A 40,392-nucleotide genomic window follows, 5' to 3' on the forward strand; every position below is an offset into this window, starting at 1 on the left:
GATCTGGAGTCGGAGGTCGACGAGTTCGCGGCGACGCTGGTGTCGCGGTCGCAGCTGACGATCCGGTCGGCGAAGGAGACCGTGAACGCGTTGCTGGCCGAGACGGATGCGGACGCGGCCGCGTTGGCTCGCTACCAGGAGACGATCGCGAGCGGCGAGCTGGCGGAGGGGATCAAGGCCTTCGGGGAGCGGCGCTCGCCGCGCTTCCCCTGGCACTCAGGCTGAGATCAGCGTGCCTCGCAGCTCGACCCGATCGCCGACCGCTGCCGAAACCTGCGCAGCCACCGCCTGCGCCCGGGCCTCATCCGGTACGTCGATCAGCAGGAACCCGGCGAGTGGCTTCTCGATGAACGGCCCGGCCGTGACCACCTGAGTCCCGTTGCGGATCTGAACGATCCGGCCGTCGGTCGGTGGCATCAGCCCTTCGGACGCGACCAGCTCACCACTCGCCGTCAGCTCGGCCCGCACTGTGTCCAGAGCGGGGGTGGTGGACGAGAAGATCATCACGACGTACCTCATGGCGACACCGTAACCATCGGCTCCGACAGAAACCCCGCGGACCGGATCGGCCCGCGGGGTTGTGTTCTGCTGCGGCTTAGTACCAGTGTCGGCGTCCGCCGACCGCACGGCCGGTCGACCCGAGCAGGAACAACACCGCTCCGACCACGAGCAGCACGATGCCGATCGTCCACAGGATCGAGATCTTCAGCAAGAACCCGAGCAACAACAGAATCAAACCGAGGATGAGCATGGAGCCTCCTTACGAGAGCCGCCAGGCGGAATGAACGGCGGCCGCTCCTCCAGTGCCCACCGGATCGAACGGCAATCTCCAACGATCGTTTGTCGAAGTCGCTGCCACGGTCTCGACGTACCTGGTGAGAGGCTCGGACGAGTTAGAGGATGGTGGCCGTGAAATACATGCTGATGATCTACAGCAGTCCGGAGAGCTGGGCCGGGCTGTCTGCCGAGCAACGCGACGCACTGTCGCGTGCGCACAGCGAGCTGACGCAAGAGCTCATCGAACATGGGCTGCTGGTCAGTGCGGCCGGTCTGGCCGACCCCATCACCAGTCGGACGGTCTCGGTGCGTGATGACGCGACCACGACCACAGACGGACCTTATGCGGAGGCGAAGGAGCACCTGGCCGGGTTCTACGTGGTCGAGTGCGAGGACATCGACCAGGCGATCGGGTACGCCGCGCGGATGCCGGACGCGGAGTATCTCGCAGTGGAGGTGCGTCCTGTGATGGATCCGTCCGGGCTGGAGATGTGAAGGACTTCGAGCTGCTCCTGCGTGAGCAGACACCACAGGTGCTGAGTGCTCTGGTTCGGCACTACGGTCACTTCGATCTGGCCGAGGAGGCTGTGCAGGAAGCGCTGCTGGCTGCTGCACAGCAGTGGCCGGACGAGGGAGTGCCGGACAACCCACGTGGATGGCTGATCCGGGTCGGGTCGCGTCGACTGATGGATCTGCTGCGCAGTGAGTCGGCCCGGCGCAAGCGTGAGGAGAACGCCGCACAGCTTGCCACTCCGGAAGAGTTCATTGCCTCAGGCCCCGAAATCGACGATGCGGGTGGGCAGGACGACACACTGACGTTGTTGTTCCTGTGCTGTCACCCCGCACTCTCGCCGGCGTCCCAGATCGCGCTCACCCTGCGCGCTGTCGGCGGTCTGACCACCACACAGATCGCTGCGGCGTTTCTGGTGCCGGAGTCGACGATGGCGCAACGCATCAGCCGGGCGAAGCGTGGCATCAAGCAGGCGGGTAGCACGTTCGAGCTGCCGCCCGAGGCAGAGCGGTCCGAGCGGATGAGCGCCGTACTGCATGTCCTCTACCTGATCTTCAACGAGGGCTACACAGCCTCATCCGGTACGGCGTTGCACAGCACCGAGCTGACTGGTGAGGCGATCCGACTGGTGCGCGCGGTGCGGAAGCTCCTGCCGGATGACGGTGAGGTGGCTGGACTGTTGGCGCTGATGCTGCTCACCGACGCACGGCGGGCGGCCCGGACTACCAGTGATGGCGCACTGGTTCCGCTGGGCGAGCAGGACCGGTCGCTGTGGAACAAGGAGGCGATCGTCGAGGGTGAGGCGCTGGTCTCCGATGCGCTCACTCACACGCAGATCGGGCCGTACCAGGTGCAGGCGGCGATCGCTGCGGTCCATGACACCGCCGAGCGCGCCGAGGACACGGACTGGCGGCAGATCGTCGCTCTGTACGACGTACTCGAGCAGCTCGTCGACAACCCGATGGTGAAGCTCAACCATGCAGTGGCAGTCGGTATGGCGGTCGGCCCGAAGGAGGGTCTCGCTGTACTCGAGCCGTTGGAGTCCGACGGCCGGGTGACCGAACACCACCGGTTGGAGGCTGTCCGCGCGCACCTGCTCGAGATGGCCGGTGATGCGGCGGGTGCACGAGAGAGCTACCTACTGGCAGCCCGCCGTACGACGAGTGTGCCAGAGCGGGACTACTTGCAGTCCAAGGCGGACCGCCTGAGCTGAAGTCGCGTTAGCCCCGCAGGTGTGATCAAGTGGGAGCTGTGGACCTGACGAGGGCGTCGCTCCTGCGGGAGATGCTGACCGGGACCGAGCTGGGCACACAGACTCGGGATTTCGGCCACTCACTGCGGCGGTACACGACGCGCACCGGTGGGCTGATGCTGTTCGGCCCGGTCGACGAGGAGCCGTGGCACCTGACCGCGCACCTGGACGACGAACTGCACCGGGCCGGCGTTGAGAACATCCGCCCGTCCCTGGTCCGCTGGGCGCCACCACCGGACGCACCGCCGCATCTCGCGATCGGACTGGACCGTCTGCGCGACGCAGGTCGCGGCGAGTCGCTCCTGGTCGTGGCTGAGGAGGACCCCGCGGACACCCTGCTGGAGCGGATCAGCGACGTACGGCGTCGTGGTACGACGATCTTCAGCATCGGCAACGGTGACAAGGAGCTGTCGTCGCTCAGCCATGAGGTGCTCACGCCGGAGCTGCTGGTACCTGACGGGTTCGGCTGGACCAGTCGGCCGATCAGCTTCGAACACGACGAGCCGGAGTACGAGCCACAGCCAGCAGCGACCGACCTGGACTCACAGGTCGCCGAGGGCTTCGAGATGGCGCAGCACCTGGTCAGCCTCGCCGCAGCCGACGAGGAGGCCGGCCAACCAGCCTGGCGCCGCCGCCTGCGCACCGCTATCGAACGCCTCGGTGGTGAACCCGGCTAACTGATACAACTCCCCCAAGAGGTTAGGGAGGAGTTTGATCATGGAGATCACCCAGCTGGATCCGCCGGTGCTGCCCGCGGCGACCGGGCAGTACACACACGGCGTCCTGGTGACCGGCGGCGAGCGCACGGTCTACGTCAGCGGTCAGGTCCCCTGGGGTGACGAGGACGGCCGCGTCCCGGAGTCGTTCGACGACCAGTGCCGGATGGTCTGGCGCAACGTGCTCGCTGTCCTCGCCGAAGCCGGCATGGGCGTCCAGAACATCGTCAAGGTGAACACGTACCTGTCGGACCGCCAGTACCGCGCCGCGAACTCCGAGATCCGCCAAGAGATCCTCGACGGCCACGCGCCGGCGCTGACCATCATCATCTGCGACATCTACGCCGAGGAATGGCTCCTCGAGATCGACGTCGTCGCAGTCGCCTAAGCCTCGAGGTACAGCGTCGCGAGCCGCGGCAGGTGGTCGTGGAGGTCGTCCTCGTCGTCGAAGTCGATCTCCTCGCCCGCCGGCAGGTCCGGAGTGTCCGGAACCTGCGCCTCAACGGCCTTCCAGTACGCCGACTCGTCGCCGGTCACGTTCTTGTACGCGTGACTCCCGACGTGCAGCATCCCTTCGCCGTCGAACCCCTCGAACCCGTCCGGCCGGTCCTCGTCGACCACGTCGGCCAGCGAATCCGGGTCGACCAGCGCGGCCTCCCAGGTCTCCCGCCCCTGCGCGACCAGCCAGCCCCGGAACGAGTCGAACCCGTCCTCCGAAGCCCCCGAGTTGATCAGGTACGCGGCAGCCCACAGGTCCCACCGGTACGACTCGACCTGCAGCAGCGCGAGCTCGATCCCGAACTCCGCAATCTCCTCGGCCGTCAGCCCACCCAGGTCCCGCGTCAGCGCATCCGCAACTCCATCCGGATCCGCGACGGTGTCGTCCACCGTTTCGCGCGCACCCTCCACCGCTTTCCAGAACCCGTCCCTGTCCACCCTCAAAGCGTCTCAAAACCCCAGCTCATTGGGGAGGGGTTCATCCGGCGAATTCGCGGAGGGTCTCGGCCAGTACGTCGGGGGTGGTGCTGTGCTCGGCGCCGGGGACGGATTTGAGGGTGGCGGTGGGGACGTGGGCGGCGACTGCCTTGGCGCCGGGGATGAGGGTGGGCCAGGTCTGGTCGCCGTACAGGACTAGGACGGGGACGTCGAGGGCGGTCCAGCGGTCGGCGGGGAGGGGGTTGCCGGACATCGTGGTGCCCATGATGCGGCCGTCGTAGGAGATGGTGTGGGCGACGTCGACGACGGGCTGGAAGTACGGCGACTGGCGCATGCCGGCGACCATTTCGGGCGGGAGGCCGACGGCGGCGGTCATGAAGAGTTCGGCGGCCAGGTCGGGGTGGCCGGCGGCGATGTGGGCTTCGAGCTGCTCGACGTAGTCGGTGGGCAGCGGCGGGCGGCAGTCGTCGACGACGACCGGGGGCTCGAAGGCGACGACCTGGGAGATCGGGAGACCGGCGGCTGCGGCATCGAGCGCGAGGAGTGAACCGGAGGACCAGCCGAAGACGATCGCGGGCTGACCGGCGTCCTCGATCAGGGCGGCGATGTCCTCGATCTCGCGCTGGATCGCGTACGTCGCGGTGTCGGTGCTCTGGCCGCGACCGCGGCGGTCGTAGACATAGGTGCGGAACTGGTCGCTCAGCAGCTTGGCGGTCTCGGCGTTCAGCGGGTTCACCGCGCTGTGGGCGGTGGCGCCGTCGACGATGATCAGCGGCTGACCTTCGCCGTACACGTCGTAGCTGATGGTGGTGCCGTCGGCGGACTTCACGGTGCTCATGGTCTTCTCCTCAGCGGGTCGTTCGGAACTAGACCGTACAGTACTCGACGGAAAACTAGACTGTCCAGTATGATTTCGGGCATGGAGCTGAACCCGGAAGGCCGCACTGCCACCAAACGCCGCGCGATCCGCGGGGCGGCCACCGAGGTGTTCCTCCAGCACGGCTATCTCGGCGCGAGTATGGACGAGGTCGCCGCCAAGGCCGGTGTCTCCAAACAGACCGTCTACAAGCAGTTCGAGAACAAGGAACGCCTCTTCGCCGAGATCGTCCTCGGCACGAACGACGAGCTCGCGGTCAACCTCGCCAAGGCGTACGCCGAAACTCTCGACGGTGCGGCCGATGCTCGCGAAGCCCTGCGTGCACTGGCGTTCCGGCTCCTCGAGAGCCTGACCGCCGACCACGTCCTGCAGCTCCGCCGCCTCGTAATCGCCGAGGCCGACCGCTTCCCCGAGGTCTGCGGCGCCTGGTTCACCAGCGGCTTCGAAAAATCCCTCGAGACCCTCGGGCAAGCCCTCACCGGCCTCACCGACCGAGGCCTCCTCCGCGAACTCGACGACCCCACCCTCGTCGCGTACCAGTTCGCCGGCCTCGTCATGTACAAACCCATGAATCGAGCCATGTTCGCCGGCACCCGAGAACGCCCCAAACCCAACGAACTCGAAACCCTCGCCACCCGCGCCGTGGACGTCTTCCTAGCCTCGTACGGCGTCTGACACAGCCCTCGTCGGCCGCGAGTCCGGGCCACAACTCGGGGGTGTGCACACCTTGCGGGGGGCTTGGACAGGTAATGCCTTGTTCAGGGCCACCGGTTCTTGTTCACACCCCCAGTCGGGGTCAGGCGGTGCCGCGGGTTGAGGTTCGTACGACGAGTTCCGGGGTGAAGGTGACTCGTTGGTGTTCGTGGTCGGGGTTGGAGGACTCGTCGAGCAGCAACTCGGCGGCGGTTCGGCCGAGGAGTTGGCGGGGCTGGCGGACCGAGGTGAGGGGTACGGCGGCGGCTTCGGCGAACTCGATGTCGTCGTAGCCGACGATGGCGAGGTCTTCGGGGACGCGGAGGCCGAGGCTTACGCATTGCTGGAGTAATCCCAGTGCCAGCAGGTCGTTCGCGCAGAAGGCGGCGGTCGGGCGGCGGGATGCGGGGAGACCGGCAAGTCGTTGCCCTGCGCCCCTACCTTCGGCGACGGTGAGGGCGCCGGTGGTGATCTCGATCAGGTCGTCCTCGGACCGGCCGGCCTTCCGCAACGCAGTGCGGCCGCCGTCGCGGCGGTCGACGACCTGGCCGATCGTGAGCGGGCCGCCGACGTACGCGATCCGCTCGTGGCCGAGCTCGAGCAGGTGGGCGATCGCGAGCTCACTGCCGAGGATGTCGTTCACCGCGACCGAGCAGTGCTCGCCGTCGTCAATCGCGCGGTCGACCACGACGACCGGCGTACCGCGGGCGGGCAGTGTCCGCAGCCGCGACGAGTGCTGGTCGATGGGGGTGATGAGCACGCCCTGGACGCGTTGCTGTTCGAGCAGGTCGAGGTAGTCGGCCTCGCGCTCGACGTCCTCGTTGCTGTTGCAGAGGAAGACCGACAGACCGGCCGCGCGAGCCGCCTCCTCGACACCCTTCGCGACATCGGTGAAGAACGGGTTGCCGGCGTCGAGCATGAGGTACGCGAGGATCCGGCTGCTGCCCGCGCGGAGTTGCCGGGCGGACTCGTTGCGGACGAAGCCGAGGGACGCCATCGCGGCCTCGACCTTGGCCCGGGTCAGCGGGCTGACCATCTCCGGCCGGTTCAGCACGTTCGAGACCGTGCCGAGGGAGACGCCGGCCGCGGCGGCGACCGCCTTCACGCCGGCGGTGTGCCCGCGGCGCCGGGTGTCGTCGACCACGCAACCTCCCCGCCTCAGGTCAAACGTTGAAACGTCTTAGGTGCCGAAGCGTACCGCGAGATCTGCGCAATCCGCACTCCACCCCTTGACGCCCGCAAGCCGTCACCCGTACTTTCCTCCCAGGACTTTGAAACCTTTCAGAGACGACCGGGAGGTGACCGATGGCGGCACTGCTGCGGGTCCGTGGCGTGTCGAAGTCGTTCGGCGCGGTCGCCGCGGTCCGGGACGTCTCCTTCGACCTGTACGGCGGGGAGGCGCACGCCCTGGTCGGCGAGAACGGCGCCGGGAAGTCCACGATCGTGAAGATGCTGGCCGGCGTCCACCGCCCGGACGCAGGCACGCTCGAGCTCGACGGTACGGCGCTCGCCCTGACCGGCCCCGCGGATGCGAAGGCGGCCGGGATCGCGGTCATCTACCAGGAACCGACCCTGTTCCCGGACCTGTCGGTGGCCGAGAACATCGCGATGGGCCGCCAGCCACTGGGTCGTTTCAACACCATCGACCGGGCCGCGATGGTCGCCCAAGCGGCGCGCCTTTTCACGCGACTGGGCGTGAGCATCGACCCGAATCGACCCGCCCGCGGCCTGTCGATCGCCGACCAGCAACTCGTCGAGATCGCGAAGGCACTCTCGGTCGACGCCCGCGTCGTGGTCATGGACGAGCCGACCGCGGCCCTCACCGGGGTCGAGGTCGAGCGGCTGTTCGCGGTCGCCCGGTCACTCCGCGACGACGGCGCCGCGCTGCTGTTCATCTCGCACCGGTTCGAGGAGATCACCGCACTCTGCGAGCGCGTCACGATCATGCGCGACGGCAAGCACGTGTCGACCGACCTCCTCGCAGACACCAGTGTCGACGAGATGGTCCGCCGGATGGTTGGCCGCGACCTCGACGCGCTCTTCCCCAAGCAGGACGTCGAACCGGGCGCGACCGTCCTGCGCATACAAGGTTTGACCCGCGACCCGGTCTTCAAGGACATCTCGTTCGAAGTGAAAGCCGGTGAGATCGTCGCGCTCGCCGGTCTGGTCGGCTCCGGCCGCTCCGAGGTCGTGCAGTCGATCTTCGGCGTCGACCCGCGTGACGCCGGCACGGTCGAGGTGCTCGGCAAGACGCTCAAGCCGAAGAACCCCAAGCAGGCCATGGCTGCTGGCGTCGCGCTCGTCCCGGAGGACCGCCGCCAGCAAGGCCTCGTGATGGAGCTGTCGATCGAGCGCAACGTGACGCTGCCGCGGTCCCGATCGCTGTCCCAGCTCGGCTTCCTGACCGGCAACAGCGAACGCCGCTCGGCCAAGGAATGGACCGAGCGTCTCAAGACGAAGTACGGGCGACTCTCCGATGAGGTCGGCACGTTGTCGGGTGGCAACCAGCAGAAGGTCGTGCTCGCCAAGTGGCTCGCGACCGGACCGCGGGTGCTGATCGTCGACGAGCCGACCCGCGGGATCGACGTCGGTACCAAGGCCGAGGTGCACCGGCTGATGTCCAGCCTCGCCGCGGAAGGAGTCGCCGTACTGATGGTGTCGTCGGAGTTGCCCGAGGTGCTCGGGATGGCCGATCGCGTGCTGGTGATGCGCGAGGGCCGCCTGGTCGCTGAGCTGAGCCGCGCCGAGGCGACCGAGGAATCGGTCATGTTCGCCGCGACCGGTCAGGAGGCGACGGTATGACGGCTGTGGAACTGCCCGCGCCGCGTCGCAACACTTTGGGCGTCGTACTGCGGGCCCGCGAGCTCGGCATCGTCATCGCGCTCGGACTGCTCGTCGCGGTCACCGCGATCTCGAACCCACGCTTCCTGTCCGGGCAGAGCATCCGCGACATCCTGCTCAACACCGCGATCCTGGCCGTTCTGGCGGTCGGCCAGGCGGTGGTGGTGATCACCCGCAACATCGATCTGTCGGTCGGCTCGGTCCTCGGCCTGAGCGCCTTCACTGTCGGCACGCTGCTCCAGAACAACCCCGGTACGCCGGTAGTTCTCGCGCTGCTCGTCGGTGCCGCGGTCGGCGGGGTGTGCGGTGTGCTCAACGGCGTCCTGGTCCGGTACGGCAGGATTCCCGCGCTGGTCGTGACGCTAGGGACCCTGTACGTCGTCCGCGGGGTGACGTACTTCTGGGCCGGCGGCAGCCAGATCAACGCCGACGAGCTCCCGCAGGGATTCCTGGACTTCGGCAACGCGACACTGCTCGGGGTTCCATACCTAGTGCTGATCTCACTCCTCGTCCTCGTCGTAACAGCCGTTGTCCTGCGCAACTACCGGACCGGCCGCGAGCTGTACGCGATGGGCTCCAGCCCGCAGGCCGCGCAACTCGCCGGCATTCTGGTTGGTCGCCGTACCGTCGGGGCCTTCCTGGTGAGCGGCGCGTTGGCCGGAGTCGCGGGCGTGCTGTTCGCCGCGCGGTTCGGCACGATCGACGCCGCGGCCGGTACCGGCCTTGAGTTGAACGTCGTCGCGGCCGTGGTGGTCGGCGGGGTGGCAGTCTTCGGCGGCAGTGGGACTGTCTGGGGTGCCGCGCTCGGCGCGTTGCTGCTGACCACGATCGGCAGCGCACTCGCCGTTCTCGAGATCAACCAGTTCTGGCAGCAGGCGATCGTCGGCGGCCTGATCCTGCTCGCGATCGGCGCCGACCGGCTGGTCGCCGTACGGGTCGCGGCCGGTCTGAAGAAGCGAGGCTCCCATGTCAGCTGAGCTCACCGAAACCACGAGGGCCGGCCGCCTGGCCAACTGGAACGTGGCGATCATCGCCATCACGGTGATCGTCCTCATCATTGCGGCCGCGAGTGTCGACAGCTTCGGTACCGGCCAGAACTTCGGCTTCCTGGTCCTCGACCTGTTGCCGATCGCCCTGGTCGCGCTCCCGATGACCCTCGTCATCGTCACCGGCGAGATCGACCTGTCCGTCGCCAGCACCCTGGGACTGTCCAGCGCGGTCATGGGCTACCTCTGGAACGCGAACCAGCCGATCGAGACGATCATCCCGATCTGCCTGCTCCTCGGCGCGGTCCTGGGTGCGGTCAACGGCTTCTTCGTCACCGTCCTCGGCCTACCGTCCCTCGCCGTCACCATCGGCACCCTCGCGCTCTACCGCGGCCTCGCCTTCGTCGTCCTTGGCGACGGCGCAGTCGCCGACTTCCCGGCCGTCTACACCGACTGGGTGACCGGAACCATCGGTAGTACGCCGATTCCGAACGTCCTGATCGTGATCGTCGTACTGGCCGCTGTCTTCGGCGTCGTCCTGCATGCCACCCCGATCGGCCGAGCGGTGTTCGCGGTCGGTGCCGGTGAGCAGGCGGCCCGGTTCGCCGGGATCCGGCCCGGTCGGCTGAAGTTCTGGCTGTACGTCGCCAGTGGCGTGATCGCGGGTCTTGCCGGGGTGCTGTGGACGCTGCGCTACTCCAGCGCGCGGGCCGACAACGGCGCCGGACTCGAACTCGCGGTGGTCGCCGCCGTACTGCTCGGTGGTGTCTCGATCTTCGGTGGCAAGGGCGCCCTGCCCGGAGTCATCGCCGGCGTCGTCCTGCTCGGCTCGTTGCAGAACGCGCTCCGCCTCTCCGATGTGTCCAACGAGGCGCTGAACGTCGTTACCGGCGTTCTGCTGATCGCCTCGGTGCTCGGTCCCAACCTGCTCAAACGTCGTACCTGAAAGGACGAACCATGCGTAAGCCTCTCACCGTCGCGGTAGCGCTCCTGGCGCTGACTGCCTGCGGCGGTACGACGAAGTCGAGTACCGAGGGCCAGCAAAGCAAGGCCCCGGAAAACACGGCAGGTAAGGCCGATCCGAACGCGCCGCTCAAGGAGGGGCTGAAGATCGCCTATCTCCCCAAGCAGCTGAACAACCCGTACACCGACGTCGAGGTCGGTGGCGGCAAGGTCGCGGTCGAGGAGATCAAGGGCACCTACAAGCTGGTCGGCCCGAACGACGCCAGCGCGTCCTCGCAGGTCAGCTACATCAACACGCTGATCCAGCAGCAGCAGAACGTGATCGTGGTCGCGGCCAACGACCCGAACGCCGTCTGCCCGTCGCTGAACCAGGCGCGCAAGGCCGGGATCAAGGTCGTCACCTTCGACTCCGATGCGTCCAAGACCTGCCGGGATGCCTTCATCAATCAGGCCACCACGCAGGGCATCGGCGAGAGTCTGGTCAAGATGGCGAGTGAGCTGGCCGGCGGTTCTGGTGAGATCGCCGTCCTGTCCGCGACGCCGAACGCGACGAACCAGAACTCCTGGATCGAGGTGATGAAGACCGAGCTGGCCAAGCCGGAGAACGCCAAGCTGAAGCTGGTCAAGATTGCCTACGGCAACGACGACGACCAGAAGTCGTTCACCGAGGCCCAGGGTCTGTTGCAGACCTACCCGAACCTGAAGGTGATCGTCTCCCCGACCACGGTCGGGATCGCGGCCGCCTCGCGGTACGTGAGCTCCTCCAGCTACAAGGGCAAGGTCGCGATCACCGGGCTCGGGCTGCCGAACCAGATGCGCCAGTACGTCAAGGACGGCACGGTGAAGAAGTTCGCGCTCTGGAACCCGGCCGATATCGGCTACCTGGCGGCGTACGCCGGTGCGGCGATGAGCTCGGGGCAGATCACCGGAGCCGAGGGCGAGAAGTTCAAGGCCGGCAAGCTCGGTGAGTACACGGTCGGCGCGGACGGCGAGATCGTCCTCGGCCCGCCGACCGAGTTCACCGCCGAGAACATCGACAAATTCGACTTCTGATGAATCGCTACTGCTTCTGCCTCCAAGTCCGGCCGGACCGATTGGACGAGTACGTCGATCGGCACCGCGACGTGTGGCCCGAGATGCAGGCGGCGTTGCGGGAGGCGGGCTGGCACAACTACTCGCTCTTCCTCCGCGCCGACGGACTGCTGATCGGGTACGTCGAGTCGCCGGACCTGGCGGCGGCCCAGCGGGCGATGGCGGCCACCGAGGTCAACGCGCGGTGGCAGGCCGAGATGACGGAGTTCTTCACCGCCGGGCAGCCGGACGAGACCTTCCAGCTGCTGCCGGAGATCTTCCACCTACCAGAGGACTGACTTATGACCAGCGTGCAGGACGCCCTCAAGCGCCAGGAGATCGAGCTGCCCTCGTGGGCGTTCGGAAACTCCGGCACTCGCTTCAAGGTGTTCGCCCAGCCCGGAGTACCGCGGTCGCCGGAGGAGAAGATCGCCGACGCGGCCGTCGTGCACCGGTTCACCGGGGTGGCTCCGAGCGTCGCGCTGCACATCCCCTGGGACAAGGTGGACGACTACGCGGAACTGTCGGCGTACGCGAAGGAGCAGGGTGTCCGGCTCGGGGCGATCAACAGCAACGTCTTCCAGGACGACGACTACAAGCTCGGCAGCGTCACCAACCCTGATCCGCGAGTACGGCGGAAGGCCACCGACCACCTGCTCGAATGTGTCGACATCATGGACGCGACCGGGTCCCGCGATCTGAAGCTGTGGTTCTCCGACGGCACGAACTACCCGGGCCAGGACGACATCCAGGACCGGCAGGATCGGCTCGCGACCGCGCTTCGTGAGGTGTACGACCGGCTCGGCGACGACCAGCGGATGCTGCTGGAATACAAGCTGTTCGAGCCGGCCTTCTACACGACCGACGTGCCGGACTGGGGAACGTCGTACGCGCACTGTCTCGAACTGGGGCCGAAGGCAACGGTCTGTATCGACACCGGGCACCACGCGCCGGGGACCAATATCGAGTTCATCGTGGCCTTCCTGCTGCGGGTGAAGAAGCTCGGTGCGTTCGACTTCAACAGCCGGTTCTACGCCGATGACGACCTGATGGTCGGGTCGGCCGATCCGTTCCAGCTGTTCCGGATCATGTCCGAGATCGTCCGCGGTGACGCGCTGGATCCGGATCGCGGGATCGCGTTCATGCTCGACCAGTGCCACAACATCGAGGTGAAGATCCCGGCGATCATCCGCTCGGTGATGAACGTCCAGGAGGCCACCGCGAAGGCGTTGCTGGTCGACCGGTCCGCACTGAAGGCGGCTCAGCTGGAAGGTGACGTGCTGGAGGCGAACGCCGTACTGATGGATGCCTACAACACCGATGTGCGGCCGCTGCTGGCCGAGTTGCGCGAGTCGCAGGGACTCGACGCTGATCCGATCGCGGCGTACAAGCGCAGCGGGTACTTCGAGCAGATCGTCAAGGACCGGGCCGACGGCCAGCAGGCCGGATGGGGAGCGTGATGGAACTCGTTGCCAGGAGCAACCGCCTGGGTGCGGATCCGCGGAACACCAACTATGCCGGCGGGAACACGTCGGCGAAGGGTTCAGCGCTTGATCCGGTGACTCAGCAGTCCGTTGATCTCTTGTGGGTGAAGGGTTCCGGAGGCGACCTCGGCACATTGACCGAGGCGGGTCTCGCCGTACTGCGTCTCGACCGGCTGAACGCACTCGTCGACTCCTACCCAGGCGTCGAGCGCGAGGACGAGATGGTGGCCGCGTTCGACTACTGCCTGCACGGCAAGGGCGGTGCGGCACCGTCGATCGACACCGCGATGCACGGGCTGGTCGACGCCCCTCATGTCGACCACCTGCACCCTGATTCCGGGATCGCGCTGGCGACGGCGGCCGACGGCGAGAAGCTGACCGCCGAGTGCTTCGGGGATCGGGTGGTCTGGGTGCCGTGGCGGCGGCCCGGGTTCCAGCTCGGGCTCGACATCGCCGCGGTACATCGCGAAAACCCGCAGGCGATCGGCTGCATCCTCGGCGGACACGGCATCACCGCCTGGGGCGCGACCTCCGACGAGTGCGAGGCCAACTCCCTGGAGATCATCCGTACGGCGGAACGTTTCCTCGCCGACCGCGGTATCGCGGAACCCTTCGGAGCCGTGGTCGCCGGATACGAACCGCTGCCCGTCGACGAGCGCCGGGCGCGTGCTGCCGCGCTGGCCCCGGTGATCCGCGGGCTCGCCTCGACCGACAAACCGCAGGTCGGGCACTACAACGACTCGGACGTCGTACTGGAGTTCACCGCACGTGAGCGGTTGGCCGAGTTGGCGGCGTTGGGCACGTCCTGCCCGGACCACTTCCTGCGGACCAAGGTGCGGCCGCTCGTGCTCGACCTGCCGCCGAGTGCGCCGCTGGAGGACGCAATCGCCCGGCTGCGCGAGTTGCACGCGTCGTACCGGGATGAGTATTCGGCCTACTACCACCGGCACGCGGATGCGGACAGTCCGGCGATGCGGGGTGCGGATCCGGCGATCGTGCTGGTGCCGGGCGTCGGGATGTTCAGCTTCGGCAAGGACAAGCAGACCGCTCGGGTGGCCGGTGAGTTCTACGTGAACGCGATCAATGTGATGCGCGGCGCGGAGGCGGTGTCGTCGTACGCGCCGATCGACGAGCGGGAGAAGTTCCGCATCGAGTACTGGGCGCTGGAGGAGGCGAAGCTGCAGCGGATGCCGCGACCGAAGCCGCTCGCCACCCGGGTCGCATTGGTGACCGGTGCTGGTTCGGGGATCGGCAAGGCGATCGCGCAGCGGCTCGCGGCCGAGGGTGCGTGTGTTGTGGTGGCCGACCTCGATCTGGCCGCGGCCGAAGCGGTCGCGAAGGAGATCGGATCCACTGACGTCGCCGTCGCAGTCGGAGCTGATGTCTCTGACGCGGCGGCGGTCGCGCAGGCATTCGATGAGGCTGTGCTTGCCTTCGGTGGCGTGGATCTGATCGTCAACAACGCCGGGCTGTCGATCTCGAAGTCGTTGCTGGAGACAACCGAACGCGACTGGGATCTGCAGCACGACGTGATGGCCAAGGGTTCGTTCCTGGTCTCGCGGGCGGCCGCGAAGGTGCTGATCGACCAGGGGATCGGCGGCGACATCGTCTACATCTCCAGCAAGAACGCCGTCTTCGCCGGACCGAACAACGTCGCGTACGGCGCGGCCAAGGCCGACCAGGCCCACCAGGTTCGGCTGCTCGCGGCCGAGCTCGGGGAGTACGGCGTTCGCGTCAACGGCGTGAACCCGGATGGCGTCGTACGGGGGTCGGGGATCTTCGCGAAGGGCTGGGGTGCGAAGCGCGCGGCCGTGTACGGCGTTCCTGAGTCGGAGCTGGGCGCGTACTACGCGCAGCGAACGCTGTTGAAGCGGGAGGTGTTGCCGGAGAACGTTGCGGCGGCGGTCTTCGCGTTGGTGGGTGGGGATCTCTCGCATACCACCGGTCTGCATGTGCCTGTCGACGCCGGCGTGGCTGCCGCGTTCCTGCGTTGAGGGGCTGATGATGCGATCGGACGACTCAGCCGGCGACCTCCCGCGGGCCGTCGGGCGCCGGACGCGAATTGGTCTCGTCGCAGGCGGGCTCGGTGCTTACTGGCCGCAGTTCCCCTCCTTGCTACCGCAGTTGCAGGCGTCTGCTCGGCGGGTGTCCGAGCGGTTCGCTTCGATGGACTGCGAGGTGGTGGACGTCGGGTTCATCTCCGACGCGCAGGAGGGTGCTGCGGCCGCGGAGAAGCTGAGGGTGGCGGACTGCGATCTGATCGTGGGGTTTCTGACGACGTACATGACCGCGTCGATGCTGGTGCCGGTGGCGCAGCGGAGTGGTTCGCCGGTGCTGCTGCTGAACCTGCAGCCGACGGAGTCGATGGATCACGCGACCTTCGACACCGGTGCCTGGCTCGCGTACTGCGGTGCTTGTCCGCTGCCCGAGATGGCAAATGCGTTCGAGCGCTGCGGGATCGAGTTCCGGTCGGTTTCGGGGTACCTCGAGGACGAGCGGGCGTGGGCTCGGATCGGCCGGTGGATCCGGGCGGCCGGCGTACGGGCTGCTTTTCGGCATGGACGGCACGGTCTGCTCGGGCATCTGTATCCCGGCATGATGGACGTCGTCACCGACCCGACGCTGGTGTCCGCGCAGCTCGGTGGGCATGTGGAGATCCTGGAGATCGACGATCTGCGGGTGCGGGTCGAGAAGGTCACTCCCGCGGAGACCTCTGAGCGTATGGAGTTGGCGCGGGAGGTGTTTGTCCTCGATGACTCGGTGGTCGAGGACGACTTCCGGTGGGGTGCGACCGTCTCCGTTGCGCTGGATCGGCTGGTCTCGGACTTCGACCTGACGACCCTGGCGTATTACCACCGTGGGTTGGACGGGGAGGCGCATGAGCGGGTGGCGGCGGGGATGATCCTCGGCGCATCGTTGCTCACGGCAAGGGGTATCCCGGCTGCGGGTGAGTACGAACTGCGGACGTCGCTGGCGATGCTGGTGATGGACAAACTCGGTGCGGGTGGTTCGTTCACCGAACTGCAGGCGTTGAACTTCCACGACAACGTGGTGGAGATGGGTCACGACGGGCCGGCGCACCTCGCGATCAGTTCGGCCAAGCCGTTGCTGCGTGGATTGGGTGTCTATCACGGCAAGCGTGGGTGGGGTGTCTCCGTCGAGTTCGACGTTCGCCAGGGACCAGTCACGTTGTGCGGGCTGGGCCAGCGGCGGGACGGCACGTTCCATCTGATCGCTTCGGAAGGGACCGTCGTACCAGGGCCGCTGCTGCAGATCGGCAACACCACGTCCCGGGTGGACTTCGGCCGAGACCCCGGTGAGTGGACCGATGAGTGGTCTGCGTCGGGCGTCGCACACCACTGGGCGCTCGGTACTGGACACCGCGTCAAGGACCTGGAGGCCGTCGCCGGCCTCCTCAACCTCGACCTGACTGTCGTATGAAGCGCGTCGCGGCGGTCGACCTAGGGGCATCCAGCGGTCGGGTCATGCTCGGCGAGGTCGGTCCCGACCTGCTGAACCTGACCGAGGTCAACCGCTTCTGGAACGGCCCGGTCGACCTCCGTGGCAGCCTGCACTGGGACATCCTCCACCTCTACCGCTCCATGCTCGACGGCCTCCACGCGGCCGGTGCTGTCGACTCCCTCGGTATCGACTCCTGGGCCGTCGACTATGGCCTCCTGTCTGGTGGGCAGCTGCTGGGCAACCCGTTCCACTACCGCGACTCCCGTACCAACACCGCCGTACAAGGTGTGACGCCTGAGGAGCTGTACCAAGTCACGGGTTTGCAGCAGCTGCCCATCAACACGCTGTACCAGCTGCTTGCCGAGCGTCTGCTGGAGCAAGCTGACACCCTCCTGCTCATTCCCGACCTGCTTGCCTACTGGCTCACCGGCTCGATCGGGGCGGAGCGCACCAACGCGTCGACCACGCAGTTGTACGACGTGCGGCGGCGTGAGTGGGCGGTTGAGCTCGCTGAGCGGGTCGGCGTACCGGCTCGGGTGCTGCCTCGGTTGGTTGATCCGGGGGAGGTGATTGGCGACTACCGGGGGACTCCGGTGATTGCGGTGGGGTCGCATGACACGGCGTCGGCTGTGGTGAGTGTGCCGACGGAGACCGAGCGGTTCGCCTACATCTCGTCGGGCACGTGGTCGCTAGTGGGACTCGAGCTGGACGCACCTGTGCTCACCGAGGAGGCGCGTCTCGCGAACTTCAGCAACGAAGGGGGAGTGGATGGGCGGATCCGCTTCCTGCGTAACGTCATGGGCCTGTGGATCCTCCAGGAGTGCCAACGCGTCTGGCAGGACGACGACCTGCCGCGACTGCTCAGCGAAGCAGCTGCTGAGCCACCCTTCGCCTTACTGATCGATCCGGATGCACCAGAGTTCCTAGCGCCGGGTGACATGCCGGCTCGGATCGGGAACGCATCGAAAGGTGCGATCGTGCGGTGTGTGTTGGAGAGTCTGGCGCTCGCCTACCGGCGGACGCTGCGGTCGGCGCAAGAGCTCGCGGACCGGCCGGTCGACGTACTGCATGTCATCGGAGGCGGCTCCCAGAACGAACTGCTGTGTCAGCTCACCGCAGACGCCTGCGGCCTGCCGGTGCTCGCCGGTCCGGTCGAAGCGTCCGCACTGGGCAACGTCCTCGTCCAAGCTCGCGCACTGGGCGAGCCCCTGCCGGACCTGGCCGCCATGCGCGCCCTGGTCCGGTCCACCCATCGCCTGCGGCGCTACACCCCGCAGGGCAAACCGGCCGACTGGGACGCCGCCGAGTCCCGGGTGTTCGGAACCAGGTGATCCGTAATGACCGTCCTCCCCCAGGAACTGCGCCCGCAGCGGGTACCGCCGCGGGAGATCAGCCATGACGATCTGCAGCTGCTCCGCCTCCTCGCCACCGGCTTGCCGATGGACGCGGTGGCGCGCAGGTTGCAGTTGTCCGAACGGACTGTCCGCCGCCGGACCCGCTTGATCTGCGACCGGCTCGGCTTCAGTACCGCGATCGAAGCCATCGTCTGGGCCGCCCGCCGCGGCTTGGTCTAACCCCCCTCGACCATCCACCCCCTCCTCCCCACCCCCACCCGTCCTCCCCCACCCCGCCCCCAAAGAGCAGCCCCCCGCCCCCCAACACCCCCGCTTCTCTTTGTGCACCCAGCTCATCTTTGTGAATCCACCGACCATTTGGAGCTCACGAAAATGACTGGTGGGTTCACAAAGTCGGATCTCGTGCACAAAGAGAAGGCGACCCACCTTTGGGCGGGAGGGGTGGACGCGGGAGGGGGGACGCGGGGGTGGACGCGGGAGGGGTGGACGCGGGGGACACCGGTTGACGTCCAGAGGAGTATCTCCCTGCAGTACCGCCCCACTGACTGAGGAGTCTTGCTATGCCCCGACACCTTCGAGGGCTCTGCCTTGCCCTGGCAGTTCTCCTGGCTATGCCGATATCTACCGCCTCCGCCACACCAGCACCGCAGGTGCACAAGCTGAAGACCAATGCTCTCGCCGAACCACTCGGCATCGGCGCCGGCACGCCCCGGCTGAGCTGGCAGCTCGACAGCAGCAGTCGTGGGGTGACTCAGAGCCGCTACCAGGTCCGGGTCGCAACCAGTCCGTCGCGGCTGGCCCGTCCGGACGCGTGGGACAGCGGTGTGGTTCGCTCCGACCGTTCGGTCGACGTCGAGTACGCCGGTGCTGCGCTGAAGCCGTATACGCAGTACTTCTGGTCTGTCCGGGTCTGGGACGGCAACGGCCGCGCCACGCGCTGGTCCGACCCTGCGACGTTCGAGACCGCCCAGCTGAAGCCCTCGGACTGGAGTGGCGAGTGGATCGGCGCTGAGAGCCAGCCTGGTGCCGAGTGGACCGACTACACGGTCGACGCCGATGTCACGGTCGTCAAGGAAGCACTCGGTGTCTTCTTCCGCGGTCGCGCCGGCATCGGCTACATGTGGCAGCTCAACTCCTTGGGCGGCGGTGCAAAGCTGCGGCCGCACGTCCGCCAGCCGGGCGGTGGGTACGTCGTACTCGCCGAGATCCCGCTCAACGTCGACCTGAGCCAGCAGCACCACCTGCGGATCACCGTGGCCGGTCAGACCATCACCACCTGGATCGACGGCATTCAGGTCGACCAGCGCGAGCGTTCCGATCACAACGCGGCCGGGATCGTGGGTTTCCGCACCAACGGGGCCGAGAGCGGTGTTGTGCACAACCTGGTGGTGACCAACGTCGCCGGGAAGAAGCTGGTCGACACCGCGTTCGCGGCCGGTGACCAGACCTTCCCGGATGGGACGGTACTGCCGAGCGGCGGTTTGCAGGTCAAGGGCAACACCGACCTGTGGCTGCCGGGTCCGCCGCTGCCGGTGTTCCGGCGTACGGTGACGATCCCGGCGGGGAAGAAGGTGGTCCGGGCACGGGTCTACGCGGCCGCGCAGGGTGTCTACGAGCTGAGCTTGAACGGGCGCAAGGTCGGCGATCAGGAGCTGGCACCGGGCTGGACAGACTACCGGCTGCGGATCCAGTCGCAGACGTACGACGTCACGCGGCAACTGCGGCCGGGTCAGAACGTGCTGGGAGCTGAGCTCTCCACCGGCTGGTACGCCGGGAACCTGGCGATGTTCGGTTCGCAGAAGTACGGCAGTGAAACCGCTCTGACTGCGCAACTGCGCGTCACGTACTCAGATGGCTCCACCGACGTCATCGGTACCGATCAGAACTGGCAGACCGCGCCAGGCGCCGTACGGGTTGCTGATCTGCTCAACGGCGAGAGCTACGACGCACGTCGTACGCCGACTGAGTGGTCGCCAGCGTTGTTGCGGCCGAGCGCGACCGCGCAGCTGGTCCCGCAGGGCGACCAGCCTGTCCGGGTGACGCAGCACCTGACCGCTAAGGCGATCCCGTCACCCACAGCTGGCAAGTACCTCTACGACCTCGGTCAGAACATGGTGGGTGTCGGCCGGTTCAAGCTGACCGGACAGCCGGGGCAGACCGTGACGATCCGGTACGGCGAGGTGCTGAACCCGGACGGGACGCTGTACACGGACAACCTGCGCAGTGCGAAGGCCACTGACCACTACACGTTCGCCACCAACCAGCCGGAGACGTACCAACCGCGGTTCACCTTCCATGGTTTCCGGTACGTCGAGGTGAGCGGTCTGCCGGCCGCACCGCCGGCCAGCGCGATCACCGGCGTAGTCATGGGCACAGATGGCGCTCAGACGACCAGCTTCCACACCAACTCCGCACTGGTGAACCAGCTGCACAGCAACATCGTCTGGGGCCAGCGTGGCAACTTCTTGTCGATTCCGACCGACACTCCGGCCCGCGACGAGCGAATGGGCTGGACCGGCGATATCAACGTGTTCGCCCGGACTGCGGTCTACAACCTCGACTCACAGGCCTTTCTGACCAAGTGGTTGCAGGATCTGCGAGACAGCCAGACCGCTGACGGCTCGTACCCAAGCGTCGCGCCGACTGTGCCCAACTCGTTCGACGGCGGGCTCGGGAACGCAGGCTGGGCAGATGCCGGTGTCAACGTGCCATGGACGCTCTGGCAGGCCTACGGCGATACCAACGTGATCCGCACGCACTACGCCTCCATGGCGCGGTACGTCGACTACCTTGCCTCCCACTCACCCGGTCTGATCCGTGGCGGCGGTGACTACGGTGACTGGCTGAACCTGGAAGACCCGACACCTGGTGACCTGATCGGTACGGCGTTCATGGCCAAGGGTGCCCGCCAGCTCAGCCAGATGGCTGCGGCAATCGGGAACAGTGCGGACGAAACGAAGTACCGGAAGCTGTATGACGACGTACGCGCGGCGTGGGTCGCGCGGTTCGTGGCAGCTGACGGGAAGGTCGGGTCGGACAGCCAGACCGGGTACATCCTCGGGTTCACCAACGACCTGATTCCCGATGTCACCAAGTCCGGTGAGCACTTCGCGAACACCATCCTGCGCCGGGACACGCACTTGTCCACCGGCTTCCTCGGAGTGGACGGGCTGCTGCCGGTGCTGACCAAGGTGGGTCGCTCGGATCTCGCGTACAAGCTGTTGCAGAGCACGTCGTACCCGTCCTGGGGCTACGAGATCGGAAAGGGCGCGACCACGGTCTGGGAGCGCTGGAACTCGATCAATCCGGACGGCACCTTCAACGACGTCGGTATGAACTCCTTCAACCACTACGCGTACGGCGCCGTCGGCGAGTGGATGTACCGGACGCTGGCGGGCGTCTCGGCGGCCGAACCGGGGTACCGGCGGGTGCTGATCGCGCCGACGCCGGGTGCCGGGATCACCAAGGCCGACTTCGCGCTGGAGACGCCGTACGGCGAGGTGGTCAGTAACTGGCAGATCACTGCCCGTGGTTTCGAGCTGGAGGTGACGGTCCCGGCCAACGCGACGGCAATCATTCGTTTGCCTGGTTCGGCGGACGTCAAGAATGTTGCTTCGGGCACCTATCGGTTCGTGGCGCCGGCAGGTTAGCCGGGGAGGGCGGCGGGTACCGGAGCGGGAACCCCGACAGAGGAGGAACCATGGACGGAATGACCGTCCTCTGGATCGTCGTCGCCCTCGCAGTCCTGGTCATCCTGGTTGCGTTGATCGCCGGCGCATCCAGGACATCGTCGAAACGCCGCGCGGAACACGAGCGGCAGCAGGCCGAGCACGACCGGCAGGAGGCGTACGAGAAGGAGCAGGAGTCGCGGATCGCCGCGGCCCACGCCGAACGTCAGCACGCCACGGCCGATGAGGTCGACGCCCGCGCCAAGCGCGCCCAGGCCGAGTCCGAGGAGAAGGCTGCCGAGGCCCGCCGGCTCGCCGCCGGCGCCACCGAGCGTCGCGAGGCCGCCAAAACCGCCGATCGCGAGGCCGACGAACACCGCACCGAGGCCGCCGACCTGTACCCGGATGCCGAGAAGCACGCCGACAACACCACGATGCCGCACGCGGGCGACGTACCGAACGCGGCCCGAACGCAGCAACCGATTCCGGATGAGGCGCGAGCCGACGAGCTGGGGAAGGATCGGGCGCAGTCCGACGAGGAGCGCCACTGGGCGGACGGGACGCACCCGCACGACCCGCGGCATTCCAAGCACACCAAGCACTGATCAGATCAGGTAGCGGAACTCGGGGGAGTTCGGGTTGATCCGCTCGATGTCGAGCGGGGCCGCCTCCATCCGGGCGAGCAGACCTTCCAGGTCGCTCGCCCGGCTGATCTCGATCCCGACCAGCGCGACCCCGGTCTCCCGGTTGTTGCGCTTCACGTACTCGAACAACGCGATGTCGTCGTCCGGGCCGAGCACCCCGTCCAGGAACTGGCGCAGCGCGCCCGGCTCCTGCGGGAACGTCACCAGGAAGTAGTGCTTGAGGCCTTCGTAGACCAGCGATCGCTCGAGGATCTCGCTGTACCGGCTGACATCGTTGTTCCCGCCCGACAGCAGGCAGACCACCGTCTCACCCGGCTGCACGACCAGACCGTTGCCCAGGGCACTTGTCGACAAAGCGCCCGCGGGCTCGGCGATCAGACCGTCGACCTGGTACAGCTCGAGCATCTCGCTGCACACCAGGCCTTCCGGCACCGACATCAGCTCGACACCGGCGCTCGCGACCAACGGCAGCGTGACGTCGCCAACCCGCCGTACCGCTGCGCCGTCGACGAAGCTGTCCAGGTGCGGCAACGTAACCGGTTCACCAGCAGCAAGTGCAGCCGCCATGCTCGCCGCGCCGGCCGGCTCCACACCGACGATCCGTACGCCGGGATGCCGGGCCGACATCCAACTCACGACACCGGCGATCAGCCCACCACCGCCAACCGGAACCACCAGTACGTCGGGTGCATGGCCGAGCTGCTGGACGATCTCGACGGCGACCGTGCCTTGGCCGGCCACGGTTCGCGGATCGTCGAAGGCAGGGACCATCGTCGCGCCGGTCGCTTCCGCATCAGCGAGCGCTGCGGCGGCCGCGTCGTCGTACGTGTCGCCGGTGACGATCACCTGGATCTGCTTGCCACCGAGAGCCGCGATCCGGTCCCGCTTCTGGCGCGGTGTGGTCCGCGGCACGAAAACTTTTCCGTGAACTCCGAGTGCGTGGCACGAATATGCCAAACCCTGTCCGTGGTTGCCCGCACTGGCACACACCACCCCGGCTGACTTGCTCTCGTCGTCGAGCTGGGCGATCAGGTTGTAGGCCCCGCGCAGCTTGTAGGAACGGCCGATCTGCAGGTCCTCGCGCTTCAGCAGAATCTGCGCCCCGGTGCGCTCGGACAGGCGCAGATTGCGCTCCAGCGGGGTCCGGACGACGACTCCGTCGAGCCGCGAGACGGCGGCCTCGACAGCGGCCGCGGCGGCCGTTTCTGAGACGATCGCTGAACCGGTTCTGCTCGTCGATCGAGCGACTGAACTCTTGCCCTGCATGACGTTCCTTCCCGTGCATCTGCACGATCTTCGCCGTTTCGCTCGCTCAACAAGACGATCTCCGTCCATAGTGCGGACAGACGGCTACCGTTGCACAACGGAGCCTGATTCCATGCGTGAAACGGCCCTTCACGGGGCAGTGTAGTTTTCATACGCTCACTCGGTGTAACGGCCAGGCCTCTGGACGGGATGAGCCGAGTAAACCGGTCAGCAGGGACTGGAGGGCACATATGGAACTGATTCCGTTCAGTCTGTGGGGCGACGCACTGTGGTGCGGTCAGGAGGTCGTGCGGGAGGCTCCGCACGAGCAGGCGATTCGCAGCCTGTTCCCTGATCCCATCCCGGCACGTGGCGCAGATCTGGACACCGAGGCGGACCTCGTCCCGGAACCGCACAACAGATTCGACCCCCGATCGATCGCAGTCCGCGTGCAGGGGAAGGTTGTCGGCTACTTGCCGAGGGACGACGCGCATCGCTACCACCCGGTGCTGTCGGAGCTGGTGGCCCAAGGACTGCAGCCCCAGGTGCCGTGCCACCTGTGGGTGAGTGAATGGGAGCCGGCCGACTGGGTCGGCAAGGCTGATGACGGCACGGAGTTCCACGCCAGTGTCGCGGTGGCCCTGGGCCAGCCGCACATGCTCGTCCCGGTGAATCTGCCACCGCCGGGGAGCTTCCACCTACTGCCGCCCGGCAGTGGCATCGTCGTACCGGGCAGTGAGGTGCATCCAGAGGTCCTGACACCGTTCTTCCGCGCGGAGGGCGAGTGCTGGGCCTACGCCACCATGCATGCGATCGAGGAGGAGGACAGCATCCAGGACCGGCCGCGGAACGTGATCGAGATCCGTCTCGACGACGAACCGGTCGGACGGCTCAGCCCACGGCTGAGTGCGGAGTTCCTGCCTGCTGTGCACTACCTGGCCGACATGCGTGCCGAGACCGCCGCACGCGTCGCAGTCCGCGGGGACCGCAGCGCATCGGAGGTGACCTTGTACGCGGCACGGAGTCATGACCTGCCGGCCACGTGGCCGGACGGCCTGACCCGTTCCCCAGTCGCGTCCCCACAATGGCACTACTGGGCGACGAAAGAAGCCAACTAGGCGGCTGCGCTGTACTCACCCCGCCCACTGGGTGGGTACAGCGGAGCTACTTCCTTACCGCTACGTTTTCCAGGTGAAGCCTCGTCTGTTGCTCGCCGTGCCGCTGGTCGTCGCGGCGGTCCTACTGGTGGGACCGGCGGCTCCAGCTGTCCGTGGGGTGCCGCTGATGCCACTGGGCGACTCCATCACCTACGGCAACCCGGAGACCGGCGTCAGCTACCGCACGTCCCTGTGGCAGCACCTCCAGAGCGACCCCGGGCCTCGGCTGGACTTCGTGGGTTCAGTCCGCTGGGGCAACCTTCCGGACCGCGACAACGAGGGTCACCCGGGGATGCGGATCGACGAACTGCGTTCCTGGATCGACTACTGGCTCAAGCTGAACCGGCCGCGGTACGTGCTCCTCCACATCGGCACGAACGACGTCGTACAGGCTCATGATCTGGCCAACGCCCCGGCGCGCTTGCAGGACCTGGTGGAGCGCATCACGTCTCGGGTGCCCGGTGTGACGGTTCTGGTCGCGTCGATCGTGCCTTCGTCCGATCCTGGGCTGAACGAGCGCATCGACACCTACAACGCGGCGGTGCCTGGTGTGGTCGAGTCGGTGCGCGCTACCGGCGCCGACGTGCGTTTCGTCGACCTGAACGCGCGGATGTCGTTGTCCGACATCTCGTCGGACAAGCTGCACCCCAGTGACGCGGGCTTCTTGAAGATGGGCGACATCTGGTACGACGCAGTGGCGTCAGTCGTGCCGTAGAGCGTCGTACTGTTCGGCGGACCAGTCGTCGAAGGTCTCCTGCACCAGTGGGAGTTCGGACCGCTGTACTCGTCGCAGGCTCTGTCTGATCGCGTCGGGATTGCCAGCGAGGTACTGCTCGATCGTCTCCAGCAGTACGTCGGTCGGCCAGCTCGGGAGAGGGTGATGGTGCAGCGACCAGGTGAGGTACTTGCTGTACGGCCGGACCTGTCCGTCCAGTGCGAACACCACATCCAGGAACGGGCTCATCGCCTCCACGGCGTCCATCCGTGCTGCGAGGGAGTTGCCGTCCCGGGCTGACTTCAGTGAGCGGTAGGCCAGGTTGATCCATGCGTCCAACCGGTGCTCCAGGAGACTTAGCGACTCTTCGGGGCTCAGTCTGGTCTGCCGTTCTACCGCCTGCTGGATGCGGCCGTCCGTCTTGTCCAGGAGCGTCGGTGCCCACGCGTAGGACCAGCGGTAGCCCCATTGGTCGTCTCCGAAGGTGGACAGCGTCTCCAAGTGCAGGAGTGTGACCGGCAGCAGCTCCAGTTCGGTGTTGCGCGTTAGCGGCCTGTCGACCAGCTCTGGTGACACCACCACCAGTACGTCGAGGTCGGAGCGCTCCGTCTCGAGGCCGCGCCCGGCTGAGCCCGACAACACCATTCCGAGGAAGCCCTCGCCGTACTCGCTCTGCAGTTGGGCTGCCGCGGTCTCGATTGGTTCGCGGCGCTCGGGCGACAGCGTCTCGGGGAACTTCATGCTGTGACCGTAGTGGGCGACGTACGCTGGCCGCATGGGAGTTTCTGCGGCTCCAGCGTGCCCGGTCTGTGGTCAGGCCGGGGTGCCGATCCTGTACGGCCTTCCGACGCCTGCTGCGATGCGCGCAGCGTCCGCTGGGCGGGTCAGGCTGGCCGGGTGCGTCATCACCCCCGACCACGACCAGTGGGCCTGCCCGGCGAACCACGAGTGGCGCACCGGTGACGACGCTCAGCTGAGCGCCGCCATCAGCGCGGCCATCGCATCCGACTAGTTATCGGAGCAGGGTCGTCTCCTGCTCGAGGCGCTCGAGCTTCTGCGGGTTGCGGACGACATACATGCCCGTGATGAGGCCCTGGTCCATGTGGAACGCCATGACCTGCTCGATCTCGCCATCCACGCGCAGCAGCAGACCGGGAGCGCCGTTGACCTGGATGTATTCGGTTTGGACGACACCGGTGAGGCGCGGGATGCCGGCGCCCAGGATGCGCCCGACCTTGTCGGAGCCGACGATCGGGTTCAGAACTGCCTGCCTGATTCCACCACCGTCACCGATCAGCACCACGTCCGGAGCGAGCATGTCGAGGAAGCTCTGCAGGTCGCCTGTCTCCAAAGCTCGCTTGAACGCGTCCAGCGCGCCTCGCGCCTCGGTCGACGACACCACGCCGCGCGGTCGGCGCGCTGCCACGTGGGACCGCGCCCGATGGGCGATCTGCCGAACCGCCTCCGGCGACTTGTCGACAGCCTGCGCGATCTCGTCGTACTCGAGAGCGAAGACATCACGCAGTACGAACACTGCGCGCTCTGTCGGTTTGAGCGTCTCCATGACCAGGAGCATCGCCATCGACACGCTGTCGGCCAGCTCGACGTCCTCAGCCACGTCGGGCGTGGTCAACAGCGGTTCGGGCAGCCACTGACCGACGTACGACTCGCGCTGTCGTCCGACCGTCCGTAGCCGGTTGAGCGCCTGGCGGCTGGTGATGCGGATCAGGTACGCGCGCGGTTCACGCACGGTGTCCAGGTCGACACCTACCCACCGCAACCACGTCTCCTGCAGCACGTCCTCGGCATCGGCCGCCGAGCCGAGCAGCTCGTACGCGATCGTGAACAACAGGTTGCGATGGGCAACGAATGCCTCGGTCGCGGGATCCATGGCTTCCTCCGTCACAGTGGTCAAGTCTTCCACCAGACACCGGTCAGCACGATCTCGTGACAGTGGCTCTGATCACATTCGCAACCTGTCACGGATCCGGCCCGGCGCGCATCTTGTGGGCACAACCGACCACGAGATTGGACAAGCACCATGCGTATCAACCTGATGGAGACCGAGCTCGGCGGCAAGTTCGGCAAGCGGTTCGCCGGCCTCGCGATGGTGATCGACCAGTCGCCGCTGTCCGGCACGATCAAGGAACTGGTCAACATCCGCGCCAGCCAGATCAACGGCTGTGGCTTCTGCCTCGACATGCACACCAAGGACGCCACCGCCGCAGGCGAGGACCCCCAGCGTCTGCACCTGGTAGCGGCCTGGCGCGAAGCCACCGTCTTCACCCCCGCGGAACGGGCCGCCCTGGCCCTGACCGAGGAAGCCACCCGCCTCGCCGACCTGCACAAGGGTGTCTCCGACGCCACCTGGGCGGCCGCCCGTGAGCACTTCGACGACGAGCAGATCACCGCGCTCATCATCCTGGTGGCCATGATCAACGCGGCCAACCGGATGAACGTCATCAGCCAGACCCCCGCCGGCTCCTACCAGCCCGGCATGTTCGACGCCCTCGTCAAGAACTGAGGAACTCGATCAGCAGTCCCAGATCCATCTCGTGCCGGAGGCCCGCGCTGATGTGCAACGCCACCTCATCGCGGGCACCGGCCGCGGCATAGATCTCCTGCAGCTCCGCGAACGCCTTCGGTGCCGCCGACCTGGCCGTATCCAGAGCCCCGTAATGCACAGCAAGCCGCCGCGGCGCATTCAACCCGGCGATATCCGCCCGGTCGAACCACTCCAGCACCCCAGGCACACAGTGCGCCGGCGCATTCCCGGCCTCGGCGAACACCGCCTCGAACGACCCCAGAGTCCCACTGGCAAAGATCGACCGCACGCGGTCGCTGAACACCGGATACGCGCACGCGAGATCCCCACCCCACGAGATCCCGACGACGTCGCACTCCACGCCCAGCCAGTCCTCCCACCGCAACAGGTCTTCGATGGTGTCGCCCATCAACGTCCGCCCGCGCTGGAACGTGTCCGTGAGCAGCGTGTAAACCATGTGCTCACCCCACCGCCAATAGCTCAAACTCTCGCCATCTCGCTGCGCCGCAAGATCACTGAGCGCCCCGAACCCCCGCAACTCCGGCAGCAGAACCGTGTGCCCGGCCTTGGCGAGCTCAATCGCAAAGTTGTGGTGGTAGTCCTCATGCACCCCGCGGATCCGCAGGCACTCGTCCACCTGCCCATGCCCGTGCAACGCCATCACCACCCGCTCCCCGCCCGGATTCAGCAAGTACGCCGGTACCGACAGCCCCTCCCCGACCGCCATCACCAACGCAACAACCTCGACCCCCTCGGTCGCCGTACGCCGAACCTCAGTCACCGCACCGGCCGCAACCCCCGCATCAACCGCCAGCACCTCCCCAAGCCTGGCCGTCGCCACCTCCCGCCACTCCCCCCAAGGCAGCCCCGCCCGCCCAAACCCCAACCGCCTCGGGGGCCGAGGCGGTTGGTACCGCAGCTCCAACTCCTCCGCCTTCACCAGAAAGTCGTAGTCCATCCCCCCACCCAACCTCCCCACCCCACTCCCCGCCTCCCGTTTCCCCCGAGCGACAGGACGTATACCCCTACCGACCCCCGCCGCCCCGCTCACCGTCGCCGGCGCGCGACCGCAACCGGCGTATACGTCCTGTCCTTCGGAAGATGCGTCGGGAAGGACACGTAGTAGTCGCCTCGCGGGGCACGTCTCACGCCTGGGGAGGATCGGCCGGACGGGTGGTTGGCCTACCTCTACGTGTCCTTACCGACGTCGAGGCGGGCCAGCTGGTCGGGGGTCAGGGCGAGGTTGGCGGCGGCGATGTTCTCGGTGAGGTGGTTGAGGGAGGTTGTACCGGGGATGGGCATGACGTGCGGGGCTCGGTGGAGGAGCCAGGCGAGGGCGATCTGTGCTGGGGTCGCGCCTGTCTGGCGGGCCACGTCGGCCAGGGCTCCGGCCTGTTTCGTGTGCTCACCGGCGCCGACGGGGAAGAACGGAACGAAGGCGATGCCTTCGGCGGCGGTGTAGTCCAGGACTGGGTCGTGATCGCGGGTGCTGAAGTTGTAGAGGTTCTGTACGGCGGCGATCGGCGCGACCTGTTGCGCCTGCCGGATCTCGTCGACGCTGACCTCGGACAGTCCGATGTGACGGACCTTTCCCTCCTGCTGCAGTTGCGCGAGCGCCCCGACCTGGTCGGCCAGCGGGACGGCGGGGTCGACCCGGTGCAGATAGAGCAGGTCCAGCCGCTCGACGCGCAGCCGACGCAGGCTCAGTTCGGCCTGTTGACGCAGGTACGCCGGATGCCCGACTGGTACCCACTCGTCGGGGCCAGGCCGCGTGTTGCCGATCTTGGTGGCGATCACGACATCATCGGCGTACGGGTGCAGGGCCTGCGCGATGAGTTCCTCGTTCGCTCCGAGGGCGTAGGAATCGGCGGTGTCGATGTGCTGGACGCCGAGCTCGATTGCTCGCCTCAGTACCGCGACAGCGGCCGCCGGGTCGGCGGGACCGCGCCAGATCCCGTCTCCGCCGGCGTTCGTCAACCGCATCGCGCCGAAGCCGAGCCGTCGTACCGGAAGGTCCCCTCCGATCCGGAAGGAACCGGCCGTGGGCAGTGTTTCGATCTCTGTCTGCGTCATGAACCCGACGCTAGGCCGTGACATCAGTGTCAGATTCAAGAGGAGATTTCATCGTGTTGCGGATCGGCGAACTGTCGGAAGCCACCGGCGTCAGCGTCCGGCTGCTGCGCTACTACGAACAGCAGCAGCTCCTGACCGCCGACCGAACCACCAGCGGCCACCGCCGCTACACCCCGGACTCGGCCGACTCGGTCCGCCGCATCCGCCTCCTCCTCGACGCCGGCCTCCCGACAAGCACCATCCGCAAGGTCATCCCCTGCTTCGAAGGCTCAAGCCTGAACGCCTGCGTAGCTACCTACCTCGACGACCACCTAGTCGAACTGACCGACCGCCTCCGAACCCTGCAAACCAAGCGCGAAGCCCTCACCGACCTCCTCGCCACCCTCACCCCCGCGCTTTAGGACCTATCGCTCGCCGCTTGGGCGGCTTGTTCGACCTTGGTGTGGTGCGCGGACCAGTCGGTGGTGGTTGGGGTGGGCTTCGAGCCCAGGGCGCCGTCCAGTTCTTCGCGGATGATGTCCGCGTGCCCGAGGTGGCGGTTGGTTTCGATGACGAGGTGGACGAGGACGTTGAAGAGTTTGACGTCGGGGCTCGGCCACCAGGGGACGTGACCGGGGGCGTCGATCGGGAGCGTGGCGATGGTGTCGTCGGCGTACTGGCAGGCGCGGGTGTAGGCGTTGAGGATGTCGGCGCGGGATTCGTCGGGGCGGACCCAGAGGTAGTCGGTGCTGTCGAAGGTTGGGTCGGCGAGGCTCGGGATGGGGTCCGGGTAGGGGCGGTCGAAGATCTCGCCGAAGTAGCGGGCTTCGGAGAGGGTGAGGTGCTTGACCAGGCCGAGCAGGTTGGTTCCGGTCAGCGTGCGGGGGCGGCGTACGTCGTACTCGGACAGGCCGTCGAGCTTTCGGATCAGGTCGGCTCGGGCCCAGCGGAGGGCGTCGTGCAGGTAGGCCTTGGCGAACTCGTCGATCATCTGGATCCCGTCGGTTGAAGGTTTATTCGGGCTGTGGAGCCTGGCGATTGTTCTCAAGGTTCAATAGGGATGTTCAACGATAAAGTTGAAGATATGGATCTGCTGGGAATGCTTGCGAACAAGCCGCGACTGCTTGCGTTGGGGGAGCCGACGCATCTGGAGAACGACCTGCTCCGCCTGCGCAACAAGGTGTTTCGGCAGCTCGTCGAGGACGAGGGATATCGGACGATCACGCTGGAGTCCGACTGTCTGATGGGGCTGGTGGTGGACGACTACGTGACGTCGGGGGTTGGGGACCTTGACGACGTGATGGCGAATGGGTTCAGCCATGAGTGGGGTGGGCTGGCGGGGAACCGTGAGTTGGTGCAGTGGATGCGGGAGTTCAACGAAGGGCGGGTGGACCCCGTGCGGTTCGCCGGGTTCGACGGTCCGCTGGAGACCGCGGGCCCGGCCAGTCCGCGTCCGGTGCTCACCACACTCCACACGTACCTCGCCAACTGGCTCGACGCTGACCTGCTTCCTTGTACGTCGGACGCTCTCGACGACCTGCTTGGTTCGGACGAGCGCTGGATCAACCCGGCCACGATGATGGATCCGACCCAATCGATCGGGCAGACCGCCAACGCCGAACGCCTCCAACAGATCGCGGGCGAACTCGCGGTCCTGGTCGACACCGAAACGCCGTACCTGATCGCCGCCTCTTCCCGCGAGGACTGGCAGCGCGCCCGCCTCTACGCGCGTACCGCCACCGGCCTCCTGCGCTACCACTACTGGATGGCGGACCAATCCGACCGCCGCATCGCGCGGCTACTCGCTCAGCGGGACTCGATGATGGCGGCCAACCTGCTCGATCTCGTCGACCGCGGCCCGACGCTGGTGTTCGCGCACAACTCCCATCTGCAGCGGGAGAAGAGCAGCATGAACATGGCCGGCGCCAACCACGAATGGTGGAGTGCCGGTGCGCTCGTCAACGCACACCTCGGTGAGCAGTACGCCTTCTTCGCAACCGCTCTCGGCACGATGCGGCACCGCGAAGTGGACACTCCGCCTGCGGACACCATTGAAGGCGTCCTCTACGCGCAGGACCAGCAGCTGATCGACCCCCGCACCCTCACCGGGCCTCTGCAGCCCAGAGTCTCCCCCTGGTTCGGGTACGCCGCTCTCGACCCGGCGCACCTGCCCAGCATCGACGGGATCGTGTTCGTCAAGGACATCAAACCTGCCTGAGTAGGCCGAACTTGCCCTTGCCTGTCAACTTTTCGCACCTCCCGGACATAACCCCTATGTCCACCCATCTGTGAGGACTCAGTGGAGGTGCTATGAGGAAGGGACGTAGTCGTCCCGCCGTGGCTGCCCTGGCGGTACTGATCGCCGGCAGCAGCATGTTCGGCGGTACGGCGGCAGCGGGCGAAACGCGAACCGACAAGCCAACGGCGCAGCAGCGTGGTCCGCTTGGCGACATCACGTTGATCACCGGCGACCGGGTCACGCTGCTCGGCGACCAGCCGGCGAAGATACGGCCGGGCAAGGGCCGGGAGAACGTCAAGTTCATCCAGCGCAAGGAGGTCAACGGCGACCTCATCGTCATACCGCTGGACGCCCAGGCAGCGGTGCGATCCGGTGAGCTGGACGCGCGGCTGTTCAACGTCACGCGGCTGATCAAGCACGGCTACGGCGACAAGTCGCGATCCGATATCCCGTTGATCGTCAGCGGTCCGGTGGCACTGCGGTCCGGGGCGAGCAGCGCCCGCAGCCTGCCGAGCGTCGGCGGTACGGCGGTCCGTGTCGGCAAGGAAACGCCGTACTGGACTGGTGCCCGGACGGCGTTGCGTGCCAAGGGCAAGCAGTGGATCCGCCTGGACGGACCGGTGCGGGCGTTCCTGGACAAGAGCGTGCCGCAGATCGGTGCGCCCGAGGCGTGGAAGGGCGGACTCACCGGCAAGGGCACCGAGGTCGCCGTACTGGACACCGGAATCGACACCACGCATGACGACCTGAAGGACGCGGTCGTTGCGGCCAAGGACTTCACCGAGAGTGCGACCGGTACGGCGGACAAGTTCGGCCACGGCACGCATGTCGCGTCGATCGTGACCGGGGAGGACGACGTCTATCGCGGTGTCGCGCCGGACGCCAAGCTGCTCAACGGCAAGGTCCTCGACGACGATGGCGGCGGGTACGACTCGGGCATCATCGCCGGGATGGAGTGGGCCGCGCAGTCCGGTGCCGAAGTGATCAACCTGAGCCTCGGTTCCGATTGGCCGAGTGACGGCAGCGATGTCCTCTCACAGGCCGTGAACCGGATCACCGCCGAGAGCGGGGCTCTGTTCGTCATCTCCGCGGGGAACAGCGGCGGTACGCCGGGCAGCCCGGCCGCTGCCGATGCGGCGCTGACGGTCGGCGCGGTCGACCACAACGACAACCTGGCCGAGTTCTCCAGCCGCGGTCCGCGCTGGCTGGACGATGCGATCAAGCCGGACATCACGGCGCCTGGTGTCGACATCGTCGCGGCGAAAGCCAAAGGCAGCTTGCTCGCGGACTACTACCCGAACATCGGTCCGGATCACCTGCAGCTGTCCGGTACGTCGATGGCTGCACCCCACACCGCTGGAGCCGCAGCGATCCTCGCTCAGCAGCACCCGGACTGGAAGGCCGGCGAGCTCAAGGCCGCACTCATGGGTACGGCGAAGGCGAACCCGAAGCTGAATGTCTTCGAGCAAGGGGCCGGCCGGGTCGACGTCGCCGCGGTGGTGAAGGCGACTGTCCGCGCTTCGGTCGGCAGCATCAGCAACGGCGTCGTCCGCTGGCCGCACAACGACGACAAGCCGATCAGTCGCGAGGTCACCTACTTCAACACCGGTTCGGCTTCGGTCACGCTCGATCTCACTGCAGCTGTGACAGGTCCGGACGGCAAGGCGGCTCCGGCCGGCATGTTCACCGTGTCGCCGGCTTCGCTGACCATCCCGGCCGGCGGCAAGGCGACCGCGACGGTCACCACCAACACCGCCGTACCGGGGGCTGACGGTGTGTACAGCGGCGTGCTCTCGGCCGGTCCGGTGCGGACGCCGATCGCGGTCACCCGCGAGGTGGAGAGCTACGACATCAAGCTCAACTACGTCGATTTCGACGGTAAGCCGACGACGAACTACTTCTTCCGGTTCGTCGGCCTTGTGGACCCGACAGTCGCCGTACCGAAGGAGAGCGACGGCAGCACCGTGATCGCACGCGTGGTCAAGGGTCAGCACTACTTCGAGACCTACGTCGCGAACGAGGACGGCGCCAAGTCGACCAACCTCGCCGAACCGACGTTCACGGTCGATGGGCCGAAGGAGATCACGATCGATGCGCGGTCCGGCGTACCGGTCGGCTTCCAGGTGGACAAGCCGGACGCCGTGTCCACGACCGCGGCGTACGGGTTCTATCGCGACACCGTCTGGGGTGGCGACGAGTCGACCGGCCTCACGGCGGTCGGGACCACGTTCGACGGCATGTACGTGGTGCCGAGCCGGACTTCCGCCGCACCGGCCGAGTTCCGCTACATGACGCTCGAGGTGAAGTCGGCACCGAAGAACTCGAGCTACATCTATCAGTTGGAGCGCAACGACCTCGGCAAGATTCCGAGCAAGCTGGTGCACCGGGTGCACGACAGGTCGCTGGCTCGGGTGCGGTCGGAGCACACCGGCAGCAAGCCCGGTACGTTCGGCATTCGCGACTACAGCGTCACCCGGCCGCTGCCGTTCACGCTGGACGAGCTCTACTCGCCGGGCACGGAGTGGTACCCGTCGTTCATCGAGACCACCGATCCTGAGGACGACCGCGGCTTCGCTAACCAGTTCGTTAGTGCACCGAAGAAGTACCAGACCGGGCGGACGGCGACCGAGCGGTGGGGTCTCCCGGTGTTCGGGCCGGGTCTCCCGTCGTACCGGGACAGCAACGATGCCGCCGGCCGCCTGGGCGACCGGATGGAGCTCAGCATCCCGCTGTACTCCGACCAGAACCCCGGCAACTTCGGTTACTCGATGGCCGAAGGCACCACCGTGCTCACGAAGGACGGCAAGGAGGTCGCAACCAGCGACTTCCCGGGTTATCTCGAGGAATCCACGGTTCCGTCCGGGCCGGCGACGTACCAGCTCCACACGGAGGGCACGCGGGACAACCCGCTGTCGTCGCGGATCGTCGCTGACTGGACGTTCCACTCCGACACCGTCGCGGGTAGAGAAGCGGCTGCGCTGCCGCTCGTGGCAGTCCGGTTCGCCCCACCGGCGAACGCGTCGGCCAAGGTGCCGACCTTGGTCCCGATCACGGTCGACAACAACGCCGGCCACCGGAGTCGCCTCGATTCCCTGTCCGTCTCCCACGACGGCGGCGCGACTTGGAAACCCGCCAAGTTCTACACCGCCGCCGGTAAGACCTTCGCCCTCATCAAGCATCCCGCTGGTGCGAAGGCAGTCTCCCTGAAGGCCACGGCATCCGATGCCCAAGGCAACAAGGTGGACCAGACCATCACCAACGCGTTCCTGCTGAAGTAGCAGTCGCTGGGGTACCGCCTTACCGCGGTACCCCAGCCGCTTGGAGCTTGTTGGGCCAGGGGAACGGGAGCGGGTCGCCGCTGGCCTGCCACTGGTTGCTCAGGTCGCGCAGCGTTTCGGTGGCTTGCGCGATGGCGGCGTCGTCGTACGGGCAGGGTGCGGCCTCGGTGACGCCCCACATCTCCCGGACCCTGGCGTACGGCGTCGCCCAGTCGTGCTCGACCGCTTCGTGGATCGCGCTCGAGATCGACTCGCTGATGCCGATACTGTTCCGCGCTTTCAAGATGCGAGCGCTCCGAACCTTGGCATCGTGCCGTCGCTTCCCCGCCGTCTGCTCCATGCTGTCGAACACGACACCGGCCGCGATACAGCCGAAGATCCCATCGGGCATCCCGAGCTCGCGCTCGGTGACGGCATGCGCGAGATCGTGCGGTACCCGGTGCTTCCGCGAGTACGAGCGCAAGGTGAACTCGGCCCCATCCGCCCGCCGGATCAACGTGAAGCACTCCCCGCGCGGATCATGAACGAATGTCAGCTCCATCGTCCCAGCGTGATCCCCTGCCACGCTCAGCGCCACCGGTTTTCCCAGTCGCTGGGCATCGTTGCTCCAGGCCCGGAAAATTCCTGGAACCGGCTTCTGAGAACGCGCGTCGTAGGCACATCAACCGCGAGGTCGCGCACGGCCTCGCCCCCGGATTGCACAGGAGCTGAAGATGAGCGAGCGCAAGGACCAGGCAGCGGCAGACAAGGCGGCCGAGCTCTACCGCGCCCAGGCGAAGGTCGTACCGCGGCTCGAGGAGACCAACCACCTGCGCGCGGCCAAGAACATCGAGGCCAAGGGCGGCCGGTGGGACTCGCCGGAGGTCAAGAACGAGTCCAAGAAGGGCTGGGGTCGCGGGTAGCCCCGGTTCGACGGACAGCCGAGTCCAGGTAGCCACGGGGCTGCCTGGGCTTTCGGTTGCTTAGAGCAACGCTTCGATCCAGGTGTCGTGGTTCTGCTCGATGTAGGTGGCGGTCGGTCCCCAGTAGTTGCCGTGGCCTTCGGCGTAGAGGCGGGACCATGGTTGCTCGCCGGTTTCGTGGCCGTGGACCAACAGGTCGTACATCGCTCGGGTGTGTTGGGCGATCTGGGTAGGAAACGCTCGCCGCTGCTCGGCATCGAGTCCGTAGCCGTCCACCAACGCGCGGAGTCGCGGTCCGTCCACCTGCGGGTCGCCATCCGGGGCGAACGGTAGAAAGCCGGTTGCGGCGTACCCGAGATCCCAGAGCCGTGTCGCGGGGCCGATGTTGTCCCAGTCGATGAAGACCCAGCGGTCGCCGTCGCGGACCAGGTTCCACGGGGCCAGGTCGCCGTGGCAGATCAGATCGCCGCCCGCCGGATCAATGACCACCGGCCGCCAATCCGCCTCTGCTGGCGGCTCGAAGGTGGCCATCGTGTCGTGCAGTTCGCGAATCATCCGGCCGAGTCGCTGCAGCTCCTCGTTAGAGAAGGGCGGCAAGGTGTCGGCCAGGGCGCCCGGGATGTACTCGAGGATATGTCGCCCGCGGTCATCGATTCCCAGTGTGCGCGGTGCGAATCCTTTGTCAGCAAGGTGGTTCAGGGCAGCCTCGACGCCTGCGGTCTGAGGCAGTGCGGGTTTGCGCACGGTCTCGCCGATCCGGATGACCTCCGCGGCGACGTTCCCTCCGGTCAGCACCTCTTCGAACTCCACCCCGAGATCATGCCTCGCCTCGGGCCTGGCCGTCGCTCCAATAATCAGCGGTCGGCGCTGGTGAGGATGTGAGCCGGGAGGTCGAGCCACCACGTCGCGGCGGCTTGAGAGTCGTACGGCGTACGCGGGTCTGCTCGTAGTTGTTCGAGCGCTGCCCGCTGGCCGGTGATACCCGCGCTGTAGGCGAGCCCGCGGAAGATCTCGACATCGGTGGGCCTCGCGAGTCGCTGGGCGATGGTGGACCGCCACCAGTCACGCGAGGTGTCGCCACCTGCGTTGCCCGCGCCACCTGCGCCACCTGAGCCGCCGTCGGTGCCGAGGTGAGCGAGGGCGAAGGCGGCGACGCGGACAGTCTCGCCCGGAATCCCAGCGGCCGTCACGATCCGTTCGGCGAGCCGCAGTTCGGGCTCGCCGCCGAGCGCCCGGAGCGCGGCGAGCACGGTCGTGCTCCACCCCGCCGGCCCGGCCAGGGACGCCCCGAGCTCCTGCCTCAGCGCTGCCGCGAGAGGCCGCCGGTACGGCGTAGCGGCCAGCGTGAACGAAGCCCCGAGCCGACTATCCGGCTCCCGGTGGAACAACAGACAATGCACCAGCTCACCCAGTACGTCGTACTCGGCCGGATCCGGACTGTCGACCTGAGCGATCGCGCGACTCGTTACCCGGTCGACCACGTTCCGGCGTGCCTCGTCCGGTGTCACCGGCTCCCGTCGTACCGGAGAGATCGTCGTCAACCGCTGCACGAGGTCGCTGGACGAGGCGTCGAACGTGTCGCCGGAGCCAGCCAACGGCTGGAGCACAGCCAGCACCTGCCCGCGCTGCGCCGGTTTGAGCCGACCGCGCCAGACCGTCTCGGTCAGTCCAGCAACAGCCCCGGCCAGAGCGCGGTCGTTGGTGGGGTTGTGCACCTGCGACACCAGCGCCGCAATCGAGTCGCTGTGATCGCTCGCCCCGAGCGCAGCGACCGTGGACGTCATCGCCTGGTGGTGGCGGAGCCCCGCAGCGGACGCGCACGCGTCGATGGCCGCCGTACCGCCAGTGGGGTGATTGAACAGCCGAGCGAGCGCCTCATAGCGCTGAGCCCACGCCGTCCCGTCAGCCACCAGCATCTCCGTCAACAGCCGCTGCGCCATCGACTCCCACATCCGCGGCGGCAGGAACGCCGCCGGCCACTGCGCGAGCAGTCCGGTCAGCTCATCCCACTGCGGCCCAGTCACGATGGCGGACGAGCAGACCTGATCCAGCAGTACGCCAACCCTGCTGCCATGTGCTGTCAGTTGCTGGAGATCGCCTCCGGTCGCGGTCGGCAGGGGTCGCGAGTGGCGGGTCAGACCGGGCAGGAGGTCGAATACCGCAGTCAGGCGGCCGGTCGGCAGGTGGAGCAATTCTTCGTAGCGTTTGATTGCATCGCGAGGTACGACGACCAGTCCGGCTTCCCAGCGTTGGATAGTGGAGACATGCACGGCCTGCACCCGCTCACCGTCCGGCCAAGCCCGCGCGAAGACAGACCGATTGCGGAAGCTCGTGTCAGTACCCAGAGTCCGGCACGCACGCAGCATCCACCCCAGCCACTGTCGGACCCGCACGACACCCCCACCCCCTCTCCACCAGCACAGCAGTCCTTCTGACCCCCGGCAACACCAATGGGCATGTTCCGAGTAACACCGCCCCTAGAGTTGCCGGGTGGACATGAACGCCTACCAGCAGGCCGCCCTGCGCACCGCCGCCCCCAGGGACAAGAAGAACGAGCTGTTCCATCTCCTGCTCGGGCTCGTCGGCGAGACCGGGGAGATCGCCGAGAAGGCGAAGAAGATCGTCCGCGACCACGACAGCGACTTCGCGCAGTGGGATCTCGAGGATCTGACCAAGGAACTCGGTGACGTCCTGTGGTACGTCGCGGTGATAGCGGACCATTTCGACGTACCACTCGAAGATGTTGCCCAGCGCAACATCGCCAAACTAGCCGACCGGCAACAGCGGGCCGTCCTCGGCGGCAGCGGCGACAACCGCTAGCCGCCACTCAGTCTTTCCGGCGCGCCACAACTCGTGTGAGACCAAGCGTTTGTCCACCATCGACCCGAAGCATCTGCGCCTCCTCCTGCGCCGGCAAACCGCCGTCCTGATCGCAAGCCTCATTCCACTGCAACCAGTCCCGCCACCCCTCCGGCAGCCGATCCGCCACCTCGACGGTCACCAGCCCGGTCTTCTCCCAATGCCGCCGCCACCAACCAGCGCTATGCCAAGCACAGAAGTCCCACTTCCAGTACGGCGCCAAGTGCGGCGGCGGCAGCGCCTCGTACTCCTCCACCAACCCGGGCTGCACAATCCCGATCTGCCCACCCGGCTTAACGAACCGCGAGTAGTAACCGAGATAAAGGTCATCGGTCCCAAAGTAGTGATAGGCCCCGATACTCACGAGCGCATCAAAGAACCCCTCAGCAAACGGCAACGCATGCGCCTCCGCATAAACCGGATGCACCAACTGTTCCACCCCGGCCTCACGCACCCGACGCAAATTCTCATCCGGCTTGACCCAAAGATCCGTCGCCCACACCTCAACCCCGAATTCCCTGGCCAGGAAGATCGAACTGAGCGCCGTACCGCACCCCATATCAAGCACCCGCATCCCAGCCCCCAGCGACATCACCTCACTCAGCGCCTCCGCCTGCCACACCGGGTTAGGCCCCATCCCCCCATCAACCATCCACCGACCCGAATACCCCGCAGCCCGCGGATACCGCCCATTCCTCAACAACCTCGCCGGCGCCGCATCATCCATGCGCTCAAGCTCCCCCGCCCCACCCACCCTGGCAACCGGATTCTTCGGGTACCTCCTACCGAACGCGATCCCACCGCGCGGTTGCCCGCCAACCAGGCACCTCGAACGCCCAACCCGTCAGCAACCGATGAGCAGACCGCACGTCCGCCACAAGAGTCCCGTAGTGCCGATCCGCACTACCGTCCCGGTACTCGACGACGTAACTCCCGTCGGCATTCCGCAACGCCTGCGCATACGTCTGCCCAGAAGCATCCGCCAACCGATCCACAATCAAGAACGAACTCTCGCCAGCCTCAACGTCCCCCAGCATCAGGAACAGCGCATCCTCCGACGGATCGTCGATCGTGTCCCCAGACTCCGAACTCGCCCGCAACCCCACCGTTCGCTCCACGCGCAGATGCTGACACGGCTCCACCTTTCTGCTCAACCACCTCTCG

General features: G+C 66.9%; 43 protein-coding genes (1 of these 43 running past the window's edge). 27 read left to right on the forward strand and 16 right to left on the reverse strand.

From position 1 onward, the window contains the following. Positions 1 to 225, forward strand: the end of a protein-coding gene (locus ABD231_RS33970) for an enoyl-CoA hydratase/isomerase family protein (RefSeq protein ID WP_344161448.1). The gene continues 558 nt to the left of window position 1, outside the view; the window shows 225 of its 783 coding nt (coding positions 559–783); its start codon lies beyond the left edge, outside the window; the stop codon is at positions 223 to 225. On the opposite strand, the gene ABD231_RS33975 is transcribed toward ABD231_RS33970, so the two are convergent. Both ABD231_RS33975 and ABD231_RS33980 read right to left on the reverse strand, forming a co-directional pair. Further along, on the reverse strand, positions 217 to 519 hold the full coding sequence (locus tag ABD231_RS33975; RefSeq protein ID WP_344161451.1) for a YciI family protein: 303 nt from the start codon (positions 517 to 519) through the stop codon (positions 217 to 219). The genes ABD231_RS33970 and ABD231_RS33975 overlap by 9 nt on opposite strands. Positions 520 to 595: 76 nt before the next feature. Beyond that, entirely contained in the window at positions 596 to 751 is a 156-nt protein-coding gene (locus tag ABD231_RS33980) for a DUF6131 family protein (RefSeq protein ID WP_344161454.1), read from the reverse strand. Between the two features lie 167 nt (positions 752 to 918). Between ABD231_RS33980 and ABD231_RS33985 the strand changes: the two genes are divergently transcribed. From ABD231_RS33985 to ABD231_RS34000, 4 genes are read left to right on the forward strand one after another with little or no spacing between them, the layout of a single operon-like run. Next, on the forward strand, positions 919 to 1,272 hold the full coding sequence (locus ABD231_RS33985; protein WP_344161706.1) for a YciI family protein: 354 nt from the start codon (positions 919 to 921) through the stop codon (positions 1,270 to 1,272). Next, entirely contained in the window at positions 1,269 to 2,501 is a 1,233-nt protein-coding gene (locus tag ABD231_RS33990; protein ID WP_344161457.1) for an RNA polymerase sigma factor, read from the forward strand. The genes ABD231_RS33985 and ABD231_RS33990 overlap by 4 nt, the downstream gene beginning before the upstream one ends. Positions 2,502 to 2,539: 38 nt before the next feature. Further along, on the forward strand, positions 2,540 to 3,217 hold the full coding sequence (locus ABD231_RS33995) for a hypothetical protein (RefSeq protein ID WP_344161460.1): 678 nt from the start codon (positions 2,540 to 2,542) through the stop codon (positions 3,215 to 3,217). Positions 3,218 to 3,257: 40 nt separating this feature from the next. Continuing rightward, positions 3,258 to 3,644 carry a RidA family protein gene (locus ABD231_RS34000; RefSeq protein ID WP_344161463.1) on the forward strand — a complete coding sequence of 129 codons (387 nt, stop codon included), beginning with the start codon at positions 3,258 to 3,260 and terminating at the stop codon, positions 3,642 to 3,644. Here ABD231_RS34000 and ABD231_RS34005 read toward each other — a convergent pair. Both ABD231_RS34005 and ABD231_RS34010 read right to left on the reverse strand, forming a co-directional pair. Continuing rightward, a complete protein-coding gene (locus tag ABD231_RS34005) occupies positions 3,641 to 4,192 on the reverse strand; it encodes a DUF4240 domain-containing protein (protein WP_344161466.1) in 552 nt (183 codons plus the stop codon). The genes ABD231_RS34000 and ABD231_RS34005 overlap by 4 nt on opposite strands. Positions 4,193 to 4,232: 40 nt before the next feature. Continuing rightward, on the reverse strand, positions 4,233 to 5,030 hold the full coding sequence (locus ABD231_RS34010; protein ID WP_344161469.1) for an alpha/beta fold hydrolase: 798 nt from the start codon (positions 5,028 to 5,030) through the stop codon (positions 4,233 to 4,235). 81 nt (positions 5,031 to 5,111) lie between these two features. On the opposite strand from ABD231_RS34010, the gene ABD231_RS34015 reads away from it, so the two are divergent. After that, positions 5,112 to 5,744 (forward strand): TetR/AcrR family transcriptional regulator, encoded by a 633-nt coding sequence (locus ABD231_RS34015; RefSeq protein WP_344161472.1) that lies wholly within the window; start codon positions 5,112 to 5,114, stop codon positions 5,742 to 5,744. A 121-nt stretch (positions 5,745 to 5,865) separates the two neighbouring features. Here the strand turns inward: ABD231_RS34015 and ABD231_RS34020 are convergent, their stop codons facing one another. Then, the gene (locus ABD231_RS34020) at positions 5,866 to 6,906 is read right to left on the reverse strand and encodes a LacI family DNA-binding transcriptional regulator (protein WP_344161475.1); all 1,041 of its coding nucleotides are present in this window, start codon (positions 6,904 to 6,906) and stop codon (positions 5,866 to 5,868) included. Between the two features lie 161 nt (positions 6,907 to 7,067). Between ABD231_RS34020 and ABD231_RS34025 the strand changes: the two genes are divergently transcribed. The 12 genes from ABD231_RS34025 (at position 7,068) to ABD231_RS34080 (ending at position 22,197) form a co-directional block, all read left to right on the forward strand. After that, positions 7,068 to 8,564: a sugar ABC transporter ATP-binding protein gene (locus ABD231_RS34025; protein ID WP_344161478.1), complete on the forward strand. Its 1,497-nt coding sequence runs from the start codon at positions 7,068 to 7,070 to the stop codon at positions 8,562 to 8,564. Then, positions 8,561 to 9,580 (forward strand): ABC transporter permease, encoded by a 1,020-nt coding sequence (locus ABD231_RS34030; protein ID WP_344161481.1) that lies wholly within the window; start codon positions 8,561 to 8,563, stop codon positions 9,578 to 9,580. The genes ABD231_RS34025 and ABD231_RS34030 overlap by 4 nt, the downstream gene beginning before the upstream one ends. After that, positions 9,570 to 10,535: an ABC transporter permease gene (locus ABD231_RS34035; protein ID WP_344161484.1), complete on the forward strand. Its 966-nt coding sequence runs from the start codon at positions 9,570 to 9,572 to the stop codon at positions 10,533 to 10,535. The genes ABD231_RS34030 and ABD231_RS34035 overlap by 11 nt, the downstream gene beginning before the upstream one ends. Positions 10,536 to 10,546: 11 nt before the next feature. Continuing rightward, positions 10,547 to 11,605 carry a rhamnose ABC transporter substrate-binding protein gene (gene rhaS / locus ABD231_RS34040; RefSeq protein ID WP_344161486.1) on the forward strand — a complete coding sequence of 353 codons (1,059 nt, stop codon included), beginning with the start codon at positions 10,547 to 10,549 and terminating at the stop codon, positions 11,603 to 11,605. Continuing rightward, entirely contained in the window at positions 11,605 to 11,922 is a 318-nt protein-coding gene (locus tag ABD231_RS34045) for an L-rhamnose mutarotase (protein WP_344161488.1), read from the forward strand. Before rhaS ends, ABD231_RS34045 begins: the two co-directional genes overlap by 1 nt. Positions 11,923 to 11,925: 3 nt before the next feature. Continuing rightward, positions 11,926 to 13,083 (forward strand): L-rhamnose isomerase, encoded by a 1,158-nt coding sequence (gene rhaI / locus ABD231_RS34050; protein WP_344161491.1) that lies wholly within the window; start codon positions 11,926 to 11,928, stop codon positions 13,081 to 13,083. Continuing rightward, on the forward strand, positions 13,083 to 15,101 hold the full coding sequence (locus ABD231_RS34055; RefSeq protein WP_344161494.1) for a bifunctional aldolase/short-chain dehydrogenase: 2,019 nt from the start codon (positions 13,083 to 13,085) through the stop codon (positions 15,099 to 15,101). The genes rhaI and ABD231_RS34055 overlap by 1 nt, the downstream gene beginning before the upstream one ends. Positions 15,102 to 15,108: 7 nt before the next feature. Next, positions 15,109 to 16,548, forward strand: coding sequence for an L-fucose/L-arabinose isomerase family protein (locus tag ABD231_RS34060; protein WP_344161497.1), 1,440 nt, complete (start codon positions 15,109 to 15,111; stop codon positions 16,546 to 16,548). After that, positions 16,545 to 17,900, forward strand: coding sequence for a rhamnulokinase (locus ABD231_RS34065; RefSeq protein ID WP_344161500.1), 1,356 nt, complete (start codon positions 16,545 to 16,547; stop codon positions 17,898 to 17,900). The genes ABD231_RS34060 and ABD231_RS34065 overlap by 4 nt, the downstream gene beginning before the upstream one ends. A gap of 6 nt (positions 17,901 to 17,906) precedes the next feature. Further along, positions 17,907 to 18,143 (forward strand): helix-turn-helix domain-containing protein, encoded by a 237-nt coding sequence (locus ABD231_RS34070; RefSeq protein WP_344161503.1) that lies wholly within the window; start codon positions 17,907 to 17,909, stop codon positions 18,141 to 18,143. Positions 18,144 to 18,574: 431 nt separating this feature from the next. Then, the gene (locus tag ABD231_RS34075) at positions 18,575 to 21,574 is read left to right on the forward strand and encodes a family 78 glycoside hydrolase catalytic domain (RefSeq protein WP_344161506.1); all 3,000 of its coding nucleotides are present in this window, start codon (positions 18,575 to 18,577) and stop codon (positions 21,572 to 21,574) included. 50 nt (positions 21,575 to 21,624) lie between these two features. Then, positions 21,625 to 22,197 carry a hypothetical protein gene (locus tag ABD231_RS34080; protein ID WP_344161509.1) on the forward strand — a complete coding sequence of 191 codons (573 nt, stop codon included), beginning with the start codon at positions 21,625 to 21,627 and terminating at the stop codon, positions 22,195 to 22,197. Here the strand turns inward: ABD231_RS34080 and ilvA are convergent, their stop codons facing one another. Continuing rightward, complete coding sequence (ilvA, locus tag ABD231_RS34085; RefSeq protein WP_344161511.1) at positions 22,198 to 23,502, reverse strand: threonine ammonia-lyase IlvA; 1,305 nt, start codon at positions 23,500 to 23,502, stop codon at positions 22,198 to 22,200. A gap of 230 nt (positions 23,503 to 23,732) precedes the next feature. On the opposite strand from ilvA, the gene ABD231_RS34090 reads away from it, so the two are divergent. Continuing rightward, on the forward strand, positions 23,733 to 24,599 hold the full coding sequence (locus tag ABD231_RS34090) for an HIRAN domain-containing protein (RefSeq protein WP_344161513.1): 867 nt from the start codon (positions 23,733 to 23,735) through the stop codon (positions 24,597 to 24,599). Positions 24,600 to 24,672: 73 nt separating this feature from the next. Continuing rightward, positions 24,673 to 25,353 carry an SGNH/GDSL hydrolase family protein gene (locus ABD231_RS34095; RefSeq protein WP_344161515.1) on the forward strand — a complete coding sequence of 227 codons (681 nt, stop codon included), beginning with the start codon at positions 24,673 to 24,675 and terminating at the stop codon, positions 25,351 to 25,353. Here ABD231_RS34095 and ABD231_RS34100 read toward each other — a convergent pair. Beyond that, positions 25,339 to 26,094: a nucleotidyltransferase domain-containing protein gene (locus ABD231_RS34100; RefSeq protein WP_344161518.1), complete on the reverse strand. Its 756-nt coding sequence runs from the start codon at positions 26,092 to 26,094 to the stop codon at positions 25,339 to 25,341. The two genes, ABD231_RS34095 and ABD231_RS34100, sit on opposite strands and share 15 nt — an antisense overlap. Before the next feature lie 34 nt (positions 26,095 to 26,128). Here ABD231_RS34100 and ABD231_RS34105 point away from each other — a divergent pair, with 34 nt between their 5' ends. After that, entirely contained in the window at positions 26,129 to 26,365 is a 237-nt protein-coding gene (locus ABD231_RS34105; protein WP_344161520.1) for a hypothetical protein, read from the forward strand. Here ABD231_RS34105 and ABD231_RS34110 read toward each other — a convergent pair whose 3' ends face one another. After that, positions 26,366 to 27,244 carry an RNA polymerase sigma-70 factor gene (locus ABD231_RS34110; RefSeq protein WP_344161709.1) on the reverse strand — a complete coding sequence of 293 codons (879 nt, stop codon included), beginning with the start codon at positions 27,242 to 27,244 and terminating at the stop codon, positions 26,366 to 26,368. A 150-nt stretch (positions 27,245 to 27,394) separates the two neighbouring features. On the opposite strand from ABD231_RS34110, the gene ABD231_RS34115 reads away from it, so the two are divergent. Further along, entirely contained in the window at positions 27,395 to 27,877 is a 483-nt protein-coding gene (locus ABD231_RS34115) for a carboxymuconolactone decarboxylase family protein (protein WP_344161523.1), read from the forward strand. On the opposite strand, the gene ABD231_RS34120 is transcribed toward ABD231_RS34115, so the two are convergent. Beyond that, entirely contained in the window at positions 27,867 to 28,856 is a 990-nt protein-coding gene (locus tag ABD231_RS34120; protein WP_344161526.1) for an alpha/beta fold hydrolase, read from the reverse strand. The two genes, ABD231_RS34115 and ABD231_RS34120, sit on opposite strands and share 11 nt — an antisense overlap. Positions 28,857 to 29,086: 230 nt before the next feature. Continuing rightward, on the reverse strand, positions 29,087 to 29,971 hold the full coding sequence (locus tag ABD231_RS34125; RefSeq protein ID WP_344161528.1) for an aldo/keto reductase: 885 nt from the start codon (positions 29,969 to 29,971) through the stop codon (positions 29,087 to 29,089). Positions 29,972 to 30,024: 53 nt separating this feature from the next. Here ABD231_RS34125 and ABD231_RS34130 point away from each other — a divergent pair, with 53 nt between their 5' ends. Further along, entirely contained in the window at positions 30,025 to 30,372 is a 348-nt protein-coding gene (locus tag ABD231_RS34130) for a MerR family transcriptional regulator (protein WP_344161531.1), read from the forward strand. On the opposite strand, the gene ABD231_RS34135 is transcribed toward ABD231_RS34130, so the two are convergent. Beyond that, entirely contained in the window at positions 30,369 to 30,941 is a 573-nt protein-coding gene (locus tag ABD231_RS34135) for a DinB family protein (RefSeq protein ID WP_344161534.1), read from the reverse strand. The genes ABD231_RS34130 and ABD231_RS34135 overlap by 4 nt on opposite strands. 93 nt (positions 30,942 to 31,034) lie before the next feature. Here ABD231_RS34135 and ABD231_RS34140 point away from each other — a divergent pair, with 93 nt between their 5' ends. Continuing rightward, positions 31,035 to 32,168 carry an erythromycin esterase family protein gene (locus ABD231_RS34140; RefSeq protein ID WP_344161537.1) on the forward strand — a complete coding sequence of 378 codons (1,134 nt, stop codon included), beginning with the start codon at positions 31,035 to 31,037 and terminating at the stop codon, positions 32,166 to 32,168. Between the two features lie 92 nt (positions 32,169 to 32,260). Further along, a complete protein-coding gene (locus ABD231_RS34145) occupies positions 32,261 to 35,467 on the forward strand; it encodes a S8 family serine peptidase (RefSeq protein WP_344161540.1) in 3,207 nt (1,068 codons plus the stop codon). Between the two features lie 19 nt (positions 35,468 to 35,486). On the opposite strand, the gene ABD231_RS34150 is transcribed toward ABD231_RS34145, so the two are convergent. Next, a complete protein-coding gene (locus tag ABD231_RS34150) occupies positions 35,487 to 36,008 on the reverse strand; it encodes a hypothetical protein (protein WP_344161545.1) in 522 nt (173 codons plus the stop codon). A gap of 172 nt (positions 36,009 to 36,180) precedes the next feature. Here ABD231_RS34150 and ABD231_RS34155 point away from each other — a divergent pair, with 172 nt between their 5' ends. Then, positions 36,181 to 36,369 (forward strand): hypothetical protein, encoded by a 189-nt coding sequence (locus ABD231_RS34155; protein WP_344161548.1) that lies wholly within the window; start codon positions 36,181 to 36,183, stop codon positions 36,367 to 36,369. 60 nt (positions 36,370 to 36,429) lie between these two features. Here ABD231_RS34155 and ABD231_RS34160 read toward each other — a convergent pair whose 3' ends face one another. Further along, a complete protein-coding gene (locus tag ABD231_RS34160) occupies positions 36,430 to 37,179 on the reverse strand; it encodes a phosphotransferase enzyme family protein (protein WP_344161551.1) in 750 nt (249 codons plus the stop codon). Positions 37,180 to 37,223: 44 nt separating this feature from the next. Next, a complete protein-coding gene (locus ABD231_RS34165; protein ID WP_344161554.1) occupies positions 37,224 to 38,762 on the reverse strand; it encodes a hypothetical protein in 1,539 nt (512 codons plus the stop codon). A 103-nt stretch (positions 38,763 to 38,865) separates the two neighbouring features. Here ABD231_RS34165 and ABD231_RS34170 point away from each other — a divergent pair, with 103 nt between their 5' ends. Next, entirely contained in the window at positions 38,866 to 39,189 is a 324-nt protein-coding gene (locus ABD231_RS34170; protein WP_344161713.1) for a nucleoside triphosphate pyrophosphohydrolase family protein, read from the forward strand. A gap of 7 nt (positions 39,190 to 39,196) precedes the next feature. On the opposite strand, the gene ABD231_RS34175 is transcribed toward ABD231_RS34170, so the two are convergent. Together ABD231_RS34175 and ABD231_RS34180 are read right to left on the reverse strand one after the other, a co-directional pair. Continuing rightward, positions 39,197 to 39,955 (reverse strand): SAM-dependent methyltransferase, encoded by a 759-nt coding sequence (locus ABD231_RS34175; RefSeq protein WP_344161557.1) that lies wholly within the window; start codon positions 39,953 to 39,955, stop codon positions 39,197 to 39,199. 55 nt (positions 39,956 to 40,010) lie between these two features. Then, complete coding sequence (locus ABD231_RS34180) at positions 40,011 to 40,346, reverse strand: hypothetical protein (protein ID WP_344161560.1); 336 nt, start codon at positions 40,344 to 40,346, stop codon at positions 40,011 to 40,013. Positions 40,347 to 40,392: the final 46 nt, after the last annotated feature.

Source organism: Kribbella yunnanensis, from assembly GCF_039529655.1.
Lineage (GTDB): Bacteria > Actinomycetota > Actinomycetes > Propionibacteriales > Kribbellaceae > Kribbella > Kribbella yunnanensis.

Bases quoted from the DNA above. Each gene is read 5' to 3' on its own strand.
- ABD231_RS33975 (WP_344161451.1), bottom strand. From the start codon at position 519: ATGAGGTACGTCGTGATGATCTTCTCGTCCACCACCCCCGCTCTGGAC.
- ABD231_RS33980 (WP_344161454.1), bottom strand. From the start codon at position 751: ATGCTCATCCTCGGTTTGATTCTGTTGTTGCTCGGGTTCTTGCTGAAG.
- ABD231_RS33985 (WP_344161706.1), top strand. From the start codon at position 919: ATGCTGATGATCTACAGCAGTCCGGAGAGCTGGGCCGGGCTGTCTGCC.
- ABD231_RS34000 (WP_344161463.1), top strand. From the start codon at position 3,258: ATGGAGATCACCCAGCTGGATCCGCCGGTGCTGCCCGCGGCGACCGGG.
- ABD231_RS34010 (WP_344161469.1), bottom strand. From the start codon at position 5,030: ATGAGCACCGTGAAGTCCGCCGACGGCACCACCATCAGCTACGACGTG.
- ABD231_RS34015 (WP_344161472.1), top strand. From the start codon at position 5,112: ATGGAGCTGAACCCGGAAGGCCGCACTGCCACCAAACGCCGCGCGATC.
- ABD231_RS34025 (WP_344161478.1), top strand. From the start codon at position 7,068: ATGGCGGCACTGCTGCGGGTCCGTGGCGTGTCGAAGTCGTTCGGCGCG.
- ABD231_RS34030 (WP_344161481.1), top strand. From the start codon at position 8,561: ATGACGGCTGTGGAACTGCCCGCGCCGCGTCGCAACACTTTGGGCGTC.
- ABD231_RS34035 (WP_344161484.1), top strand. From the start codon at position 9,570: ATGTCAGCTGAGCTCACCGAAACCACGAGGGCCGGCCGCCTGGCCAAC.
- rhaS (WP_344161486.1), top strand. From the start codon at position 10,547: ATGCGTAAGCCTCTCACCGTCGCGGTAGCGCTCCTGGCGCTGACTGCC.
- ABD231_RS34045 (WP_344161488.1), top strand. From the start codon at position 11,605: ATGAATCGCTACTGCTTCTGCCTCCAAGTCCGGCCGGACCGATTGGAC.
- rhaI (WP_344161491.1), top strand. From the start codon at position 11,926: ATGACCAGCGTGCAGGACGCCCTCAAGCGCCAGGAGATCGAGCTGCCC.
- ABD231_RS34055 (WP_344161494.1), top strand. From the start codon at position 13,083: ATGGAACTCGTTGCCAGGAGCAACCGCCTGGGTGCGGATCCGCGGAAC.
- ABD231_RS34060 (WP_344161497.1), top strand. From the start codon at position 15,109: ATGATGCGATCGGACGACTCAGCCGGCGACCTCCCGCGGGCCGTCGGG.
- ABD231_RS34065 (WP_344161500.1), top strand. From the start codon at position 16,545: ATGAAGCGCGTCGCGGCGGTCGACCTAGGGGCATCCAGCGGTCGGGTC.
- ABD231_RS34070 (WP_344161503.1), top strand. From the start codon at position 17,907: ATGACCGTCCTCCCCCAGGAACTGCGCCCGCAGCGGGTACCGCCGCGG.
- ABD231_RS34080 (WP_344161509.1), top strand. From the start codon at position 21,625: ATGGACGGAATGACCGTCCTCTGGATCGTCGTCGCCCTCGCAGTCCTG.
- ilvA (WP_344161511.1), bottom strand. From the start codon at position 23,502: ATGCAGGGCAAGAGTTCAGTCGCTCGATCGACGAGCAGAACCGGTTCA.
- ABD231_RS34090 (WP_344161513.1), top strand. From the start codon at position 23,733: ATGGAACTGATTCCGTTCAGTCTGTGGGGCGACGCACTGTGGTGCGGT.
- ABD231_RS34100 (WP_344161518.1), bottom strand. From the start codon at position 26,094: ATGAAGTTCCCCGAGACGCTGTCGCCCGAGCGCCGCGAACCAATCGAG.
- ABD231_RS34105 (WP_344161520.1), top strand. From the start codon at position 26,129: ATGGGAGTTTCTGCGGCTCCAGCGTGCCCGGTCTGTGGTCAGGCCGGG.
- ABD231_RS34110 (WP_344161709.1), bottom strand. From the start codon at position 27,244: ATGGATCCCGCGACCGAGGCATTCGTTGCCCATCGCAACCTGTTGTTC.
- ABD231_RS34115 (WP_344161523.1), top strand. From the start codon at position 27,395: ATGCGTATCAACCTGATGGAGACCGAGCTCGGCGGCAAGTTCGGCAAG.
- ABD231_RS34120 (WP_344161526.1), bottom strand. From the start codon at position 28,856: ATGGACTACGACTTTCTGGTGAAGGCGGAGGAGTTGGAGCTGCGGTAC.
- ABD231_RS34125 (WP_344161528.1), bottom strand. From the start codon at position 29,971: ATGACGCAGACAGAGATCGAAACACTGCCCACGGCCGGTTCCTTCCGG.
- ABD231_RS34135 (WP_344161534.1), bottom strand. From the start codon at position 30,941: ATGATCGACGAGTTCGCCAAGGCCTACCTGCACGACGCCCTCCGCTGG.
- ABD231_RS34140 (WP_344161537.1), top strand. From the start codon at position 31,035: ATGGATCTGCTGGGAATGCTTGCGAACAAGCCGCGACTGCTTGCGTTG.
- ABD231_RS34145 (WP_344161540.1), top strand. From the start codon at position 32,261: ATGAGGAAGGGACGTAGTCGTCCCGCCGTGGCTGCCCTGGCGGTACTG.
- ABD231_RS34150 (WP_344161545.1), bottom strand. From the start codon at position 36,008: ATGGAGCTGACATTCGTTCATGATCCGCGCGGGGAGTGCTTCACGTTG.
- ABD231_RS34155 (WP_344161548.1), top strand. From the start codon at position 36,181: ATGAGCGAGCGCAAGGACCAGGCAGCGGCAGACAAGGCGGCCGAGCTC.
- ABD231_RS34170 (WP_344161713.1), top strand. From the start codon at position 38,866: ATGAACGCCTACCAGCAGGCCGCCCTGCGCACCGCCGCCCCCAGGGAC.
- ABD231_RS34175 (WP_344161557.1), bottom strand. From the start codon at position 39,955: ATGGATGATGCGGCGCCGGCGAGGTTGTTGAGGAATGGGCGGTATCCG.